Below are 57,671 nucleotides of genomic sequence, written 5' to 3' on the forward strand. Positions count from 1 at the left end.
CTTTTTCTTCCGGCGCGTTATCGATCTGGTCGAAAGCACGAGCGGCACCGCCGTAGGTTTTAGCCAGTACGGTAGTGATGGCAGCAGTCAGGGTAGTTTTACCATGGTCAACGTGGCCGATAGTACCAACGTTGACGTGCGGTTTTGTACGTTCAAATTTTTCTTTAGACACGGCTATATTCCTTACTATAGTGCTCTCACCTTCGGAGAGAGCACGGGACTTGGGTTTTAATCCTGTGGATTATTTACCACGGGCTTCAATAACGGCCTGAGCAACGTTGTTCGGCGCATCATCATACTTCAGGAATTCCATGGTGTATGATGCACGACCTTTGGTCAGAGAACGCAGCTGAGTTGCATATCCGAACATTTCAGACAGCGGAACTTCAGCGTGGATCTTAACGCCAGTAACTTCAGATTCCTGACCGCGCAGCATACCGCGGCGACGGCTCAAGTCACCAATAACGTCACCAGTGTTCTCTTCCGGCGTTTCTACTTCAACCTTCATGATCGGCTCAAGCAGAACGGGTTTTGCTTTCTTAAAGCCTTCTTTAAAGGCAATAGACGCAGCCAGTTTAAACGCCAGTTCAGAGGAGTCAACGTCGTGGTAAGAACCGAAGTGCAGACGCACGCCCAGATCAACTACCGGGTAACCCGCCAGCGGACCCGCTTTCAGCTGTTCCTGGATGCCTTTATCAACGGCCGGGATGTATTCGCCAGGGATTACACCGCCTTTAATGTCGTTGATGAACTCATAACCTTTCGGGTTAGAACCCGGCTCCAGCGGGTACATGTCGATAACAACATGACCGTACTGACCGCGACCACCAGACTGCTTAGCGTGTTTACCTTCGATATCAGTAACTTTCGCGCGAATCGCTTCACGGTAAGCAACCTGAGGTTTACCGACGTTCGCTTCAACGTTGAATTCACGCTTCATACGGTCAACGATGATGTCGAGGTGCAGCTCACCCATACCGGCGATAATAGTCTGGTTAGACTCTTCGTCAGTCCATACGCGGAATGACGGGTCTTCTTTAGCCAGACGGCCCAGAGCCAGACCCATTTTTTCCTGGTCAGCTTTGGTTTTCGGCTCAACGGCGATGGAGATTACCGGCTCCGGGAATTCCATACGTTCCAGAATGATCGGCGCATCCGGGTCACACAGGGTGTCACCGGTGGTAACGTCTTTCAGACCGATTGCAGCAGCGATGTCGCCCGCACGAACTTCTTTGATCTCTTCACGTTTGTTAGCGTGCATCTGAACGATACGACCGAAACGCTCACGCGCCGTTTTCACGGAGTTCAGTACAGTATCGCCAGAGTTAACCACACCAGAATACACGCGGAAGAAGGTCAGGTTGCCCACGAACGGGTCGGTAGCGATTTTGAACGCCAGTGCAGAGAAAGGCTCATCATCGCTCGCGTGACGCTCAGCCGGCGTGTCTTTACCGTCGTCCAGGATACCGTTGATCGCAGGTACATCAACCGGGGATGGCAGGTAATCAATTACCGCATCCAGCATCGCCTGAACACCTTTGTTCTTAAATGCAGAACCACAGGTTACCAGGATGATTTCGTTGTTCAGAACACGCTGACGCAGAGCATTTTTGATCTCGGCTTCAGTCAGTTCTTCACCACCCAGGTATTTTTCCATCAGCTCTTCAGAAGCTTCAGCTGCAGATTCGATCAGGTTCTGGTGCCATTCGTCAGCCAGATCCTGCATGTCAGCCGGGATATCTTCGTATTCGAAGGTAACGCCCTGATCTGCATCATTCCAGTTGATAGCTTTCATTTTCACCAGGTCAACAACGCCGGTGAAACCTTCTTCAGCACCAATCGCCAGCTGCAGCGGAACCGGGTTCGCGCCGAGACGGGTTTTGATCTGACTAACAACTTTCAGGAAGTTCGCGCCCATGCGGTCCATTTTGTTAACGAACGCAATGCGCGGAACTTTATATTTGTTTGCCTGACGCCATACGGTTTCAGACTGCGGCTGAACACCACCAACTGCGCAGTAAACCATTACTGCACCATCAAGCACACGCATGGAACGTTCTACTTCGATTGTGAAGTCAACGTGCCCCGGGGTGTCAATGATGTTAACGCGATGTGGTTCATACTGCTTAGCCATACCAGACCAGAATGCAGTAGTCGCGGCGGAGGTGATAGTGATACCACGCTCCTGTTCCTGCTCCATCCAGTCCATGGTGGCAGCGCCGTCATGAACTTCACCGATTTTGTGGTTTACACCGGTGTAGAACAGAATACGTTCGGTAGTAGTAGTTTTACCGGCGTCGATGTGCGCACTGATACCGATGTTACGGTAGCGTGCGATGGGTGTTGTACGAGCCATTTGATTCCTCGTTTATTTCTTTAGGCGCTCAATTAAGTTATCCAGAACGGGCGACTTATCTGAAGCGCCCGCCTGGTGACTATGACTCCGAAGGGATTACCAACGGTAGTGTGCGAACGCCTTATTGGCTTCGGCCATACGGTGAACGTCTTCACGTTTCTTAACTGCAGTACCTTTGTTGTCTGCAGCATCAGTGAGTTCGTTCGCCAGACGCAGAGCCATGGATTTATCACCACGTTTACGAGCAGCTTCAACGATCCAACGCATTGCCAGGGCATTACGACGAACCGGACGGACTTCAACTGGAACCTGATAAGTCGAACCACCAACGCGGCGAGACTTAACTTCGACAGTCGGGCGCACGTTATCGAGCGCAACTTCGAAAGCTTCCAGTTCAGATTTACCAGAGCGCTGAGCCAGGGTCTCCAGCGCGCTGTATACGATTGCTTCTGCAGTAGATTTTTTACCATCTACCATCAGGATATTGACAAATTTAGCCAGCAGTTCTGATCCGAACTTCGGATCCGGCAGAATTTTACGCTGACCAATGACGCGACGACGTGGCATGGAAATACTCCGTTGTTAATTCAGGATTGTCCAAAACTCTACGAGTTTAGTTTGACATTAATATAAAACGTTTGGCCTTACTTAACGGAGAACCATTAAGCCTTAGGACGCTTCACGCCGTACTTGGAGCGAGCTTGCTTACGGTCTTTAACGCCGGAGCAGTCAAGCGCACCACGAACGGTGTGGTAACGAACACCCGGGAGGTCTTTAACACGACCGCCACGGATCAGGATCACGGAGTGCTCCTGCAGGTTGTGACCTTCACCACCGATGTAGGAGGTGACTTCGAAACCGTTAGTCAGACGCACACGGCAAACTTTACGCAGTGCGGAGTTCGGTTTCTTAGGAGTGGTAGTATATACACGAGTACATACGCCACGTTTCTGCGGGCAGGCTTCCAGCGCCGGCACGTTGCTCTTTGCAACTTTGCGCGCGCGTGGTTTGCGTACCAGCTGGTTAATTGTTGCCATTAAATAGCTCCTGGTTTTAGCTTTTGCTTCGTAAACACGTAATAAATCGCCTCATATAATATGAGGACGCAGAATTTTAGGGCGGTGCCGAAAAGGTGTCAAGAAATATACAACGATCCCACCGTTACCAGGCTAACTGCCCTGGATGTTTGGCGATGAGCCTGACGAAATCAGTATAGCTAACTCTGACGACACTGTCCGCAATTTGCCCCGTCAGCCCGCGGGCCTCAATATCGTCTTGCAGAGCGTAGAGAGTTATGGGGGCAGATTGCAGTATTTCAACAAAACGGCCTCCAGCGATGGCCGCAACAACCCCGTCTGAGAGCAACAACAGATCGTCCCCCTCTTTAATCAAGCGGAGCATTGTCGAAATATCGGTATGCCAGGGTGATGCGCTTAGTGTGTGGAGCATACGAGCCTCAAAAACGCAGTATCACGCTGAAATCATCAAGCCGGGCGCGTAACGCCTCTGGCTCCAGCCATTCGCCATCCACAACCAATGGCGTTGTCGGATTCAGGCCGCGTTCACGCCCTGAAGCGGCACAGAACCAGCACTGATTGATGTCGTACAGCGATAGCAGTTTAAAGGTGGAGATATAATCACGCGCCAGAACTGCGGCAGGCCGCTGCCCAGGCAGTAGCTGAAATAAACCATCGCCGACGAAGAAAACGCCGATCTCTTCCGTCAGGGCTGAAGTGGCCAGCAGGGCGTCCAGCCCCTCTCTTCCCGAGGCAGAGCCGTGTGGTGCGGAGGAAAAAATAAAGGCGACGCGCTTCATCAAAACTGCACCATGCGATCACAGGTTAACGCGGCTTCCGCCAGCGCGCCCAGCCCGCTCAAGGTAAATCCTGGCTGCAAATTATGCGCAGGCAGCTCAAGCTGCCGGGCCTCCTGTTCATCGGTCACTCCGCGACGTAAAGCGGCGGCGACACAAATATGCAAGGAGACAGCATGTTCGTCATGCAGAACCTGCCACGCCCGAACCAGATCAAACTCATCGCTGGCAGGCGCCGTCAGTTGATTCGCGTTGTAGACACCTTCACGATAGAAAAAGATGCTGATCAGTTCGTGACCTTCCTGCAAAACGGCGCGGGCGAACTGCAGCGCGCTACTGGCCTGTTGCGTACCATAAGCAGGCCCAGTCACCGTGATAGCAAAGCGCATTACTTATCCAGCCCCTGGAAATCCCCGCTTTTGAACTGGCGAATGTAGAGATATACCGTGTGCTTCGAGATATTCAACCGATCGGCAACCTGGTTAATGGCATCCTTGATATCAAAGATCCCTTTCTCGTAGAGATTCAATACGATCTGACGGTTTTTGGCATTGTTAGAAACGTTACGGTCGGCATTCACCTCTTCGATGGTGAACTCAAGCGTCTGGGCAACCAGGTCGTCTACTGATGAGGCAAAATTAACCTGAGAGTTCACTTCCGTCGTTTCCGGCGGAATAAAGGTGCTCATGATCTGCGAGAAAGGCACATCAAGGTTCATGTTAATACATAACAGACCAATAACCCGGTGCTCGCGGTTGCGAATAGCAATCGTGACCGATTTCATCAGCACACCGCTTTTGGCGCGAGTAAAATAGCATTTGGAAACGCTGCTATCGGCTCCTGTCATATCATGCAACATGCGCAACGCAAGGTCAGTAATGGGCGAGCCAATTTGACGGCCGGTGTGCTCACCGTTAGCGATACGAATGGCGGAACATTTTAAGTCCTGCAATGAATGCAGTACGATTTCACAGTGGGAACCGATGAGCATCGCTAACCCGTCCACTACCGCTTCATAGGATTTGAGGATATCGAAGTCAGTCTGGTCAAAAGGACGTTGATCCAGTAAATCAAGCTCACTGGTCTCATTGGTTAAAAGCGACCTGGACATGAAAAAAAGCACTCCTTTTCAGGAGCCTGTCGTTATTGTCAGGGCAGGCTCATCATCATTATTAATCTGTCTAAAGTAATACAGCGCCTGAGGTTCTTTCCAGTCTTAATTATATCTGTCTGCAATAAAAAAGCCGCCGCCCCTGAAGGCGGCGGCTTAAATCAGATTACTTCTTAGCGTCAGCGGCTGGTGCTTCAGCAGCGGCTTCCGGTTTAGCATCGTCTTTCGGTGCCGGTTTGATATCCAGCAGTTCTACGTCAAACACCAGCGTAGAGTTAGCCGGGATACCCGGAACGCCTGTTTTGCCGTAAGCCAGATCTGGTGGAATGACCAGCTTGATTTTGCCGCCTTTCTTGATGTTTTTCAGGCCTTCGGTCCAGCCAGGGATCACGCCGTCCAGACGGAAAGAGAGCGGCTCGCCACGGGTGTAGGAGTTATCAAACTCTTTACCATCGATCAGCGTACCTTTGTAGTTGACCACAACAGTATCGCTATCTTTCGGCGCATCACCGGTACCGGCTTTCTCAATTTTGTACAGCAGACCAGATTTAGACGTTTTCACCCCTTTCTCTTTTGCAAAGGCATCGCGGTAAGCTTTACCTTTAGCCGCATTTTCAGATGCGTCTTTTTCCATTTTCTGCTGAGCGGCGGTTTTTACACGGGTTTCAAACGTCTGCAGAGTCTGTTCGATCTCCTGGTCGGACAGTTTGCTCTTATTGGCAAACGCGTCCTGCACACCGGCGATCAGCTGGTCTTTATCCAGTTTGATGCCCAGTTTCTCTTGTTCTTTCAGGGAGTTTTCCATGTAACGTCCCAGGGATGCACCCAGCGCATAAGCAGATTTCTGATCGTCATTTTTGAATGCCGATTTGCTGTCCGTTGCAGGGGTCGCTTTCGCTGCGGTATCAGCCGCAAATGTCAGCGGTGCATTCAGGGCGACGGCCATTGTGGTCGCCAGCAGCGTTACTTTAAACAGTGATTTCATCCATTTCTCCAGGGCCGGGGCATCTCACCCCAGGGTTATCGTAAAAAACAAAAAACGTACTATAGAACGTTGCCGAACAAATCTATATACAGACGTGCCTGAATATCGACTCATTTAGGACTATTTTTGTATGAATTAGTTTCCTGTCGCGCCCAACGATGCTGCGCGAATGCTGAAACTTCAGTAGAATCCGCCCGCAGGATCAGACAGAAGAGGTTACTCATGCACGATCGCACTTTAGAGACTCGCCTTGCCGAGCTGGAAAGCAGGCTGGCGTTTCAGGAAATCACTATTGAAGACCTCAACAAGACCGTTACCGCCCATGAGATAGAAATGGCCAGAATGCGCGAACATATGCGCCTGATGGTGGAAAAGCTGAAGGCCACTCAACCGTCACACATGGCTTCACAGGCAGAAGAAACGCCGCCGCCCCACTATTGAGACACAAAAAAAGCGGGTCTCCCCGCTTTTTTATTGCAGAGCGCTAGCGCGACGGAATTAGTGGCAACCGCAGCCGCCGTGACCGCCGCAACCACCTTTGCCATGATCGTGATCGTGGCCGTGGCCACCGCAGCACCCGTCATGGTCGTGGTCATGATCGTGGTCGTGACCATGAGCGCCGTGTACATGACCATGCTCCAGCTCTTCAGCCGTTGCTTCGCGAATCGCGACCACTTCAACGTTGAACTTCAGATTCTGGCCGGCCAGCATGTGGTTACCGTCGACAACAACGTGTTCGTCACCCACTTCGGTAATTTCAACCGGCACTGGCCCCTGATCGGTTTCAGCCAGGAAGCGCATGCCAACCTGCAGTTCATCAACGCCCATGAAAACGTCTTTAGGCACGCGCTGAACCAGGTTTTCGTCGTACTGGCCGTACGCGTCGTTAGCGCCGACTTCTACGTCGAATTTGTCGCCCACTTCGTGACCGCCCAGCGCATTTTCCAGGCCGGAAATCAGGGAACCGTGACCATGCAGGTAGTCCAGCGGCGCGCTTACCGGAGACTCATCAACCAACACACCGTCTTCTGTACGTACCTGATAGGCCAGGCTGACCACCAGGTCTTTTGCTACTTTCATGATATCTCCTGAGCATGGGAAGAATAGTGGCGCAGATTGTAGCGGAATTCTGCAGCCGTGTACCCTCTAGCTTAAAAAAAGCCGCCCGATAACGCTAGTCCGGATGAAAAATGCCTATCACTTGCTCTTCTTTGCGTACATGCTCACGGACCGCTTTATCCGCCTCACGCATCTGGTGACCGCACTTAACACACTCAACAATATCGACATTATTCTCACGCCACATCGCCAGCGAATCCAGAGCCTGGCACGCCGGACATTTCGCGCCGGCAATAAAACGTTTACGCACCGCCATACCCTTTACCTTTTATTCAAACTCGTCCCAGCCATCTAACTGCCGGCTCTCTTTTTGCATCTCTCGCTGAAAGATCTCCTCCAGCTCGCGCCGGGCTTCCCGCACGCGGGACACCTGAAGCGTATCACTCTGCACCGGCACTAACTCGCGCAGCATTCGCATATCAAGACGCCGAAAGTGCAACTGCGCGCGCTGCGCCTGATGAGGATGCATACCTATCGAGATAAGCGCTTTGCGTCCTAACTCCAGCGCGCTGGAAAACGTTTCGCGCGAGAATTGCGTCACTCCGGCCTGCAGCAGTTCATGTGCTTCAACGCGTCCCCGCGCGCGCGCCAGAATATGCAGATGTGGAAAGTGTTGTTGACATATTTCCACCAGCTTCATGGTATCTTCCGGCTCGTTACAAGTAATCACAATCGACTGCGCATCTTCCGCCCCTGCCGAGCGCAGGAGTTCCAGTTGCGTGGCGTCGCCAAAATAAACTTTATAGCCATATTTGCGCATCAGATTCACCGCGCTGATATCGCGCTCCAGCACCGTAATGCGCATTTTGTTGGCCATCAGCAGACGGCCAATCACCTGGCCGAAACGCCCAAAACCAACGATAATAACCTGCGGTTTATCGTCTTCAACCCACGGAACCTCATCCTCTTCCTCCGGCGTGTTGAATCGCCGCGACAGCACCTTATCAATCAGCCTCATCAGCAACGGCGTGGTCATCATCGACAGCGTCACCGTTACTAACAGTAGCGCCATCTGGTCGTTCTGAAACAGGTGAAGCGAAGCCGGAATCGAAAACAGCACAAAAGCAAACTCCCCGCCCTGACTCAGCACGCCAGCAAACTGTACTCGCTCCGGACGGCGTAAACCGTACACGTGCGCCAGAAGATACAGGACGCCGCCTTTCACCGTCACCAGAATCGCAACGCTGGTAATGACCCACAATAAATGGGTGTACAGCACGCCAATATTTAGCGCCATACCAACGGAAATAAAGAACAGCCCCAACAAGAGCCCTTTAAATGGCTCAATGGCGGTTTCCAGTTCATGACGGTACTCGCTTTCTGCCAGCAGGACTCCCGCGATAAAGGTCCCCAGAGCCATCGACAAACCAAGCGCCTCCATAAACAGCGCCGATCCGAGAACCAATAGCAAAGATGCCGCGGTAAAGACCTCCCGTACGCCAGAGCCGGCAATAAAACGGAATACCGGTCGCAGCAGAAAACGGCCGCCGATCAGCATCCCGGAGAAGGCCAGAACTTTCATTCCTGTTTTGATCCAATCAACATGGTCGTCGCCTGAACCGACAAGCACAGGCACCAATGCCAGGGCCGGGATAACCGCCAGATCCTGAAACAGCAATACGGAGAAGCCCAGTTGCCCTGACTCGCTGCGGCTCATCCCTTTCTCGCGCATCAGTTGCAGCGCCATCGCAGTGGAGGACATCGCCAGACCAATTCCCCCCACCACCGCGGCCCGCCACGAGAAGTCGCTAAGCATTAACAAACCACCAAGAATGAGTGCACTTAAAGCAACCTGTGCCGCCCCTACGCCAAAGATAGAGCTTCTCAGTCGCCAGAGCTTGGACGGATTCAGTTCCAGCCCAATGATAAACATCAGGAAGACGACGCCTAATTCCGAGAAGTGAAGAATTTCATCGACATCGCTAATAAATCGCAATCCCCAGGGGCCGATGGCGATCCCTGCCAGCAGATAGCCCAGTACAGCGCCAATTCCTAATCTCGCCGCCAGCGGTACCGCCACCACGGCGGCAAAGAGAAATAATACGCCTGCCAGTAATAGATCAGCTCCCGCCATTTGAACCTCCCCCCGTAACAGGGCTCGCCAGCCAGTCGCCATAAGCGCGGGCGCGGCTTTTCAGTTCGTCGGGAGCCTGACGCCGCGCCCAGTAGACGATGATTGGGTTCATCCAGTGCATACGGCACATACCGGCTGTCAGTTCGAAAGGGTGGAGAATGTCATTCATCGGGTAACGGTAGGCATCACGTCGGTAGGCGCTCTCCGGTTCTCCGGTCGTTATCACACTGCGCCAGTACTTTCCCGCCAGTTGATTCCCTCCCGCTCCGCTGGCAAAACCGCGGCTTAACACTCTATCCAGCCACTCTTTCATTAGCGCCGGACAGCTCCAGGTATATAACGGGTGCTGGAAAACGATCACTTCATGCTGGCGCAGAAGGTCCTGCTCACAGGCGATATCGATAAAAAAATCCGGATAATGTGCATAGAGATCGTGCACGGTAACATTCGGCAGTTGTAACGCCGGTTCAAGTAAAACCCGGTTGGCCACGGAATCCTGAGATTCTGGGTGGGCATACAACAGCAAGACTTTCGCTGCCTGAGACATCTTTCCCTCCCGAACGTCTTCTGGCGGCCTGTGCAGCGGCTGCGTTCCGACGCAACCAGAATGACTTTGTGTATCATCTTCATTTTGGGCTACCATTGCGGCCCGGTTGAGCGAGCGCTTCGCTCCACACTACATTATCATAATGACAAATTAACATAGTCAGAACATACGGCGCCTTATGATTGTTTTCTCCTCGTTACAGATTCGTCGCGGCGTACGCGTCCTGCTGGACAACGCGACTGCCACTATCAACCCCGGGCAAAAAGTTGGCCTTGTGGGTAAAAACGGCTGCGGTAAATCCACGCTGCTTTCGCTGTTGAAAAACGAGATCAGCGCCGATGGCGGCTCTGCGACCTTCCCTGGCAGCTGGCAGCTGGCATGGGTTAATCAGGAAACCCCGGCGCTGCCACAGCCCGCCATTGACTATGTTATTGATGGCGATCGCGAATTCCGCAATCTGGAGGCCGCTTTGCGCGAGGCCAACGAACGCAACGACGGTCATGCTATTGCGACGATACACGGCAAACTGGACGCCATCGACGCCTGGACCGTTCGCTCACGCGCCGCCAGCCTGTTGCACGGTCTGGGTTTCAGCAATGACCAGTTGGAAAGGCCGGTAAGCGACTTTTCCGGCGGCTGGCGTATGCGCCTTAACCTGGCGCAGGCGCTGATTTGCCGCTCCGACCTGTTGCTGCTTGATGAACCCACTAACCACCTCGATCTCGATGCGGTCATCTGGCTGGAAAAGTGGCTTCGGGGTTATACCGGTACGCTGATCCTGATCTCGCACGATCGTGATTTCCTTGACCCGATCGTCGATAAGATTATCCATATCGAACAACAGACGATGTTTGAGTACACCGGTAATTACAGTTCGTTTGAAATTCAGCGCGCAACGCGCCTTTCGCAACAGCAGGCGATGTATGAGAGCCAGCAGCAGCGTGTCGCACATCTGCAAAGCTATATCGACCGTTTTCGCGCGAAAGCCACCAAGGCCAAACAGGCGCAAAGCCGCATCAAAATGCTTGAACGCATGGAGCTCATTGCTCCGGCCCACGTTGATAACCCGTTCCACTTTAGCTTCCGCGCGCCGGAAAGCCTGCCCAACCCGCTGTTGAAGATGGAAAAGATCAGCGCGGGTTATGGTGAGCGAGTGATTCTCGACTCAATCAAGCTGAATCTGGTCCCGGGTTCACGTATCGGTCTTCTGGGGCGTAACGGCGCCGGTAAATCAACGCTGATAAAACTGCTGGCCGGTGAATTACAGCCGCTGCACGGTGAAATTGCTCTGGCGAAGGGCATCAAGCTCGGCTATTTCGCTCAGCATCAACTTGAATTTCTGCGTGCGGACGAATCGCCGTTGCAACATCTGGCGCGTCTGGCGCCGCAGGAGACGGAGCAGAAACTGCGCGACTATCTTGGCGGTTTTGGCTTCCAGAGCGACAAGGTCAATGAAGAGACAAAACGCTTCTCCGGCGGCGAGAAAGCGCGCCTGGTTCTGGCGTTAATCGTCTGGCAGCGGCCAAATCTGTTACTGCTGGATGAGCCCACCAACCATCTCGATCTTGATATGCGTCAGGCCCTGACCGAAGCGCTGATAGATTTTGAAGGCGCGCTGGTGGTGGTCTCGCATGACCGTCATCTGATTCGCTCCACCACCGACGATCTTTATCTGGTGCACGATAGCAAAGTCGAACCTTTCGACGGCGATCTCGAAGACTACCAGCAGTGGTTGAGCGATACGCAAAAACAGGAAAATCAATCCCCAGCGGGATCGAAAGAGAACAGCAATAGCGCGCAGGCACGTAAAGACCAAAAGCGTCGGGAAGCCGAATTGCGTGCTCAAACCCAGCCGCTGCGTAAAGAGATTGCCCGTCTGGAAAAAGAGATGGAAAAGTTGAACGCTAAACTGGCGCTGATCGAGGAGAAGCTCAGCGACAGCGGTTTATACGAGCAAAGCCGCAAAGCAGAGCTCACAGAGTGTTTACAGCAACAGGCCAGCGCCAAATCCTCGCTTGAAGAGTGTGAAATGGCCTGGCTGGAAGCCCAGGAACAACTGGAGCAAATGTTGCAGGAGAGTTAAAGGTGGCCCACTATTCCGGTCAGACATGCTAAACGCGCAAGAGCAATGTCAAACTTCAGAGCAACGCGGGTTTCGCCTGGCCACAAGACCACATATTGGCTAACCTGCGTATTTTATGCGCGGTATAGTATGTATAAAGATTCCGAACAGCTCTGGTGCTATGGTTGATATTACCCCCACTGAAATGACGCCTCCTGAAGACGACTCGCAGCAGTTTCATCCGATGCGCGGCGTAAGCAATCGTCATTTGCAAACCATGTTGCCGCGGCTAATCCGTCGCAAGCTCCGTTTCACACCACACTGGCAGCGCCTTGAATTACCGGACGGCGACTTTGTTGATCTGGCATGGAGCGAAGATCCTTCCCAGGCGCGCCATAAACCGCGCCTGGTGGTGTTTCATGGCCTTGAGGGCAGCCTGCATAGCCCCTATGCCCACGGCTTAATCCATGCGGCGATGCAGCGTGGCTGGCTGGGCGTGGTGATGCATTTTCGCGGCTGTAGCGGCGAGCCGAACCGCAATAACCGCATCTACCATTCAGGCGAAACGGAAGATGCCACCTGGTTCCTGCGCTGGCTCCAGCGCGAATATGGCTGCGTGCCGACGGCCGCGGTAGGCTATTCCCTCGGAGGCAATATGTTAGGCTGCCTGCTGGCGAAAGAAGGCGACGATATTCCCGTCAATGCCGCAGTGATCGTCTCAGCGCCATTTATGCTGGAAGCCTGTAGCTATCATATGGACAAAGGGTTTTCCCGTGTTTATCAACGCTACCTGCTCAACCTGTTGAAAGCTAACGCCGCGCGCAAACTCAAAGCCTATCCAGGCTCGCTGCCCGTCGATTTACGTCAGCTAAAAAGCATGCGCCGCATCCGGGAGTTTGACGACAGCATTACCGCCCGGATCCACGGTTTTGCCGATGCGCTGGACTACTATCGCCAGTGCAGCGCCATGCCGCGCTTAAGCGATATCACGAAACCAACGTTGATTATTCATGCGAAAGACGATCCTTTTATGGATCACCATTCGATTCCCCCGCAGGAACAGCTTCCGGCAAATGTCGAATATCAGCTAACGGAGCACGGCGGGCATGTTGGTTTCGTCGGCGGTACGCTGCGTAAGCCAGAGATGTGGCTGGAAAAACGGATTCCGGCCTGGCTAACCCGCTGGTTAGGAGGGAAAATATGATTATTCCCTGGCAGGATCTCGATCCCGAAACGCTGGATAATCTGATTGAAAGCTTTGTATTACGCGAAGGCACCGATTATGGTGAGCATGAACGTTCGCTGACAGATAAAGTCTCTGATGTTAAACAACAGCTAAAAAGCGGAGAAGCCGTGCTGGTGTGGTCAGAACTGCACGAGACGGTCAACATCATGCCCCGCAAGCAGTTTCACGGCTAAAGCGGCGCACACTATCGTTTACCCTGGGAGTTGTTATGTCTGCCAAACATCCGGTGATTGCCGTCACGGGCTCCAGCGGCGCGGGAACCACAACCACCAGCCTCGCCTTTCGCAAAATCTTCGCGCAGTTAAACCTGCACGCCGCTGAAGTGGAAGGCGACAGCTTTCACCGCTATACCCGCCCGGAAATGGACATGGCGATCCGCAAGGCGCGGGATCAGGGCAAGCATATCAGTTACTTTGGCCCTGAAGCGAACGACTTCGGCCTGCTGAAACAGACTTTCGTTGAATACGGGCAGAGCGGCAAAGGTCAGTCGCGCAAGTATTTACATACCTATGATGAAGCCGTACCGTGGAACCAGGTGCCGGGGACCTTCACCCCCTGGCAACCACTCCCCGAACCCACTGACGTACTGTTTTATGAAGGGCTGCATGGCGGCGTCGTTACGCCGCAGCATGATGTCGCGAGCCATGTCGACCTGCTGGTCGGCGTCGTGCCCATCGTCAATCTGGAGTGGATCCAGAAGCTTATCCGCGACACCAGCGAACGCGGGCACTCCCGTGAGGCGGTAATGGATTCCGTCGTTCGCTCAATGGAGGATTACATCAATTTCATCACCCCGCAGTTTTCGCGTACCCATCTCAACTTCCAGCGCGTTCCCACGGTGGATACCTCCAATCCCTTTGCGGCCAAAGCCATTCCTTCACTGGATGAGAGCTTTGTCGTTATCCATTTCCGTAATCTGAGAAACATCGATTTCCCCTGGCTTCTGGCCATGCTTCAGGGCTCGTTTATCTCACATATGAACACTCTGGTTGTACCGGGAGGCAAAATGGGACTGGCGATGGAGCTGATCATGACGCCGCTGGTCGAGCGGCTGATGGAAGGCAGGAAAATCAGTTAACGAATGACTCCCCCCGGTAGCGCGAACGTCTGCCGGGGTCTTGTTGGCTTACTCTTCGATCACTTCATAAGAGTGGGTAATATTTACCGCTTTCTCCAGCATCAGCGCCACCGAGCAATATTTTTCCGCTGACAGGTCAACAGCACGAGAAACGGCAGCCTCTTTCAGCGCCTTACCGGTCACGATAAAATGCAGATTAATATGGGTAAACAGACGCGGCGCCTCTTCCCGACGTTCCGAGGTCAGCTTGACTTCACAGTTGGTGACGTTATGGCGCCCCTTCTGTAAAATGGAGACGACGTCAATCGCGCTGCATCCGCCCGCCGCCATCAGCACCATTTCCATCGGGCTGGGGGCTTTATCACCGGAATTCCCGTCCATCAGAATCTGGTGACCAGAAGCCGACTCTCCAATGAAGGTTAACCCTTCAACCCACTTCACTCGCGCTTGCATAAATTGAACTCCAGAGCTGTAATTTTCCTGACAGATTACGCGCACATAACAATTCTGGCAACGGAAGGCGACCTGGGTCATGCTGAAGCGAGACACCAGGAGACATGCAGCGAAAGCTATGCTAAAACAGTCTGGATGCTACAGTAATACATTGATGTACTGCATGTATGCAGAGGAGTTCACATTACAGGCTGCGGAAAAATTCCAGCCAGATTCCCAGGTACAGGGATTTAATACGATTGCATGCCCGGATGCCGTGTAGTGTCGGCACCCGGAGATAGCTGATAACAGAGGATAACCGCGCATGGTGCTTGGCAAACCGCAAACAGACCCTACCCTCGAATGGTTCTTGTCTCATTGCCACATTCATAAGTACCCCTCAAAGAGCACGCTGATCCACCAGGGTGAGAAAGCAGAAACGCTGTACTACATCGTTAAAGGCTCAGTGGCTGTACTCATCAAGGATGAAGAAGGCAAAGAGATGATCCTCTCTTACCTCAACCAGGGCGATTTCATCGGTGAATTAGGCTTGTTTGAAGAAGGTCAGGAACGTAGCGCCTGGGTACGTGCTAAAACCGCATGTGAAGTGGCTGAAATCTCCTACAAAAAATTCCGTCAGTTGATCCAGGTAAACCCGGATATCCTGATGCGTCTCTCTTCGCAAATGGCGCGTCGCCTGCAGGTTACGTCTGAGAAAGTGGGTAACCTTGCCTTCCTCGACGTTACCGGTCGCATCGCTCAGACGCTGCTGAATCTGGCAAAACAGCCGGATGCAATGACCCACCCCGACGGTATGCAAATTAAAATTACCCGTCAGGAAATTGGTCAGATCGTCGGCTGCTCCCGCGAAACCGTTGGCCGGATACTGAAAATGCTGGAAGATCAAAACCTGATCTCCGCGCACGGTAAAACTATCGTCGTCTACGGTACCCGTTAAGTCGGTAAAACGGCGTATTGTCTGACAATACGCCGTTTTTGTTTCCTCCCCATGTGGCGCAGGCTGATTTATCACCCGGAAGTCAACTATGCACTGCGGCAAACGCTGGTGTTATGTCTGCCAGTTGCAACGGGACTTCTTCTTGGTCATTTACAGCAGGGACTCCTGTTTTCCCTCGTTCCTGCCTGCTGCAATATTGCCGGTCTGGATACACCGCATAAACGCTTCTTTAAGCGCCTGATCATTGGCGGCTGCTTGTTCGCTGGCAGTAGCCTGATTGTCCAGCTCCTTCTGCAGCGGGAAATTCCTTTACCACTAATCCTGACCGGGCTGACCCTGATTCTCGGCGTTACTGCCGAAATCAGTTCGCTTCATGCGAGATTGTTACCCGCCTCGCTTATCGCCGCCAGTTTTACTCTGAGCCTTGCAGGCAATATGCCGATCCAGGAACCGTTGCTAATCTATGCACTCGGCACCCTATGGTATGGAATTTTTAACTGGTTCTGGTTTTGGCTGTGGCGCGAACAGCCGCTGCGCGAATCTCTGAGCCTGCTCTATCGGGAGCTGGCCAGTTATTGTGAAGCCAAATACAGCCTGCTGACCCAGCATACCGATCCGGCCACCTCGTTGCCGCCCCTGCTCAACCGCCAACAAAAAGTGGTCGATCTGATTACCCAGTGCTACCAGCAGATGCATATGCTGGCGGCCAACCAGCACAGCGATCATAAACGCCTGCTGCGCGCTTTCCAGGTTGGTCTGGATCTCCAGGAGCACATCTCCGTCAGCCTGCACCAACCGGAAGAGGTGCAGAAACTGGTGGAGCGCAGCCACGCAGAAGCGGTAATTCGCTGGAACGCGCAAACCATCGCCGCTCGACTGCGCGAACTGGCGGATGATCTGCTTTACCATCGCTATCCTCAGCGCTTTCAGATGGATAAACAGATCGGCGCTCTGGAAAAGATCGCCTGGCAGCATCCGGATAACCCGGTCGGCCAGTTTTGCGCCTGGCATTTCAGTCGCATTGCCCGGGTTTTACGCACCCAGCGCCCTCTGTACTCCCGAAATCTGATGGCGGATAAAACCCGCCGCCTGCCGCTGCTACCGGCGTTGAAAAGCTATCTGTCGCTTAAATCACCGGCGTTACGTAACGCGGCGCGCATCAGCGTAATGCTGAGTGTCGCCAGCCTGATGGGCAGCGCGTTGCATTTACCAAAACCCTACTGGATTTTGATGACCGTGCTCTTCGTGACGCAAAACGGCTACAGCGCAACACGGGTGCGGATCGTCCACCGGGCTGCCGGGACATTTGCCGGATTAGTCATCGCCGGACTGACGCTGCATTTTCACGTCCCGGAAGGTTATACGCTAACCGCCATGCTCTTCATCACGCTATTAAGCTACCTGATTATTCGTAAGAATTACGGCTGGGCGATGGTCGGGTTTACCGTTACGGCGGTATATACCCTGCAACTGCTCACCCTGAACGGCGAACAGATTATTGTTGCCAGGCTGGTTGATACGCTGATTGGCTGCCTGATTGCCTTCGGCGGAATGCTCTGGTTATGGCCGCAGTGGCAGAGCGGCCTGCTACGCAAAAACGCCCACGATGCGCTGGAAGCCGATCAGGGAGCCATCCGGCTTATTCTTAGCGACGATCATCAGGCCCCTGCGCTGGCCTATCAGCGAATGCGCGTCAATCAGGCCCATAATGCGCTGTTTAACTCACTGAATCAGGCGATGCTGGAACCTGGTTTTAACACACACTATCTGGAAGATATGAAGCTGTGGGTCACCCATAGCCAGTTCATCGTCGAACATATTAATGCCATGACAACGCTGGCGCGCGAGCACAATATGCTGACGCCGGATTTAGCGCAACGTTATCTGGAGTCGTGCGAAATTGCGCTCCAGCGCTGTCAGCAACGTCTGGATTCCGATGGGCCAGGCAGCGCAGGAGATGTGAACATTATGGAAGCGCAGGATGCCGAGGTTCCCCGCGGCCCGCTCAGCGCCATGGAGCAGCATTTGCAGCGGATCCTTGGGCATCTGAACACCATGCACACGATTTCGTCGGTGGCATGGCGTCAGCGCCCACATCATGGCATCTGGCTACGGGCCGCTAAGCGCTAAGCACGCGCTCAACCGCATGGGCAAAGCGCGTCATCCCTTCGGCAATATCGCTGTCGTCAATCACCAGCGACGGCACAAAACGCATCACGTCCGGGCCGGCATTAAGTACCATCACCCCGGCATCTGCCGCGGCATACAGAAAATCACGCGCCCGGCCTTTATACTGTGGTTTCAGCTCAGCGCCGATCAACAGCCCCATCCCGCGGATATCGCTGAACAGCTCGAACCTGGCGTCAATTTGCTGGAGCTGTTTAACGAACAACGCCCGTTTAGCCGTGACCCCCTCAAGCACTTCCGGCGTATTAATCAGATCGAACGCCGCCCCGCCGACCGCGCAGGCCAGCGGGTTGCCGCCGTAGGTTGAACCATGAGAACCCGCATGGAAAGCGCTGGCGATTTCATGGGTAGTCAACATTGCGCTAATAGGGAAACCGCCGCCAAGCGCCTTAGCGCTGGTCAGAATATCCGGCGTCACGCCATAGTGCATATACGCGAACAGCGAGCCTGTGCGCCCCATGCCGCACTGTACTTCATCAAACACCAATAGTGCCTGGTGCTGGTCGCACAGTTCACGCAGCCCTTGCAGGAATTCAGGCGTTGCCGCCATAACGCCGCCTTCCCCCTGAATTGGCTCAACCACCACCGCACAGGTATGATCGTCCATCACGGCCTTCACCGCATGCAGGTCATTGAACGGCACGTGAATGATATCGGCGGGTTTCGGGCCAAAACCATCGGAGTATTTTGGCTGGCCGCCGACGGACACGGTAAACAGCGACCGACCGTGGAAAGCGTTATGGAAAGCGATAATTTTAGTTTTGTACGGGTTATGACGCGTCACGGTGTAATGGCGTGCCAGTTTGAAAGCCGTTTCATTGGCTTCCGTCCCGGAGTTCATAAATACCACGCGGTCAGCAAACGTCGCATCGACCAGCTTCCGGCCCAGGCGCAAAGCCGGTTCATTGGTGAAAACGTTACTGGTGTGCCACAGCTTTTCACCCTGTTCATGGAGTGCCGCCACCAGCGCCGGATGGCAATGACCGAGCGCGGTTACAGCAATACCGCCAGCGAAATCAACGTACTCTTTGCCCTGCTGATCCCATACGCGGCTACCTTTACCCTTCACCGGAATAAATTCTGCCGGTGCATAAATCGGCAAAATGACCTCATCGAATGTCGCGCGGGTGATTGCCGGTTGTTCTGTTGCCATGTCATGCCCATCCTTCTTCGTTATGCAGCGATGATTATGATAATCTAATCACAAAATATGCATAAAAAATCACTCAATGGCAACCACAAATCACCGATTGAGAAAGTTTGCCAGCAGTTGATGCCCCTGCTCGCTGAGAATACTCTCCGGATGAAACTGCACGCCCTCCAGATCAAATTCACGGTGGCGAATCCCCATAATTTCGCCCTCTTCGCTTCGGGCGGTCACCTCAAAGCATTCGGGTAACGTCAAAGGAGCAATCAACAAAGAGTGGTAGCGGGTGACGGTAAGTGGATTATTCAGCCCCTGGAACACGCCTTGACCATTGTGGCTGACAGGCGACGTTTTACCGTGCATCACTCTGACGGCCCGCACGATAGTGGCGCCGAAAACCTGCGCGATTGCCTGATGGCCCAGGCAAACGCCTAAAAGTGGGATCTTGCCGGAAAAGTGGCGAATCACCGCCAGCGAAATCCCTGATTCATCTGGCGTGCAGGGGCCCGGAGAGATAACAATTTTCGTCGGCGCAAGCGCGATAATCCCCTCCAGCGTCAGCTCATCGTTACGCCTGACCAGCACTTCCGCCCCCAGTTCACAAAAATACTGATACAAATTCCAGGTGAAAGAATCGTAGTTGTCGATAAGCAGGATCATAGCGGCTCCGGAAGTCACAAACCGGGCTATTTTACTCAGATTCGCGGTTTTCGCTTATCACTTTGCAAAAGACAGGTTGATTTATCTGGCGGGCGATACGGAGAGGACATTGCGCGAGCATCGCACCCGCGCAGGAGGAATGCTTTATGGCAGCACTTTTGCCGACAGAATAACGATAGGTTTAGACGGGACATTCTGATATGGCCCAACATTATGAGTCGGTACCTGAGAAATCTTATCCGCCACGTCCATGCCTTTTACCACTTTACCAAAGACCGCATAGCCAAAATCACGCTGACCGTGATCGAGGAAAGCGTTATCCGCAATATTAATAAAGAACTGACTGGTGGCGCTGTCGCGATCGGCGGTACGCGCCATCGCGATGGTCCCGCGGGTATTGCGCAGACCGTTATCGGCTTCATTTTTAATCGGTGGATTCGGCTGCTTTTGCTGCATTTGTTCGTTAAAACCGCCGCCCTGTATCATAAAACCCGGAATGACACGGTGAAAGGTGGTGTGGTTATAGAAACCACTGTTAACGTACTTCAGGAAATTCTCAACCGAGATCGGCGCTTTCTGGCTATTTAGCTCCAGCTCAATATTGCCCGCAGAGGTAGTCAGCAACACATGGGGATCCCCCTTTGCCGCCATGGCAGGGGAAAATGCTGAAATGGCAAAAACGGCAGCCACCGCCGCGAGAGTTGATTTGAGCATGGACATTCCTTAACGGAGCAGGATAAAAAAGCAAGTGGCTTGATTCTAAAGAGCCTTTGTCCCGTGGGCCAGCCTTTTACCTAATTTTACTTAGCTGAAATACTTGTAACGTTCCTCCCTCATTGAACGGCCAATAATAAATGTGATTTATGTCACATATAAATATGCAAAAATATTTATATTTCATAATAAACATTGCTTACATCACCCAAACGAATAAAATCTGTCCGCCCGGCGCAAAGTCAACGCGCTTTACATTTCTATTCACAGGCCAGTCATGACTAACAGCAACCGTATCAAGCTCACATGGATCAGCTTCTTCTCCTACGCCCTGACCGGCGCGTTGGTGATCGTCACCGGGATGGTGATGGGAAACATCGCAGATTATTTCCATCTGCCCGTTTCCAGTATGAGCAACACCTTTACCTTCCTTAACGCCGGTATCCTGATTTCTATCTTTCTGAATGCCTGGCTGATGGAAATCGTTCCGCTGAAAACCCAGCTTCGCTTCGGCTTTATTCTGATGGTGCTGGCCGTCGCGGGGCTGATGTTCAGCCACAGCCTGGCGCTGTTCTCCGCGTCAATGTTTGTCCTGGGCCTGGTCAGCGGGATCACCATGTCGATCGGTACCTTCCTGATCACCCATCTGTATGAAGGGCGTCAGCGCGGCGCGCGTCTGCTGTTTACCGACTCTTTCTTCAGCATGGCGGGCATGATCTTCCCGATGCTGGCGGCTTATCTGCTGGCGCGCAGCATCGAATGGTACTGGGTTTATGCCTGCATCGGCCTGGTCTACGTCGCTATTTTCGTGCTGACTTTTGGCTGTGAATTCCCGGTATTGGGTAAAAAAGCCCAGCAGGACAGCCAGCCGGTGGTAAAAGAGAAATGGGGTATCGGCGTGCTGTTTCTCTCCATTGCCGCCTTGTGCTATATCCTCGGCCAGTTAGGTTTTATCTCCTGGGTGCCGGAATACGCCAAAGGCCTGGGTATGAGTCTTGGCGATGCGGGTAAACTGGTGAGCGATTTCTGGATGTCGTACATGATCGGTATGTGGTCATTCAGCGTTATCCTGCGCTTCTTTGACCTGCAGCGTATTCTGACCGTGCTGGCTGGCCTGGCGACGGTACTGATGTATCTGTTTATTAACGGTTCGCCGGAACATATGCCATGGTTTATCCTGAGCCTCGGCTTCTTCTCCAGCGCGATCTACACTTCAATCATTACCCTGGGCTCGCTGCAGACTAAAGTATCCTCGCCGAAGCTGGTCAACTTTATTCTGACCTGCGGCACCGTCGGCACCATGCTGACCTTCGTCGTGACCGGCCCTATCGTCGCCGCCAGCGGCCCGCTGGCCGCGCTGCATACCGCTAACGGCCTCTATGCTGTGGTATTTGTGATGTGTCTGATACTCGGCTTTGTCTCCCGCCACCGCCAGAATAACGCGACAGCGGCATCTCACTAAGCCTCAGGCCCCTTTGTTCCGGCAAAGGGGCCATTTCTGCTAAAAAACAGCTCCTCTCCGCCGCTATCCGTCTGCACCCAGGTCTGCGCCAGCTGCGTTGTGGCGATCACCCTCCCCTGACGGATTGACCAGCGTACCGGAACCTGACAACGCACCGCTTCAAAACCATTTTCGGCGGGCAGAATCACCAGATTCGCCATATTCCCGGACGCGATACCGTAATCGCTCAGGCCCAACGTGCGGGCGCTGTTTTCCGTCACCAGTTTCAGCCCATCGTTAATCTGCTGATAGCCCATCATCTGACAAACGTGCAGCCCCATATGCAGCACCTGCAGCATATTGCCGGTCCCCAGCGGATACCACGGGTCAAAGACATCATCATGACCAAAACAGACGTTTATTCCCGCCGCCAGCAGCTCCTTAACCCGGGTAATTCCGCGACGTTTCGGATAGTCATCAAACCGTCCCTGCAGATGGATATTAACCAGCGGATTCGCAACGAAATTAATACCGGAAAGCTTCAGTAAGCGGAAAAGACGCGAGGTATAAGCGCCATTATAGGAGTGCATTGCGGTAGTATGGCTGGCGGTCACTCGCGGCCCGATCCCCTCTTTTAGCGCCAGGGCCGCCACGGTTTCAACGAATCGCGACTGCTCATCATCAATTTCATCGCAATGAATATCCAGCGGCCGCTGATACTTCTGCGCCAGGCGAAAAGCGATATGCAGGGATTCCACGCCATATTCCCGCGTGAACTCAAAATGGGGGATCGCGCCCACCACATCGGCTCCCAGGCGTAGCGCCTCTTCCAGCAAAGCTTCACCGTTGGGGTAAGATAAAATGCCTTCTTGCGGGAAGGCGACAATCTGTAATTCTACCCACGGCGCCACCTCCTGTTTTACCTCCAGCATCGCTTTGAGCGCGGTCAGCGTAGGATCAGAAACATCCACATGGGTACGGACAAACTGAATGCCGTTGGCAATCTGCCATTTCAGCGTTTTCCACGCCCGGGTTTTCACGTCCTCATGGCTCAATAACGCCTTACGCTCCGCCCAGCGTTCAATTCCTTCAAACAACGTCCCGGACTGATTCCAGTTCGGCTCACCGGCAGTTTGGGTCGTATCGAGGTGAATATGCGGTTCAATAAAAGGCGGAATTGCCAGTCCACCGCGGGCATTCAATACTTCATAACTTTCGCTACGCGCCTCTCTCATTGGGGTGATATCCCCGAAGCGCCCCTTGTCTATCGCTATCTGCCATAACCCTTCGCGATCGGGCAGACGAACATTCTCAATTAACCAAAGCGGCGCTGCTGTCATATCGATGGCTCCCGTAAATATTGCTGAAGGTAGGCGTAACCCGGTGTGGTTGCTTGTAGCTAGCGTTGTACATAAAAAAAGCAAAAAGGAAAAGCCAGCGTTTTCCATAACTTATAAAAACACTGATAAATCATTAACATACCCATTAAGTGGTAGGCAAAGGTGCAATTGATTTGCATCAATAAGCGTCACGACTGAATCGTTAAGGTAGGCGGTAATAGAAAAGAAATCGAGGCAAAAATGAGCAAAGTCAGACTCGCTATTATCGGTAATGGTATGGTCGGCCATCGCTTTATTGAGGACCTTCTTGATAAATCCGACGCTGCCAATTTTGACATTACCGTGTTCTGTGAAGAACCCCGCAAAGCATACGACCGTGTCCACCTCTCTTCCTACTTCTCCCACCACACCGCTGAAGAGCTGTCTCTGGTGCGTGAAGGCTTTTATGAGAAGCACGGCGTTAACGTTCTGGTCGGCGAACGCGCCATTACGATCAACCGTCAGGAGAAGGTCATCCACTCCAGCGCGGGTCGTACGGTCTATTACGATAAACTGATCATGGCGACCGGCTCCTGGCCGTGGATCCCGCCAATTAAAGGTTCCGAAACCCAGGACTGCTTTGTTTACCGTACCATTGAAGATCTCAACGCCATTGAAGCCTGCGCCCGTCGCAGCAAACGCGGCGCGGTGGTCGGCGGCGGCCTGCTGGGTCTGGAAGCCGCTGGAGCGCTGAAAAACTTAGGCGTCGAAACCCACGTTATCGAATTTGCCCCCATGCTGATGGCAGAACAGCTGGATCAGATGGGCGGCGAGCAGCTACGCCGTAAAATCGAAAGCATGGGCGTGCGCGTACATACCAGCAAAAACACCAAAGAGATCGTTCAGGAAGGCACCGAAGCGCGTAAAACCATGCGTTTTGCCGACGGTAGCGAGCTGGAAGTCGATTTCATCGTTTTCTCTACCGGTATCCGCCCGCGTGACAAACTGGCCACCCAGTGCGGCCTGGAGGTCGCTCAGCGCGGCGGTATCGTGATTAACGACGCCTGCCAGACGTCTGACCCGGATATCTACGCGATTGGCGAATGCGCCAGCTGGCACAACCGCGTGTACGGTCTGGTCGCGCCTGGCTACAAAATGGCGCAGGTTGCCGTTGACCACATCCTCGAAACCGAAAACGCATTTGAAGGCGCAGACCTCAGCGCCAGGCTGAAGCTGCTGGGCGTAGACGTCGGCGGCATTGGCGATGCGCATGGCCGCACGCCGGGCGCGCGTAGCTACGTTTACCTCGACGAAAGCAAAGAGGTCTACAAACGCCTCATCGTCAGCGAAGACAACAAAACCCTGCTCGGCGCGGTGCTGGTGGGCGATACCAGCGATTACGGCAACCTGCTGCAACTGGTGCTGAACGCGATTGAACTGCCGGAAAACCCGGACTCGCTGATCCTGCCGGCACATTCTGGCAGCGGTAAGCCTTCCATTGGCGTTGATAAACTGCCGGACAGCGCGCAAATCTGTTCCTGCTTTGACGTCACCAAAGGGATGCTGGTCGCCGCCATCAACAAAGGCTGCCACACCGTTGCGGCGCTGAAAGCGGAAACCAAAGCCGGTACTGGCTGCGGCGGCTGTATTCCGCTGGTTACTCAGGTTCTGAACGCCGAACTGGCGAAACAGGGTATTGAAGTGAACAACAACCTGTGTGAGCACTTTGCGTACTCACGTCAGGAACTGTTCCACCTCATCCGCGTGGAAGGCATTAAAACCTTTGAAGAACTGCTGGCGAAACACGGTAAAGGCTACGGCTGCGAAGTGTGTAAACCGACCGTCGGTTCTCTGCTGGCCTCCTGCTGGAACGAATACATTCTGAAGCCACAGCACACCCCGCTACAGGATACCAACGACAACTTCCTGGCGAACATCCAGAAAGATGGCACTTACTCCGTGATCCCGCGTTCTGCGGGCGGCGAAATCACGCCGGAAGGTCTGGTGGCCGTAGGTCGCATCGCGCGTGAGTTTAACCTGTACACCAAAATTACCGGTTCTCAGCGTATTGGTTTGTTCGGCGCGCAGAAAGACGATCTGCCGGAAATCTGGCGTCAGTTGATTGAAGCGGGCTTCGAAACCGGTCACGCGTATGCCAAAGCGCTGCGTATGGCGAAAACCTGCGTGGGCAGCACCTGGTGCCGCTACGGCGTGGGCGACAGCGTCGGCTTCGGCGTCGAGCTGGAAAACCGCTACAAAGGCATCCGTACCCCGCACAAAATGAAATTTGGCGTCTCCGGCTGTACCCGTGAATGTGCGGAAGCCCAGGGTAAAGACGTGGGGATTATCGCCACGGAAAAAGGCTGGAACCTGTACGTCTGCGGTAACGGCGGGATGAAACCGCGTCATGCAGACCTGCTGGCGGCGGATATCGACCGCGAAACGCTGGTTAAATACCTCGACCGCTTCATGATGTTCTACATCCGTACCGCCGACAAACTGACCCGTACCGCACCGTGGTTAGATAACCTGGAAGGCGGCATCGACTACCTGAAGTCGGTCATCATCGACGACAAACTGGGCCTGAACGCGCATCTGGAAGAAGAGATGACCCGCCTGCGTGAAGCGGTGGTATGCGAGTGGACGGAGACCGTAAATACGCCGTCTGCGCAGGTTCGTTTCAGACACTTTATCAACAGCGATAAGCGCGACCCGAATGTTCAGGTGGTTCCTGAGCGTGAACAGCATCGTCCGGCGACGCCGTACGAACGCATTCCGGTAACTCTGGTGGAGGAAAACGCATGAGCCAGTGGAAAAACATCTGCAAAATCGATGACATTCTGCCGGAAACCGGCGTCTGCGCGCTGTCAGGCGAAAAGCAGGTCGCCATTTTCCGTCCATATCACAGCGACCAGGTGTTCGCGATCAGCAACATCGACCCGTTTTTTGAGTCCAGCGTGCTGTCGCGCGGGTTGATTGCCGAGCATCAGGGCGAACTGTGGGTTGCCAGTCCGCTGAAAAAACAGCGTTTCCGTCTGAGTGACGGTCTGTGCATGGAAGATGAAAGCCATTCCGTCGCGCACTACGAAGCTCGCGTGAAAGACGGCGTGGTGCAACTGCGCATTTGATGAATCTGGAGGCGCAACGCCTGGTACTGAACGCGTCAGTCAGGCAGCCTGACGACAATGGAGGCTCACCGGCCATGAATTACTCTCGGGAATACTTTGTCCGGTATCGTATTCATGGGATCAGGTTATTGGTATGCTACGACAAAAGCGGAGCCCCGGCTCCGGAAAAATAAACAGGAGTCTGTTTTAGCAGGTTTGAATACGCGCTGTGCGCCCCCCCTTCTCACGTACACTCGGCACGTGAGAAGGGTTTGCCACGCTCGCCCTGCGAGGCGTTCGAACGAGCAAACAAGATAACCTGACAAGCCAGAAAGGCTGCAGCCAATAATTTAAGAGGTAATGTCGTGGACCATTTGCCTATATTTTGTCAATTACGCGATCGCGACTGCCTGTTAGTCGGCGGCGGCGATGTCGCCGAGCGTAAAGCCCGTCTGTTGCTGGACGCGGGCGCCAGATTAACGGTCAATGCGCTGGATTTCATCCCCCAGTTCCAGGTGTGGGCCGATTCACACAGACTGACCCTGGTGAAAGGCGAGTTTAACCCCGCCCTGCTCAATAACTGCTGGCTGGCTATTGCCGCTACCGACGACGAAGCGGTCAATCAGCAGGTTAGCGATGCGGCGGAAGCCCGGCGAATATTTTGCAACGTGGTGGACGCGCCTCAGCAAGCCAGCTTTATCATGCCGTCGATTATCGATCGCTCGCCGCTGATGGTTGCCGTCTCATCTGGCGGTACCTCACCGGTACTGGCTCGTCTGCTGCGCGAAAAGCTGGAGTCGGTTTTGCCGTTACATTTGGGTCAACTGGCCCACTACGCGGGCCAGTTGCGTTCCCGGGTGAAGAAACAGTTTGCCACCGTCGGGGAACGGCGGCGCTTCTGGGAAAAACTGTTTGTTAACGACAGGCTGGCGCAATCTTTGGCCAATGAAGATCGTCAGGCCGTGGTGGATACTACGGAACAGTTGCTGACTGAACCGCTGGATCATCGCGGCGAAGTCGTTCTGGTTGGCGCAGGGCCCGGTGACGCAGGGCTACTCACGCTAAAAGGGCTACAGCAAATCCAGCAGGCGGATGTGGTGGTTTATGACCGCCTGGTTTCCGACGATATTATGAACCTGGTGCGCCGCGATGCCGACCGGGTGTTTGTCGGCAAACGCGCAGGCTATCACTGCGTTCCGCAGGAAGAGATTAACCAGATTTTGCTGCGTGAAGCCAGGAGCGGGAAACGCGTAGTTCGGCTGAAAGGCGGCGACCCGTTTATCTTTGGTCGCGGCGGTGAAGAGCTGGAAACCCTGTGTCAGGCAGGGATTCCTTTCTCCGTCGTGCCGGGCATTACCGCCGCCTCCGGCTGCTCGGCTTATTCCGGTATCCCTCTCACCCATCGTGATTATTCTCAGGGGGTGCGTCTGGTCACTGGTCATCTCAAGACCGGTGGCGAACTGGACTGGGAAAACCTGGCGGCCGAAAAGCAAACGCTGGTGTTCTATATGGGCCTGAATCAGGCGCCCGCTATCAGGGAAAAACTGATAGCCCACGGTATGGCGGCCGACACGCCTGCAGCAATTGTTGAGAACGGTACGGCGGTAACTCAGAAGGTGGTCACCGGTACCTTAGAACAGTTGGATCTGCTGGCTCAGCAGATGGCCAGTCCGGCGCTGATTATCGTGGGCCGCGTGGTCGGTTTGCGCGATAAGCTGAACTGGTTCTCAAACCACTAATCTTTCCGCTCATCCATAGTAAAAAGCCGGATGCATCGCACCCGGCTTTTTTATTTCGTTGCGACCATCAAGATGGCTCAGGGTTTAGCAACAAACCCAATCGCTTCGTAGACTGCTTTCAACGTCACGGAAGCGCGAGCGCTGGCTTTCTCCGCGCCCTCTTTCATCACCTGGTTCAGGAAGGCTTCGTCACTACGGAACCGGTGATAGCGCGCCTGCAGCTCGGTCAGCATACCAGAAACCGCTTCTGCCACTTCCCCCTTCAGATGACCATACATCTTGCCTGCAAAATGCTGTTCCAGCTCAGGGATGCTCTGACCGGTGACCGCCGAGAGGATATCCAACAGGTTGGAAACGCCCGCTTTATTTTCAATATCGTAACGAACAACCGGCGGCTCGTCAGAGTCAGTAACCGCACGTTTGATTTTTTTCACTACCGATTTCGGATCTTCCAGCAGGCCGATAACGTTATTACGGTTATCGTCTGACTTGGACATCTTTTTGCTCGGCTCCAGCAGAGACATCACGCGTGCGCCGGATTTCGGGATAAACGGTTCCGGTACTTTAAACACGTCGCCGTAAATAGCGTTGAAGCGCTGGGCGATATCTCGGCTCAGTTCCAGATGCTGTTTCTGATCTTCGCCGACCGGTACCTGGTTGGTTTGATACAGGAGAATATCGGCAGCCATCAGCACCGGATAGTCAAACAGACCGGCGTTAATATTTTCCGCGTAACGGGATGATTTATCTTTAAACTGGGTCATCCGGCTCAGCTCGCCGAAATAGGTGTAGCAGTTCAGCGCCCAGCCCAACTGGGCATGCTCCGGCACGTGAGACTGCACGAAGATGGTGCTTTTTTCCGGGTCAATGCCGCACGCCAGGTACAGCGCAAGCGTATCCAGCGTAGCTTTACGTAGTTGCTGCGGATCCTGGCGGACGGTAATCGCATGCTGATCAACGATGCAGTAAATGCAGTGGTAATCGTCCTGCATGTTTACCCACTGACGCAGCGCCCCCATATAGTTGCCAATGGTCAATTCACCGGAGGGCTGTGCGCCACTAAAAACGATGGGCTTAGTCATTTTTTATTCCTGAGTCTCACTGAACGGTAGCCCGAAAGCAGGCAAAAGTTCATTAAATTGGTCAAAGATATAATCCGGCTCGCTCAGTGAAATTGGCTCGCCGTAGTTGTAGCCGTAAGTCAGGCCGATTGAACAGCAACCTGCCGCTTTCGCCGCCTGAATATCATTACGTGAATCGCCGACAAACAGCAGCTCAGCCGGTGTCAGCCCCAGTTTTTTGGCCACCAGAAGCAACGGATCGGGATGTGGCTTCTTGTTCTTCACATCATCACCGCCAATCACCACGCTAAAATAGCTGGCGATATCCAGCGCCCCCAGAATCGGCGCGACAAACGGCGTTGGCTTATTGGTCACCAGCGCCAGCGGCAAGCCTTTAGCGTGCAGCCTGGCAAGCGTATCCGCTACATTCGGGAACAGAAAGCTTCCCTCTTCCGCGGTTTCTGCATAGTAGCGGTCGAACAACTTACGCAAAATAGCCTGCTGTTCGCTCTGCGGAATATCATCATGCTCGACGGAAGGTTTGCCCTGCGCGGCACGCAGCGTCGTACGCTCCTGACGTGCCCAGGCCAAAGCCCGTTGCATCAAGACATCCGCGCCGTTGCCAATCCAGGTCACAACGCGCGCCTCGCCCGCCATCGGGAGTTCCAGCGCATACAACGCGTTATCAACGGCAGCGGTCAATCCCGGCGCGCTGTCCACCAGCGTCCCATCAAGATCAAACGCCACGCCGCGAATGGTTTGTAACTTATCCATGGCTAACCTTTGCTAATTCGCTACGCATTTGATCAATCACTTTTTTGTAGTCAGGCTGATCGAAAATAGCCGATCCGGCCACAAACATATCTGCACCGGCTTCGGCAATCTCTGCAATATTATTGACTTTTACGCCGCCATCAACTTCCAGACGAATATCGTAGCCCGACGCATCGATACGGCGACGAACTTCACGCAGTTTATCAAGGGTATGAGGAATAAAAGACTGACCGCCAAAGCCCGGATTCACGGACATCAGCAGAATGACATCCAGCTTATCCATCACGTAATCAAGATAGCTTAGCGACGTCGCCGGATTAAACACCAGCCCCGCTTTACAACCGTGCTCTTTGATGAGCTGTAGCGTGCGGTCAACGTGCTCAGAGGCTTCAGGGTGAAAGGTAATAATGCTGGCGCCCGCGGCGGCGAAATCAGGGACGATACGGTCAACCGGCTTAACCATCAAATGCACATCAATAGGGGCGGTGATACCGTAATGACGCAGCGCTTTCAGCACCATAGGACCAATAGTCAGATTTGGCACATAGTGGTTGTCCATCACGTCAAAGTGCACAACATCCGCACCCGCGGCCAGCGCACTGGCGGTATCCTCGCCCAAACGAGCAAAATCTGCCGACAGAATCGAAGGGGCAATCAAATACTGCTTCATCCGCATCTCCTTGAAATTTATTAGGTCTTGGGCGGACAGTACAGAGCCAGAAGCTCGTCCACCTTCTTACGTGTCCCACCGTTACTGCTGATGCTGCGGCGAACCTTCACGATATGCGTCTCAGCGGCATTTTTATACCACTCCTGAGTCAGCGGCGTACGATGGTTTGAGATAAGCACAGGAATACGCTTTTTCATCAGCGATTCCGCCTTTTTCGCCAGTAATTCCTGCTGTTGCTCACTAAAGCTATTTGTATGATAGGCCGTAAAATTCGCCGTTGACGACAGGGGGGCATACGGTGGATCGCAATAAACAACCGAGCGATGATCCGCACGTTTCATACAATCTTCATAAGACTCACAATGAAACTCTGCATGCTGTGCTTTCTCCGCGAAATGGTACAGTTCAGCCTCTGGAAAGTAAGGCTTTTTATAGCGGCCAAACGGCACATTAAATTCACCGCTCAGGTTGTAACGGCACAGGCCATTGTACCCATGGCGATTCAGATACAGGAACAGCACCGCCCGACGCAACGGCTCCTCGATTTGATTGAATTCATCACGAAACTGGTAGTACCGTTCTGCGACGTTGTTCTCAGGAGTAAACATTTCGCGCGCCGCCGCAACGTACTCATCGGTTTGCAGTTTGACCAGCTTATACAGACTGATCAAATCACTATTGATATCAGCGAGGATATAACGCGAAAAATCGGTATTCAGAAATACCGATCCGGCCCCCACAAAAGGCTCAATCAAGCATTCGCCCTGCGGCAAGTGCTTCTTAATATCATCAAGCAGGGGGTATTTCCCCCCCGCCCATTTCAGAAAAGCGCGATTCTTTTTCATGCTGCCTAACTAATTACACATTCTCCGGCTGTGGAGAAAGCTCCGACAGCATCCTGCGCTTCAGACTACACTGCGGCATTATTTCAGGTCAGACTGAACCTGGTGCAGCGGTTTCGCCCACGGGTTCTTTGCCTGTACATCTGCCGGCAGAGTGGCAACGGCTCGCTTCGCTTCATCTTTCGAAGCATAAATTCCGCTCACCAGAACATACCACGGCTGACCGTTACGCGTAGTCTCATAGACAACATATTTGTTCAGCTTCTCTTTCTTCGCCCAATTGTTGAGATTGTTGTAGTTAGAGGAGCTACTGAGCTGCAGAGTATAGTGACTGGATGGCGCAGACTTCATCGCGCCAATGTCACCCGTACTTTTCCGGGCTGCGGTAGTCGCTGCAACCGCTGCTGGCTGAGCCGGTTTCGTCTGCGCGGAGGCCGCAGGCTTAGTCGGCTGGGCCGCTGGCGCTTTTACAGGCGCTGCGGCGGCAACGCTTTCTACACGCTTCGGCTGAATCACCACCGGTTTCGGCTCAGCCGGCGCTTTCACCTTAGCCTGCGTTTTAGGCTCTATCACCGTATGCTTACGCTCAGCCCGACGCGGCTCCGCTGCCGTCTGACGTTCCACTGTTGCCTGCCGAGGTGCGTTACCATTACGGATCGGAGCGACCGTAGCGGGTTCAGTTGGCAACGTAGAATCCGCTACCACGCTATCAATCTGGCCCTGCTGTTGGGTCAGCGCGCTGTTCAGGTCACCCTGAACCTCAACACGTTGCTGCCCTTGCGGTTCTGTGGTTGTCGGGGCCTGCGGGTTAGAAGCGACTGGCGGCAGAGAGACGTCCTGCGGTTGCGAATTGTTCGCCACTGTCGCATCCTGCGCGGCAGGTTGGGCATGATTATCCTCAGCACCGGACAAATTGATGCTCTTCTCGCCAGAAGCCGTTTGCTCACCAGATGAAGAGGAAGGTGATTTCAACGCCGACCCAACGCCAACAATCAGCAGCAGAAGGACGAGTATCCCCACGCCCATCATAATGTACTGACGGGAAGCAGGTTTAGCCGGCGCCTTCTTACGCCTGCGCGGACGACGTTCAACCTGAGGCGTTTCGCCACCGTCATCATCCGGCTCCAGATCCTCGTCATACTCTTCATATTGTTCTTCATCGTGCGCGCGGCGTGTTCTACTGCCGCGGGTCGGACGATTATCGTCAGCATCATCAATATCAAGATCATCAAAATTGATTTGCGGATCGGCATCACGCTCTGCTGACTGACGAGAACGACCAGTACGACGATCGTTGCGATCGGCTTTCATATCGTCTTCTGGCTTTAATTCATCCATTTAACACCCCACTAAAAGGCTTATGCTCACGACTATTGCATATCACCCGAAATGATAACGCCGCGCGAGCGCGGCCAGACCTTCTTATTTTTGCGCAAGCTGGGTATCAGCAATCGCGCCCATAACCACATCATGCGACACGCCACCGCGTATCTCGCTCTTCCCTATCGCAAGAGGGAGCACCAGTCGCATTGCACCTGCCAGCACCTTTTTATCACGCATCATGTGAGGCAAATACGCTTCTGCAGGCATCGCCTCCGGCCCACATATCGGTAAATCCGCACGCTGCAATAACTGAATAATTCTCCGCGTATCTTGCGCGCTAAACTGCCCTAAACGCTCGGATACGCGCGCCGCCATAACCATACCGGCAGCCACCGCTTCACCATGTAACCAGTTACCGTAGCCCATTTCAGCTTCGATAGCATGACCAAAAGTATGTCCAAGATTGAGTAAAGCACGCAGCCCGGTTTCTCGCTCGTCGGCCGCGACAACATCAGCTTTCAGTTCACAACAGCGACGAATGCAGTAAGCCATTGCTTTTTCGTCCAGCGCCATCAAAGCATCAATATTATTTTCCATCCAGTCGAAGAATTCGCCGTCGAGGATAATACCGTACTTGATGACTTCAGCCAGACCGGAAGAAAGCTCACGCTTAGGCAGTGTTTTGAGGCAGTTGAGATCGACAACAACAGAAACTGGCTGCCAGAAAGCGCCAATCATATTCTTACCAAGAGGATGGTTGACCGCCGTTTTACCGCCAACCGAAGAATCCACCTGCGACAAGAGCGTGGTGGGAACCTGGATAAAACGTACCCCGCGTTGATAGCTGGCTGCGGCAAATCCGGTTAAATCGCCAATCACCCCACCGCCGAGCGCCACTAAGGTGGTGTCACGGCCGTGTGGTTTTTGCAACAGAGCGGTAAAAACGCTATCCATCACAGCCAGGCTTTTATACTGCTCGCCATCAGGAAGAATCACGCTGTCGACTTTCACGCCCGCGTTCTCAAGCACAGAACGCACAGTATCCAGATAGAGCGGAGCCAGCGTTTCATTGGTGACCAGCATAACCTGGTCGCCTGATTTCAGTGGCAGGAAGGAAGCTGGATCGTTAAACAAACCAGCCGCGATGGTAATCGGGTAACTACGTTCCCCGAGGGTTACAGTAAGCCTCTCCATAACGCGACATCCACCTCAGTTGCTTTTACTCTGACGAACCTTATTAAGCCAGAATCAGTTGCTTTCCAGCATATGAATAATCTGGTTTGCTACCACTTTCGCGCTTTGATCGTCGGTGCGGATAGTGACATCGGCAATCTCCTCATACAGCGGATTCCGTTCATCCGCCAACGCTTCCAGAACTTCGCGAGGCGGCGAATCAACCTGTAATAAAGGACGCTTTTTATCACGCTGCGTACGGGCAAGCTGCTTTTCGATAGTTGTTTCCAGGTAGACCACCACGCCGCGGGCGGAGAGACGGTTACGCGTTTCACGGGATTTTACAGAGCCGCCGCCAGTCGCCAGCACAATTCCCTGTTTTTCCGTCAACTCATTGATGATTTTTTCTTCACGGTCGCGGAAGCCGTCTTCGCCTTCGACATCAAAGACCCAACCCACATCTGCGCCAGTGCGTTTCTCAATTTCTTGATCGGAATCGTAAAATTCCATGTTGAGCTGTTGGGCTAACTGGCGCCCAATAGTGCTTTTGCCGGCACCCATAGGCCCAACCAGAAAGATATTGCGTTTCTCTGCCATTTTTTCGGTACTACTAAGACTATTCGTTAATGATAAACCCGCTGCGCAGACATCCGGCGCAGCAGGGCATGAACTGAAACCTCATATGCGATAGAGCGAGAGTCAGACTAAAAATTATCTCAATACTCCGGCTGGTTTGGCAACAGAATAAATCACCGGGCAAGAAAGGGAGGATTGATGTCGTACACGACTCTCAAATCGGTACTCCTTGTATGCTAAATCCGTCCTCACGTCAAACACCTGAAACGTGTTTAGCATGAAAAACCCGATTAATGAGCCGCCAGAATCCGTGGAGTAATGAAGACAACCAGTTCACGTTTTTCGTTATCTTTACCGTCACGACGGAACAACGACCCAAGCCAGGGGATATCGCTAAGCAGAGGGATACCATCGCGCGAAGATTTATTTCTTTGCGAAAAGATACCCCCTAAGGCCAGAGTCTCACCGCTTTTCACTTCGATCTGTGTTTCAATTTCTTGTTTATCAATAGCCAGCGCCTCGCCGTGTTCCTGTTTCAGCACTTGTCCCGGTGTGTTTTCGCTGATTCTGAGCTTTAAACGCACACGATCCTGCTGTAAGACGGTGGGCGTCACCTCCATCCCTAGCACCGCCTCCTTAAACTCAACCGAGGTTGCACCGTTGTCTCCTCTGGAGACCTGATAAGGGATTTCGCTGCCCTGCTTAATGCTGGCGGGCTGCATATGCGAAGCCAGCAGCCGCGGGCTGGCGATAATGTCTACCTGCTGTTTTTTCTCAAGCGCGGAGAGTTCCAGCGCCAGCAGCCGCCCGCTTATACGACCAATATTAAAACCCGCTCGCGTGGCGGCATCGCTTGACGCCAGGTTGCTGTTTAAAACCGTTAGCTTCCCCGACCCCGGCGGACTGCTGGCTTCCTCCAGACTCCATTTAACGCCCAGCTCACGCAGGCTGGTTTCGCTCATTGAAACAATATGTGCCGCTAGTTCGACCTGGCCAACGGGTATATCCATTTCCCTTGCCCATGCCTTTAACGCCGGGAGGTGTCGCTCATCATCCCTGATAAGTAAACGGTTTGTGCGTTTATCGACGGTCAAGTGCCCGCGAGCGCTCAGTAATTTTTCTCCGGCTTTAGCGAGATCTTCAGCATGGGCATAATGTAAAGTCACGCTATGCCCATGCAAAGGGAGATTCTGTAAACGCTTTGCTCTCTCCGCCTCAAGCTGCCCCCGTTGCGCCTTCTGCCAGGCCTGGGTATGAACATGCAATACCGAGCCTTGCTGCGTCAGCGCCAGACCCGCGCTGTCGATCACCGAGCGCAGTGCCTGCGACCAGGACACATTCTTAAGATGCAGAGATACGGTACCGCTGACATCCGGGGCCACCACAAGATTTTTTTGTTTTATCTCCGCGAGCGTTTGCAGCACCTGAGCCACCGGCGCATCATCGACGATCAGCGACACGGGAAGATCTTTTTTGGCCGCGGTGACAATTACCGGCAACAGCAGAAACAGCAGATTTATCCATCTCATCATTTTTTCTTCCCTTGCGCTGCCAGACCCATTGCGCAGGCTCACACCCCGGGCCGGTCACGATGACGATTTTCTCTGTCGTCAGAAGCGTAATACGCCAGTTCGTTGACAACGTTTCATCCACCTTCACACGGCGCCACTTTCCGTCGCTATCCTGCAAAATTCCAGTAAGAACCAGTGAATCGCCGATTGCCCCGCCATAGCGCCACTGGTTAAGTTGCGTCGTACGACAAAGATCAATCGCTGGCTGAAACGGATCGCGTTCTTCTGCGAACAGCAGAAACGGAAATAGCAATAAAGACGACCATTTATTGCGCATCTTCGGCCTCCAGTTGCACAGTCAGCAGTAAAGCCTGTTTTTCCGGCCGTATTGAAAATGCCGTTACCCCCATTCCGCAGCGGGCGAACCAGGAAAACAGCACAGGCACCGCTTGCCAGTCAACTGACAGTTGCATCTCTCCCCCTCGCCTCATCGGTCGCCAGGCAACAAGCGCCGCCCTCCTAACGGGAATATCAACAGGAGAAAAGACCTGAGTGGGGACGTCATCTCTTCTGGCGTTCTGTAACGTGGCTCGCAGTGGCAACAGTTTCTTCCACTGCGCCTGCATACGCTGCAGATCCCTTTCTTGTGTGTCTGGCGCAGAAGACGAGAGCCACAGCCAGCCCCCGACAATGAGAAGCAAAATAACAGGCAACACGAACAGGCTTTTACACTCAGACAGCCAACGCTCAATGCACGCCCGCATCTTCACTCTCTCCGGCCATGGAAAAGCTGAATAACCAGCGCCCTTCGCTATCGCGGTGTGTTTCACCGGCCTGAGCCGGACGGAAACCAGTTATGTTCTCCAGCGCCTTCTCCAGCGCGGCTAACCCTTTAATATTTAACGTTAGCCCACGCAGTAACAGCGCATTTTGTCGGTATTCCAGATGCGTTAACCAGGCTTGTGCCGGTAACCGGGCGGCGATCATTCGCAATCCTGGTTGCCATGCAGCGGTTTTCTCTCGCCGCCGCCGACTCTGGCGCAGCCGCTCGTACTGCTGTAGCTGTTGCTGCATTACTCGTTCACGCTGTTGAAACGCGGTGTAAAGGCGGTTTTCAGCGTTTATTCTCACCGTTTCAAACGCGTGGTTAACTTGCCTGTTGAGCCGTGAGGTAACCAACAGCGCGAGCAGGATAAGCAGGAACCCTGCGACCAGTAGTCCGCCCATCTGCAGACGCTGCCGTCGGCGCGTTTCACGCCAGGGCAGAAAGTTGACTATCTGGACCATGGTTGACGACCTCCCAGCGCCAGGCCCAGCGCAACGGTAAAGCTGTCGCTACAGGCCGGGAGAGGAGGCTGCAACCGATGAATGACGCTCCAGACGTCAAAGCTTTGCTCGTCGCACGGCGTGGAAGCGCAGAGCCAAAATTCCCCTGCGCCCACCTGTGACACCAGACGGGAAAAAGATGGGATTTCGCTGTATACGCAACATCCCCAGCTATCGACTGTCGCCCAAAGCCAGCTATCTTCGCCTCGCCACGCCAGACCATGGGTCCGGGAGGGCAACCAGGGGAAAAAAGCTCTGAGCGCGCAGGCATCCGGAACAATCCCCACGACACTCAGCTTGAGACGTTTCGCCAGGCGGCACAGCACATTAATATCTAACCGCTGTGCCGCGGTGACTCGCCAGCCGTCATCCATGCCGCTCGCAGAATAATCGACACATAATGAAGAAGCAGAACATTCCAGTTGCTGCGCCATTGCGCTGGCTATCCAGGCCGCCTGCTCGCTTTCATTTAATGAAGTTTGCGGACGCGGCAGTTGTTTTTGCAATGTTCGCGCCGCTGGAAAAGCGATACAAACCTGATGCTGCAAAGGTAGCTCACGCCGCCAGTTCTGCAGTTGCCGGGCCAATGCGTCGACATCGACAATCAACCCCTGACGCACGGTACCGGGCGTTAATGGGATTTCCCACCAGCGACGTAACGCCCAGCGTGAGCGCTCATACGCCAGCGCGACAATCGCGATATGATCCTGCTGGATATGCATTCCTATGCGCCAGTTTCTAAAGGCCATTCTGACGATCTCCTTATCAGCCAACATGTTTCGCTATATCAATGCACCAGGCTTGCCTTTATACTACTGCGCGTTTGTTTATAAACTGCCCAATTCAAACTAAATGAGAAATCTCCGGTGAAGTTCGTAAAGTATCTTTTTATCCTTGCCATCTGTTGCGTATTGCTGGGAGCAGGCTCAATTTTTGGTCTCTATAAATACATAGAGCCTCAGCTCCCTGACGTCGCGACGCTGAAGGATGTACACCTGCAAATCCCGATGCAGGTCTATAGCGCGGATGGCGAGCTGATCGCGCAATACGGCGAAAAACGCCGTATTCCCGTCACGCTAAAACAAATACCGCCTGCGCTGATAAACGCGTTTATCGCCACCGAAGACAGCCGTTTTTATGAGCACCATGGCGTCGACCCGATCGGGATTTTCCGCGCCGCCAGCGTGGCGATGTTCTCCGGTCACGCTTCTCAGGGCGCCAGTACTATCACTCAACAGCTCGCGCGTAACTTCTTTCTGAGCCCCGAGAAGACGCTGATGCGTAAGGTGAAAGAGGCCTTCCTGGCGATCCGCATTGAACAATTGCTCACGAAAGATGAAATTCTTGAACTGTACCTGAACAAAATCTATCTCGGTTATCGCGCCTACGGCGTCGGTGCCGCCGCTCAGGTATATTTCGGTAAAACCGTCGACCAGCTCACGCTGAGTGAGATAGCCGTGATCGCCGGCTTGCCTAAAGCACCGTCAACATTTAATCCACTCTATTCTCTGGACCGCGCCACTGCACGCCGCAACGTGGTGCTCTCGCGTATGCTGAGCGAAGGCTACATCACCCAGTCGCAATACGATCAGGCGCGTAGTCAGGCCATTGACGCCAGTTACCATGCGCCGAAAATCGCCTTCTCATCCCCCTATCTCAGCGAAATGGTGCGTCAGGAGATGGTCAGCCGTTACGGCGAGCGGGCTTACGAAGACGGCTATCGCGTCTATACCACCATTACGCGAAAAAGCCAGTTGGCTGCTCAGCAGGCAGTACGCGATAACGTGATAAATTATGATATGCGTCACGGTTATCGCGGCCCTGCAGGCGTGCTGTGGAAAGTCGGCGAAACGCCATGGGATAGCCACAAAATCATCGACGCGTTGAAAAAAATTCCCGGCTTTGGCCCCCTCACGCCGGCGGTTATCACGTCGGTGAGTCCGCAGGAAGCCATCGCGCTGCTGAGTAACGGAACATCGGTGTCGCTGAATATGGAAGGCGTGCGTTGGGCGCGTCGGTTCATTTCCGACACTCAGCAAGGCGCCACGCCGCGTAAAGTGAATGATGTTCTGCAGGCCGGACAGCAGGTCTGGGTACGCCAGGTGAGTAATAACTGGTGGCTGGCGCAGGTGCCGGATGTCAACTCCGCGCTGGTATCAATTAATCCGCAAAACGGCGCAATTATCGCGCTGGTCGGCGGTTTTGATTTTAACCAAAGTAAATTCAACCGTGCGACTCAGGCGCTGCGCCAGGTCGGCTCGAACATTAAGCCATTCCTTTATACTGCGGCAATGGATAAAGGTTTAACGCTGGCGAGCATGCTCAACGATGTTCCGATTTCCCGCTGGGATGCGGGTTCCGGCTCAGACTGGCGGCCCAAGAATTCGCCGCCGCAATACGCGGGTCCCATCCGCTTGCGCCAGGGATTAGGGCAATCGAAGAACGTCGTGATGGTCCGCGCGATGCGCGCCATGGGGGTGGACTATGCTGCCGACTATCTCCAGCGTTTCGGCTTCCCGGCACAAAACATTGTGCGGACCGAGTCACTGGCGCTGGGTTCAGCATCCTTCACGCCGCTCCAGGTTGCACGCGGCTATTCCGTCATGGCTAACGGCGGTTTCCTGATCACCCCGTATTTCATCAGCAAAATAGAGAACGATCAGGGCGGCGTCATTTTCGAGGAACGGCCGAAAACGGCCTGTCCACAGTGCAACATTCCGGTGATTTATGGCGATACACCGAAATCAAATGTGCTGGAGAATAAGGATGTTGAGGACGTTGCCACTTCTCAGGAACCGCAAAACGCCAGTGTTCCTCCGCAGCCTCAGCTTGAGCAGGTGAACCCATCGCTGGTTGCGCAGAGCGGTGTGCCGGAATATGCGCCACACGTCATCAACACACCGCTGGCCTTCCTGATTAAAAGCGCCCTGAACACCAATATCTTCGGCGAACCCGGCTGGATGGGGACAGGCTGGCGCGCAGGTCGCGACCTGCAACGTCACGATATTGGCGGCAAAACCGGGACCACCAATAATTCAAAGGATGCGTGGTTCTCCGGCTACGGTCCCGGCGTGGTGACATCGGTCTGGATTGGCTTTGATGATCACCGTCGTGATCTGGGGCGTACCACTGCCTCCGGCGTCATCAAAGATCAAATATCGGGTTACGAAGGTGGCGCTAAAAGCGCGCAACCGGCCTGGGATGAGTTTATGAAAATCGAGCTGGCGGGCGTACCAGAGCAGCCGCTAACGCCACCGCCTGGCATCATTACGGTGAATATCGATCCCAGTACGGGCCAACTGGCCAGCGGCGGTAATGGCCGTCCCGAATACTTTATCGATGGTACTCAACCGACGCAACAAGCGGTTCATGAAGTCGGCACCACCCTCACCGATGGCGGGGGCGAGACCCACGAACTGTTCTGACAAAACACGCATCTGGGGCTAACATGGATCGTTAAGCCCCATTTGTCAGGTTCACCCAGTTTCTACGCGTTTGCACTCTCGTCAGGTTTCCTGATGTTCCCTGCGGCTACCCGGCAGTTGAAAGCCATAAAAAACAGACGATAGCCGAAATTATTCAGGTTGAATCAGGAGAGAAAACGAGCAGACCGTATGTGGCTTTCGCCAGAGGGATCCCAAAAAGGCAGCATAAACTTCAATAAATTGCTTAACTAACTGGCATTAATCCGCGGGTGTTTAAGTCTGTATCTGGCAACGTACGCCTAAAGCCGCCCCTGAGCCTGCAGCCATTCACGCAGCAGGAACAACGCACTAACGTTACGCGCCTCATTGAAGTCCTCTTCATCCAGCAGCGTCATCAGTTGCGACAGCGGCCAACGGACCTGCGGCAACGGCTCTGGCTCATCGCCCGGCAGCGATTCCGGGTAGAGATCTTCCGCTACCAGGATATTCATCCTGCTGGAGAAATAGGAAGGCGCCATGCTCAGTTTTTTTAAAAAGGTCAGCTTTCGCGCCCCAAACCCAACTTCTTCCTTCAGCTCGCGATTAGCGGCTTCCGGCACGCTTTCCCCCGGATCAATCAGACCTTTAGAAAAACCCAGTTCATAAGACTCCGTACCGACAGCGTATTCACGGATCAATATAATATGGTCATCGACAATCGGCACAATCATCACAGCTTCACGGGTAGAAGGCCGCATCCGCTCATACACGCGGCGCACGCCGTTGCTGAACTCCAGATCCACGCTTTCAACATTAAAAAGGCGCGAGCGCGCGACAGTTTCAACATTGAGAATGGCAGGTTTTTGTAATGATTTGCTCATTGTCATCGGTCTATGCTGTGATTACAGAGGTTATTGTGCGATACGCAGCACGGTTTCGGCAATTCAATTCGCCATTAATTTACATAGTTGCAACTTAACCATCTTAAATGCCGTTGATATAAAGACAAAAAAGTCAATAGGTTGAATAGCTTTTGAGAATTTACTGATTCCTGGATTTTAACGTTTTTGATAAGGTTGTATTCTGCTGCGTGGCGCTATCAATTTTCCCGTTTTGACACGACATATGCCGAATACGTACGACTTTTTACCTCCGGTGTGAACGGCTACCGACGATACCAGTAAGAAAAGAATAATTATGATGGGATGGGCATGGGCACCTTTCTGATTTTTTTGCTAGCTCTGCTAATCTGTGCATTGCTTATAGGGTGGTGGTATCGAACGCACGCCAGACGTCGCCGCCTGCCGCTGTTGCATGCATTTAGCGATGCCGCGACGCGCAAGCTCGCTGATGACGAGCGCAGTGCTGCGGAAAAATATCTCGGCGATCTCAGTCGCAACCAGCAACTGCCGGCTTCGGGCGCCAGCGCCGCGCCGGTCAACCTGCGGCTGAATGAACAGAGTGACACCGTTTTTACTGTTACCCGGGCGATTACCCGCTACGGCATCACCACTGACGATCTGAATAAGTGGCGCTACTTCCTTGATTCAGTAGAAGTTCATCTTCCTCCATTCTGGGAACAACATATCAACGATGAAAACAGCGTCGAGTTAATTCCAACCGATAGCCTGCCGCTGGTCATTGCCCTCAACGGGCAAACGCTGAAGGACTACCCTCAGGAGGCAAGGGGCTTCGCCCTTGAGCCAACGACGGCGACACAGGCCTCTATCCGTGGAGAAGAGAGCGAGCAAGTTGAACTGTTGAGTATCCGCCCGGAAACAACGGAAGAGCACGCGCTCAGCCGCCCTGATAGCCTGCGTGAAGCGGTCCTGGTCGTTGTCGCGTTCCTGCTGTTTTATTGTAGTCTGCTCAGCCCTGAGGTCTTTGCCCCCTGGCTACTGATCGGTGGCGTTTTGCTGCTACTGGCCGGTGTATGGGGCATTTATGCGCCGCCGCGTAAAACAACACTTCGGGAAATTCATTGCCTGCGCGGCATGCCTAAACGCTGGGGACTGTTTGGCGAAAATAACCAGGAACATATCAACAATATTTCTCTCGGCATTATCGACCTCATCTACCCACGCCACTGGCAACCGTGGATTACCCAGGATCTCGGCCAGCAAACGGATATTGATATCTACCTCAGTCGCCATGTTGTCCGCCAGGGGCGTTTTCTGTCGCTGCATGATGAGGTCAAAAACTTCCCGCTTCAATACTGGCTACGCAGCGCGATTATCGCCTCGGGCGCGCTGTTGGTTGTTGTTATGTTATGGGCCAGCGTACCGCTGGATATGCCTTTTAAATTCACCCTTTCATGGCTGAAAGGCGCACAGACTATTGAAGCCACAACGGTCGCCCAGCTAGAGAAGTCACATATCCGGATCGGCGACACGCTGCGCCTGAAGGGAAGCGGCATGTGTAATATCCACACGCCGGGCGCCTGGACAGCAAAAGAGAACCTGCCGTTCAGGCCATTCGACTGTTCGCAAATCGTCTGGAATGATGCCCCTCCCCTGCCACTGCCGGAGTCAGATATTGTCACCAGGGCGACAGCGTTAATGCAAACCGTTCAGCGCCAGCTCCATCCCGAATCAACCGATCAGTCACACGTCAGTCCAGCGCTGCGTTCCGCCATCCAGAAATCAGGGATGGTGCTGCTTGATGACTTTGGCGATATCGTGACAAAAACCAACGATCTCTGTTCGGCAAAAGATGACTGTATTCGGCTGAAGAATGCGCTGGTCAATCTTGGCAACACGCATAACTGGGAAACCCTGATCAAACGCGCGAACACGGGTAAACTGGATGGCGTCAATGTACTTCTGCGGCCGGTCAGCGCTGAGTCGCTGGAAAACCTGGTCACTACATCCACCGCGCCATTTGTCAGCCGCGAAACCTCACGCGCAGCCCAGGCGCTAAATAGCCCGGCGCCGGGCGGTTTCTTGATTATCAGCGATGAAGGAAGCAGCCTGGTGAATCAACCATGGCCAACTGCCGGACTATATGACTTTCCCGCACATCAGCAGTGGAGCGAACTGCAGCGACTGGCGGGTATGTTGATGCACACGCCGTTTCAGGCGGAAGGGATCGTCACGAACCTCTATACCGATGCCAACGGTACCCAGCATGTTAATCTGCACCGAATCCCCGATCGTACCGGTCTGTGGCGTTACCTCGGGACAACGCTACTGCTGCTGGCAATGCTGGGCTGCATGGTCTATCACAGTATCCAGGCTATACGTCGCTATCAGCGGCACCGTCAACGCCAGGAAGAGATCCAGAAATACTACGAAAACTGTCTGAATCCGGTTCTGCTCTCCTCGCCAGACACGCAAGAATAATTCTCTGCGCGACGGGGTATGATACCCTGTCGCGCCATTCCCTTCTCTGGAGACTTACCATGCATGTTGATATCGCCTGGCAGGAAGTTGATACCGTTCTGCTGGATATGGACGGTACGCTTCTCGACCTCGCCTTTGACAACTATTTCTGGCAAAAACTGGTCCCGGAAACCTGGGGAGCCGCGCGGGGGCTCAATCTGCAGGAAGCCAGGGAAGCGATACGTCAGGAGTATCACGCGGTGCAACATACGCTAAACTGGTACTGTCTGGACTACTGGAGCGAACGCCTGGATTTGGATATTTATGCCATGACCAGCGAGCAGGGGCCGCGGGCCGCGCTGCGTGACGATACCGTGCCGTTTCTTGATGCCCTGCAAACCCACGGTAAGCGCAGGATTTTACTGACTAACGCCCATCCGCATAATCTGGCGGTAAAGCTAAAACATACCGGGCTGGACGCGCACCTTGATTTATTGCTTTCCACCCACACATTTGGTTATCCGAAAGAGGATCAGCGACTGTGGCGCGCGGTGGCCGAAGAAATCGGCATTGATGCGCGCAAAACGCTCTTTGTTGACGATAACGAAGCGATTCTGGATGCGGCGGCAACATTTGGCATCCGCTATTGCCTGGGTGTCACCAACCCCGATTCCGGGCTTGAGGAAAAAAGCTATGCGCATCATCCGGGACTGAATGACTACCGGCAACTGATCCCCTCACTGACCCAACAGGAGAGGCCATGAAAGAAAAATCCGTCGAAGCCATCCGGCTGGACAAATGGCTTTGGGCAGCACGCATTTATAAAACCCGCGCGCTGGCGCGCGAGATGATTGAAGGCGGTAAGGTGCATTACAATGGGCAGCGTAGCAAACCAGGGAAAGTGGTCGAGCTGAATGCCACCCTGATGCTCCGCCAGGGCAATGATGAGCGCACTATTGTGGTAAAAGGCATTAGCGGACAACGTCGGCCAGCCAGCGAAGCTGTCGCGCTTTACGAAGAGACGGCGGAAAGCATTGAGAAACGCGAGAAAATGGCGCTGGCGCGCAAAATGAACGCGCTAACCATGCCGCATCCCGACAGACGTCCGGATAAGAAAGAGCGCCGCGACCTGATGAGATTTAAACACGGCAATAGTGAATAACTGTGGCCAGCAAGAGAGATTATTATGACTCAACACGATCAATTACACCGCTATCTGTTTGAAAATTATGCCGTACGCGGTGAGCTGGTAACCGTTTCAGAAACCTTAGAACAGATTCTGACGAACCACAGCTATCCGCAGCCGGTTAAAACCGTGCTGGCGGAGCTACTGGTCGCCACCAGCCTGCTGACCGCAACGCTGAAGTTTGCTGGCGATATTACCGTTCAGTTGCAGGGTGATGGCCCGCTATCGCTGGCGGTAATTAACGGCAACAATCAGCAGCAGATGCGCGGCGTCGCCCGCACCCAGGGCGAGATCCCGGAAGGCGCGGATCTGAAAACCCTGGTCGGTAATGGATATCTGGTCATTACGATCTCGCCGGAAGAAGGCGAGCGCTATCAGGGCGTGGTCGGTCTGGAGGGCGATACGCTGGCGGCTTGTCTGGAAGATTATTTCCAGCGCTCAGAACAGCTGCCCACTCGTCTGATCATTCGTAGCGGTGAGCATGACGGCAAACCGATGGCAGGTGGCATGCTGTTGCAGGTTCTGCCTGCGCAAGATGCGCAGGCGGCTGATTTCGAACATCTCAGCACCCTGACCGATACCATCAAAGCTGAAGAGCTATTCACCCTGCCAGCAAACGACGTGCTCTGGCGTCTGTACCACGAAGAAGAAGTGACCGTCTACGAGCCGCAGAACGTAGAGTTTAAATGTACCTGCTCTCGTGAACGCTGTGCCGGCGCGCTGAAAACGTTGCCGGATGAGGAGATTGACAGCATCCTGGCAGATGAAGGGGAGATTGATATGCACTGCGACTACTGCGGCAATCATTACCTCTTTAATGCAATGGACATCGCCGAGATCCGCAACAACGCTTCTCCGGCTGACCCGCAGATTCACTAATTACCCTTCCGCCAGGCGTCCGAACGCGCTTTTGTTCCCGGTGCCTGGCGTCAAGTTTTTATTTACGGGATGAATCGATTCTCAATGAAAGAGTTACGTAATTTTCTTTCAGGTAAGCGATTACATTCACATTTCAGCAGTTTTTTTAATTACTTTTTAACCATTAAGAAACATTGACCCTCACTGACAGCCTGTTTTCTGCAATAATTCCTCACGCTTCGTGACAGGAGTCACAACGTTTTTCGTCAGCCTGGCGTTTGTCGAGATACGTAAATCTATGAGCCTGGTCGCGGTCTATACCCCGTAATAACCCCTACAATTTCCAGTAATATAAATTGGCTAAGGAGCAGTGACATGCGCGTTAATAATGGTTTAACCCCGCAGGATCTCAAGGCTTATGGTATTTCTGACGTCCATGATATCGTTTACAACCCCAGCTACGATACTTTATATCAGGAAGAACTTGCCCCTAACCTGGAAGGTTATGAACGGGGCGTATTAACCAATCTCGGCGCGATCGCCGTCGATACCGGTATTTTTACCGGCCGTTCTCCAAAAGATAAATATATCGTTCGTGACGATACCACTCGCGATACCGTGTGGTGGTCTGATAAAGGCAAAGGAAAGAACGACAACAAGCCGCTGTCTGAAGAAACGTGGCAACACCTGAAAGGTCTGGTTACTCGCCAGCTCTCTGGCAAGCGACTGTTTATTGTTGATGCCTTCTGCGGCGCAAACGCCGACACTCGCCTGAGCGTCCGCTTTATTACCGAAGTCGCCTGGCAGGCGCATTTTGTGAAAAACATGTTTATTCGCCCAGACGATGAAGAGCTGGCAACCTTCGCACCGGATTTTATCGTGATGAACGGCGCGAAATGCACGAATCCACAATGGAAAGAGCAGGGCCTGAATTCCGAAAACTTCGTTGCTTTCAACCTGACCGAACGCATTCAGCTGATTGGCGGGACCTGGTATGGCGGTGAAATGAAAAAAGGCATGTTCTCCATCATGAACTACCTGCTGCCGCTGAAAGGTATCGCTTCCATGCACTGCTCCGCCAACGTCGGGGAAAAAGAAGATGTCGCCATCTTCTTCGGCCTTTCCGGCACCGGTAAAACCACCCTTTCCACTGACCCGAAACGTCGTCTGATTGGCGATGACGAACACGGCTGGGATGATGATGGCGTATTTAACTTCGAAGGCGGCTGCTACGCGAAGACGATTAAGCTTTCCGAAGCCGCTGAGCCGGATATCTACCATGCGATTCGCCGCGATGCGCTGCTGGAGAATGTCGTGGTATTGGCCGATGGCTCCATTGATTTTAATGATGCCTCGAAGACCGAGAACACGCGTGTTTCTTACCCGATCAACCATATCGAAAATATCGTTAAGCCGATCTCGAAAGCTGGCCATGCCACTAAGGTTATCTTCCTGACCGCCGATGCGTTTGGCGTGTTACCGCCGGTTTCTCGCCTGACCGCCGATCAGACCCAGTACCACTTCCTGTCAGGTTTCACCGCCAAACTGGCCGGTACCGAACGCGGAGTAACCGAGCCAACACCCACCTTCTCCGCCTGCTTCGGCGCCGCGTTCCTGTCGCTGCACCCGACGCAATACGCGGAAGTGCTGGTCAAGCGGATGCAGGCTTCCGGCGCACAGGCTTACCTGGTCAACACCGGCTGGAACGGCACCGGCAAACGTATCTCGCTCAAGGATACCCGCGCCATTATCGATGCCATCCTCAACGGCTCGCTGGACAATGCCGAAACCTTCACCCTGCCGATATTTGAACTGCAGATCCCGACAGCGCTGCCGGGTGTGGATAGCCATATCCTCGATCCGCGTAATACCTACGGCTCGCCAGAGCAGTGGCAGGAGAAAGCCGGGCAACTGGCGCAACTGTTCGTCGAGAACTTTGAAAAGTATACCGATACCCCAGCAGGCGCCGCGCTGGTGACCGCCGGGCCGAAACGCTAAGCGGTTCGTCAAAACCAGGCGATCACCACCTCCATAAGAGGTGGTTTAAGATTGACCATAAAAAGCCGGGAATATCCCGGCTTTTTATGGTAATTAAGCGACTTATCGGTCCAGCTTCTTCTTTCCCGCTGCCTTACGACGTTTATCCAGATCCTTAATCAGTCTGTTTACCTGCTCATCAGCAAACATCGCCTCCAGCGTGGTGGCAAGTTTACGCCGCCAGTTGGGATATTCCGTGCTGGTTCCCGGAATATTGACAGGCTCAGCCATCTCCAGCCAATCCTCCGGCTGCAGCCCCAGCAGCGCGCTGTTGCTGTCGGCAATATAGCGCTGCATTCCGCGATTCAGGGTTGACGTCATCCCCATCAGCGAGGCTTTATGTCCGCATCGCTTCGGCAAACAGCCGTAGCGATGCAGCGCATCCAGCAATCCTTGTTTCGCCCGCTCGCGCTCCTGATATAACCCGCGTAGCACCACCTCATCCGGATACAGTCCCAGCGATTTCCCCAGCGTCAGGTCGCCACTTTCCCAGTAGCCGCGCAGCGTTGGCAGATCATGCGTCGTTGCCACAGCCATTGATTGCTGCGGATACGCCTTCGGCGCGCGGAAAGTCTTTTCGTGGTCATTTTCAAAATAGAGCACTTTATAAGAGTAAACGCCGCTTTTACGCAGCTTACCGACAATCTCAACCGGCACCGTACCCAGATCTTCACCAATCACCATACAGCGATGACGCTGGCTCTCCAGTGCCAGAATCGACAGCAGATCATCCACCGGATACTGCACATAAGCCCCGTGATCGGCCGTCTCACCGTATGGGATCCACCATAAACGCAGCACTGACATTACATGATCGATCCGCAGCGCGCCGCAGTTTTGCATGTTCGCGCGCAGCAGCTCGATAAACGGCTCATAGCCACGCGCCAGGATGATATGCGGATCCATTGGCGGCAGGCCCCAGTTCTGCCCCAGCGGCCCCAGAATATCCGGCGGCGCGCCAACGGAGGCTTTCAGGCAGTACAGCTCGCGGTCACGCCAGGTTTCCGCGCCGCCTTCCGCAACACCGACCGCCAAATCGCGATACAGGCCAATTGGCATGTCGTCGTTTTGGCTGGTGTGCCAGCACCTGGCAAACTGCGTGTAAGCCAGCCACTGCAGCCACAGGTAAAAATTCACCTCATCGGCACGCTCAGTGCAGAAGGCTTTCACTTCCGGGCTATTCGTATCCTGGTAAGCTTTCGGCCAGACCGGCCATCCCCAGTACATTGAATTCTGCTGCATCAGCCAGGCATGCAGCGCGTCAAACGCCGCCTGCCAGTACAGGCTTTCACCCTCCCGGGCGACAAACTGACGAAACGCTGCCATCGTCTCATCATTGCGGGCGGAAAACCCTTTCCATGCCATGCGCAGCGCGGTGAGTTTCAGCGCAGTAATGGCCGTATAGTCCACATCATCGCACTGCCGTGCGGCCTGCAATGCCTGCTGTGTAGCCGGGGATTGCCACCATTTCTGCGCCTCTTTGCTGTGACGGAAATCGTCTACCGCATTGACATCAATATAGATAATGTTGAGCCAGCGGCGCGAAGAGGGGCTATACGGACTGGCGCTCTCCGGGTTCGCCGGATAGAGCGCATGGATTGGGTTAAGGCCAATAAACGAACCGCCGCGACGGGCGATTTCCGGCAACATGGCGCGTAAATCGCCAAAGTCGCCAATCCCCCAGTTCTTCTCCGAGCGCAGGGTATAAAGCTGCACGCAGGTTCCCCACAGTTTCCGGCCATCCTTCAGCGCCTGCGGTTCATAACAACGCACAGGCGCCACGATGATCCGGCTGTGCCAACGCTCGCCATCCTGGGTCAGCGTCAGGGTGTGATAGCCTTCCGGTAGTCTGGCAGGCAACGGCAGCGCCTCACCGCCGCGCGTCTGGCCTTGATACTGTTTCCCTTCTTCAGTGGTAAGGATCCAGTTGAATTCCCCCTGGCCCGTCACCGGCAGCGACATCCTTTTGCCGTAGGTAAATACCTGCACAACCGGTAGCGGATTAACGGCCACTTTCGTGGCAGTCATCGTACGATGCATCGCATCCAGTAGCCGCTGCTTGGTCGCCGCAGCAATTAACTGCGGCTTACCGTGCGCGTTGATGTAATTTGGGCTTATTCCCGCCGCCAGGGCAGCGTTATCAAGGCGTTTACTCTCCATAGGCCCGTCCTTAGCGTTTTGCCTGCCAGATACGTTGCTGATAATCGCGAATCGATCGGTCAGAACTGAACATGCCGCAGCGCGCGGTGTTCAGAATCGCCGCGCGAGTCCAGGCCTGCTGGTCGCGATATAACTCATCAACCTGCTTCTGCGCCGCGACATAAGCCGCAAAATCAGCCAGCACCAGATACGGATCGCCGCCTTTCAACAAGCTATGCAGCAGTTGTTCAAAGGCATGTTTATCGCCATCGCTGTATTTACCGCTCTCCAGCTCTTTCAGCACCGCATCCAGCAGTTTATCTTTCTTACGCCATTTCAGCGGATCGTAGCCCTTCGCCTTCAGCGCTTTCACCTCTTCCACCGTATGGCCGAAGATAAAGATGTTTTCTTCTCCCACCTGCTCAGCGATTTCTACGTTCGCGCCATCCAGGGTTCCAACGGTCAGCGCGCCGTTCAGCGCCAGTTTCATATTACCGGTACCGGAAGCTTCTTTACCCGCGGTGGAGATCTGCTCGGAGATATCCGCCGCCGGGATCAGCATTTCCGCCGCCGACACGCAGTAGTCCGGCAGGAAGACGACTTTCAGTTTATCGCCCACCTGCGGATCGCTATTGATCGCCGCCGCGACCTTGTTGATCGCCCAAATAATATTCTTCGCCAGATAGTAGCCCGGCGCGGCTTTCGCGCCGAACAGAAACACGCGTGGTACGCGGTCTGTCTGCGGATTTTCGCGGATCTCTTTGTACAGCGCGAGAATATGAAGCAGGTTAAGGTGCTGACGTTTATACTCATGCAGACGTTTAATCTGGATATCGAAAATCGCCTGCGGGTTAATCTCAATGCCGGTACGCCGCTTCACAAACTCCGCCAGGCGAACCTTGTTGGCCTGTTTAATGTCGCGATAAGTCTGGCAAAACTTCGCATCATCGGCATATTTTTCCAGGCTGATCAGCTGATCGAGGTCGTTAACCCACTCTTTCTTCAGCGTCTTGTCCAGCAGCGAAGCCAGAGCCGGGTTGCACAGTTTGATCCAGCGGCGCGGGGTAATACCGTTGGTGACGTTATGAAATTTATTCGGCCACAACTGGTGATATTCCGGGAACAGATCCTTCACCACCAGGTCGGAGTGCAGCGCGGCAACGCCGTTTACCGCAAATCCGCCCACCACGCACAGATTCGCCATACGAACCTGTTTATCGTGAACCACCGCCAGTTTTGCCCATACCAGCTCATCGCCCGGCCAGGTTTTATCCACCAGCGTTTTAAATCTGTCGTTAATCTCTTTGATAATCTGCATATGACGCGGCAACAGCGTTTTCACCAGTTTCTCATCCCAGCACTCCAGCGCTTCCGGCATCAGGGTGTGGTTGGTATAAGCGAAGGTTTTGCTGGTTATCGCCCAGGCGTCGTCCCAGTTCAACTGATGCTCGTCGATCAGCACCCGCAGCAGTTCCGGAATCGCAATTGTCGGATGCGTATCGTTAAGCTGGATCACTTCGTAATCCGCCAGTTCCGTCAGCTTGCGGCCAGCGAGATGATGGCGACGCAGAATATCGGCAACCGAACAGGCGCACTGGAAGTACTGCTGCATCAAACGCAGTTTTTTACCCGCCTGATGGTTATCGTTCGGATACAGAACCTTAGTCAGCTTTTCAGCGTCAATGCCCTGCTGTTCAGCGCGCAGGAAATCACCATCATTGAATTTAGTCAGATTAAAGGGATGCGCGTGTTGAGCCTGCCACAGACGTAGCGGCTGAGCGACATTATTGCGATAGCCAAGTACCGGCAGATCCCAGGCTTCGCCGGTAATCACAAATGCCGGTATCCACTCGCCGCCTTTAGTGACTTTACCACCGAGGCCAACCTGGACATCCAGCGCTTCGTTATGACGGAACCACGGGTAACGGTTACGCCCCCAGTCATCCGGCGCTTCCATCTGCTGGCCGTCAACGAAAGACTGACGGAACAGGCCGTATTGGTAGTTCAGGCCGTAACCGATCGCCGACTGGCCAACGGTCGCCATTGAATCCAGAAAACAGGCCGCCAGACGACCAAGGCCGCCGTTCCCTAAACCCGGATCGATCTCCTCTTCCAGCAGATCGCTCAGATTAATATCATGCGTCTGAAGTTCATCGCTTACCGCCTGATACCAGCCAAGATTAAGCAAGTTGTTGCCGGTCAGGCGACCGATCAAAAATTCCATTGAGATATAGTTTACATGACGCTGACCTTCGGCCGCTTTCGCCACCGGCTGCGCTGACAACATCTCGGACAGCGCACCACTCACGGCACACCACCATTGACGCCGGGTCATCCCGGCAGCGGACTGTAAACCAAAATGCTGCCACTGACGCGTCAGTGCAGCCTGAAACTGAGCTTTGTTAAAAGAAGTCTGTGACATAAGAAATCCGGGTCCTTTACGAAAACGTTAGCGTTAGTGTGCCGACCTCCCGGAGTCACGTCCTCATCCCGCCAGGGATTAGCCGGGGAGGAGTCGCAGGGATGAGCGAAAAGTGTGATAGTGGCCACCGTTATGTTAGCTTACTGGCGAATTATGCGGCAAAAATCGCCATACCGGAACAGCAAATCTCTCCCCCATGATGATGCTGAAATGCGTTACGTGACAGAACAATATAGGTAAGTAAAAGTTTGTTTTGTAAATATGGATAAATAAAAATAAATATTAGAGGAATAAACAGACTTCTATGGAGAAATAGTTCAAAAGAGGGATTCTAAGAAATTACTGATAATAATTTAATAAAAACAAACAACTACTCACATTGTAAAAAAAACGTGCCCTTCAGCCCTCGAAATCCCTCTGAACCCAGCAACCGCGCATACTGGCATCTTTTTATGCACATTTCACTCAGCATATAAATTTGTGACATAGAGCAAATTAAAGAGTATAAATCCCGGACATAACTTGCAATAAAATTCATTCTGGTCAACCTTGTTAGATATTAATTACGAAGCGCAAAAAAAAACGTAACTCCGCCCTTGCACAGCGAAATAATGAAGAACTATGTTGATTCCGTCTAAATTAAGTCGTCCGGTCCGCCTTGAACACACCGTCGTTCGTGAGCGATTACTGGCGAAACTTTCCGGCGCGAACAATTATCGTCTCGCGCTGGTGACCAGTCCGGCAGGATACGGTAAGACCACGCTCGTTGCTCAATGGGCAGCAGGGAAAAATCACCTTGGCTGGTTCTCACTGGATGAAGGTGATAACCAACAGGAGCGTTTTGCCAGTTACCTCATCGCTGCCATTCAACAGGCCACCGGTGGTCACTGTACGGCCAGTGAAACAATGGTGCAAAAGCGCCAGTATGCCAGCCTGCCTTCCCTCTTCGCACAATTATTCATTGAGCTTGCCGACTGGCAGAATCCGCTTTTCCTGGTCATTGATGATTACCACCTGATTAGCAACCCGGTCATTCATGATGCAATGCGCTTCTTTCTCCGCCATCAGCCGGAAAATATGACCCTGGTGGTTCTGTCGCGTAACCTGCCGCAACTGGGGATTGCCAACCTGCGCGTGCGCGATCAGCTCCTTGAAATCGGCAGTCAACAACTCGCTTTTACCCATCAGGAAACCAAGCAGTTTTTTGACTGCCGTCTCAGCTCGCCAATTGAAGCCGACGAGAGCAAACGGCTGTGTGACGATGTTGCCGGGTGGGCCACCGCCCTGCAGTTGATTGCGCTTTCGGCACGAAATAACAATACTTCCGCGCATCACTCAGCCCGACGTCTTGCCGGCATTAACGCCAGTCACCTTTCTGACTACCTGGTCGATGAGGTGCTGGATAACGTTGATCCTCAGACGCGTAACTTTTTGCTGAAAAGCGCGTTACTGCGTTCAATGAACGATGCGCTCATCGTCCGCGTCACCGGGGAAGAGAATGGCCAGATGAAGCTGGAAGAGATTGAGCGCCAGGGATTATTCCTGCAACGAATGGACGATTCCGGCGAGTGGTTCCGCTACCATCCGCTATTCGGCAATTTCCTGCGCCAGCGCTGCCAGTGGGAGCTGGCGGTCGAACTGCCGGATATACACCGCGCGGCAGCCGAGAGCTGGATGGCGCAAGGCTTTCCGAGCGAGGCTATTCACCACGCTCTGGCCGCTGGTGATGCCACCATGCTGCGCGATATTCTGCTCAATCACGCATGGGGCATGTTTAACCACAGCGAGCTGAGTTTGCTGGAGCAGTCCCTCGCCGCGCTGCCATGGTCAAACCTGCTGGAAAACCCGCGTTTAATTTTGTTGCAGGCCTGGCTTATGCAAAGCCAGCACCGCTATAGCGAAGTGAATACCCTGCTGGCGCGCGCCGAGCAGGAGATGGACCGGGAAATGGATATTGCCATGCATGGGGATTTCAATGCCCTGCGAGCCCAGGTGGCGATTAATGCCGGCGATCAGGACGAAGCCGAACGCCTGGCGATGGTGGCCCTTGATGAACTGCCGCTGGCCAGCTACTACAGTCGTATCGTTGCAACATCAGTACACGGCGAAGTGCTGCACTGCAAAGGCCAGTTGAGCCAGTCGCTGGCGGTCATGCAGCAAACGGAACAGATGTCCCGCCATCATGATGTCTGGCACTATGCGCTGTGGAGTATGATCCAGCAGAGCGAAATTCTGTTTGCTCAGGGCTTCCTGCAGGCCGCCTGGGAGATTCAGGAAAAAGCCTTTCAGTTAATTCGCGAGCAGCATCTTGAGCAACTGCCCATGCATGAATTCCTGTTGCGCATTCGTTCCCAACTCCTGTGGGCCTGGGCGCGCCTGGATGAAGCGGAGACGTCCGCGCGCAATGGCATGAACGTACTTTCCTCCTATCAACCGCAGCAACAGTTACAGTGCCTGACCCTGATGATCCAGTGTTCGCTGGCGCGCGGCGATCTGGATAATGCCCGCAGTCATTTGAATCGTCTTGAAAATCTGCTCGGAAACGGCAATTACCATAGCGACTGGGTATCCAATGCCGATAAAGTCCGGGTGATTTACTGGCAAATGACCGGCGATAAAGCCGCAGCGGCGAACTGGCTGCGTCAGACGCCAAAACCGGAATTTGCCAATAACCACTTCCTGCAGAGTCAGTGGCGCAATATCGCCCGCGCGCAGATCCTGCTCGGTGATTTTGATTCCGCCGAAATGGTGCTGGATGAGTTAAACGACAATGCCCGCTCGCTGCGTCTGATGAGCGATCTGAACCGCAACCTGCTGTTACTCAACCAGCTTTACTGGCAGGCAGGGCGTAAAAGCGAAGCTCAGAAAGCGCTACTGGAAGCGCTCGCACTCGCCAACCGTACCGGATTCATTAACCATTTTGTCATTGAAGGCGAGACGATGGCGCAGCAGCTACGCCAGTTGATTCAGCTCAATACGCTACCGGAACTGGAACAGCATCGCGCTCAGCGCATTCTGCGCGATATCAACCAGCATCACCGTCACAAATTCGCCCACTTTGATGAAAGCTTTGTCGAACGCCTGCTGAATCATCCGGATGTCCCGGAACTGATTCGTACCAGCCCGCTGACCCAGCGCGAATGGCAGGTACTCGGGCTTATCTATTCCGGCTATAGCAACGAGCAAATTGCCGGTGAACTGGATGTTGCGGCCACCACCATCAAGACCCATATTCGCAATTTGTACCAGAAGCTTGGCGTAGCGCACCGCCAGGATGCCGTACAGCATGCCCAGCAGTTGTTGAAAATGATGGGATATGGCGTTTAGCGATAACCGAATTTAATCCCAGGCGGAAAGGCCGCCATCCGCCTGGCGTCTTCCCTTCGCCATCGCCGGCGATAACCCGCGTGTTTGTTAAGCAACCTGCCCTCAGGAGCCTCCCCGGCCAGCACAATACGCGCCAGCGGAGAAGTAACGACCTTATCCGCATCAGAGCAACACGAGTGGGCCGGGAACCCAACATACTCAGCACAGTTCCAGTTGGAGGTTGTTGTCGGTAATCACCTTCAGCACGCCAGCGGGCGGCATCATATCGGTGTAGATCGCATCAACCATGCTAATACTGCCCATGTTGACCATCGCGTTACGGCCAAATTTCGAGTGATCAACCACCAGCATCACGTGACGCGAGTTTTCAATAATCGCCCGCTTGGTGCGCACTTCGTGGTAGTCAAACTCCAGCAACGAGCCATCGCTGTCGATGCCGCTGATGCCGAGAATGCCGAAATCAAGACGAAACTGGGAGATAAAATCCAGTGTGGCCTCGCCGATAATGCCACCATCCCGGCTACGCAACTCGCCGCCTGCCAGAATAATGCGGAAGTCCTCTTTCGCCATGAGCGTATTGGCGACGTTCAGGTTATTGGTGACGATACGCAGATCGCTATGATTGAGTAAGGCATGCGCCACCGCTTCCGGCGTCGTACCGATATCGATAAACAGGGTCGCGCCATCGGGGATCTCGCTCGCCACCTTGCGGGCAATGCGCTCTTTTTCCTGCGTCTGTGTCGATTTCCTGTCGTGCCAGGGAGTATTCACCGAACTGGAAGGCAGGGCCGCGCCGCCATGGTGACGCAGAATCATTTTCTGATCGGCTAAATCGTTCAGGTCACGACGAATAGTCTGTGGACTAACGGCAAACTGCTCGACCAGCTCTTCGGTACTGACATATCCCTGTTTTTTTACCAACTCAATAATCGCGTCATGACGTTGTGTTTGTTTCATGAAATATCCTGAGAGCCTCTACGTTCGTTTTCGCCCATTCTGCGTATCAACAAACGCCATCGCCAGCCCGGTCACCAGGCCAGCCACATGCGCGCCGTTCGCAATCGACATGCCGAAAACATCAAACCATCCAGCAATTAACCATACTAAAGAGAAGAGTATTAAGCCTCGCTGTAAATAAATGCCGCTCTGCGGTTCACGCTCCCCCCGCAGCCAGACATAGCCCATCAGCGCATAGACGACGCCCGACAAGCCGCCAAACCAGGGGCCGCTAAACTGATGCTGAACAAAGCCGCTTAACAAGGCGCTAATAACGGTAATCACTACCAGCTTTCCACTGCCAATACGTTTTTCTACCGCCCCGCCGAGATACCACCACCATAACAGGTTGAACAGAATATGCAGCAAGGAGAAATGCATGAGAACATGGCTAAAGTAGCGCCACACTTCAAATTTCAGCGAGGGATCATAGGGCCAGGCCAGCAACAGCATCATCGCCTGATCGCCGAAAACCGTTTGCAGAATAAACACCAGAATACAGGCGAATAAGACGACCCAGGTAAATGGCCCGGCGTTATGGCGAAGCGTTGCTAAAAAGGGGAAACGTTGGTAATGCAATCCGCTATTAGTCTGCCCCGACTGCCAACTGGCGGCCAGGTAACGTGGATCG

General features: G+C 53.7%; 53 protein-coding genes and 1 pseudogene (1 of these 54 running past the window's edge). 19 read left to right on the top strand and 35 right to left on the bottom strand.

Annotated elements, in window-relative coordinates; genetic code table 11:
* The 9 genes from ABK821_RS21655 to fkpA form a co-directional block, all read right to left on the bottom strand.
* On the bottom strand, positions 1 to 172 hold a 172-nt coding region (locus ABK821_RS21655; RefSeq protein ID WP_072107095.1), incomplete at its 3' end, for a GTP-binding protein.
* Positions 173 to 241: 69 nt separating this feature from the next.
* Positions 242 to 2,356 carry an elongation factor G gene (gene fusA, locus ABK821_RS21660; RefSeq protein ID WP_138359186.1) on the bottom strand — a complete coding sequence of 705 codons (2,115 nt, stop codon included), beginning with the start codon at positions 2,354 to 2,356 and terminating at the stop codon, positions 242 to 244.
* A 96-nt stretch (positions 2,357 to 2,452) separates the two neighbouring features.
* Positions 2,453 to 2,923, bottom strand: coding sequence for a 30S ribosomal protein S7 (gene rpsG / locus ABK821_RS21665; RefSeq protein ID WP_002436307.1), 471 nt, complete (start codon positions 2,921 to 2,923; stop codon positions 2,453 to 2,455).
* A gap of 95 nt (positions 2,924 to 3,018) precedes the next feature.
* A complete protein-coding gene (rpsL, locus tag ABK821_RS21670; RefSeq protein ID WP_002920115.1) occupies positions 3,019 to 3,393 on the bottom strand; it encodes a 30S ribosomal protein S12 in 375 nt (124 codons plus the stop codon).
* A gap of 124 nt (positions 3,394 to 3,517) precedes the next feature.
* Positions 3,518 to 3,805 carry a sulfurtransferase complex subunit TusB gene (tusB, locus tag ABK821_RS21675; protein WP_138359188.1) on the bottom strand — a complete coding sequence of 96 codons (288 nt, stop codon included), beginning with the start codon at positions 3,803 to 3,805 and terminating at the stop codon, positions 3,518 to 3,520.
* Positions 3,806 to 3,812: 7 nt separating this feature from the next.
* Positions 3,813 to 4,172: a sulfurtransferase complex subunit TusC gene (tusC, locus tag ABK821_RS21680; RefSeq protein ID WP_138359190.1), complete on the bottom strand. Its 360-nt coding sequence runs from the start codon at positions 4,170 to 4,172 to the stop codon at positions 3,813 to 3,815.
* A complete protein-coding gene (gene tusD, locus ABK821_RS21685; RefSeq protein WP_138359192.1) occupies positions 4,172 to 4,558 on the bottom strand; it encodes a sulfurtransferase complex subunit TusD in 387 nt (128 codons plus the stop codon). Before tusD ends, tusC begins: the two co-directional genes overlap by 1 nt.
* Positions 4,558 to 5,280, bottom strand: coding sequence for a transcriptional regulator (locus ABK821_RS21690; protein ID WP_110275001.1), 723 nt, complete (start codon positions 5,278 to 5,280; stop codon positions 4,558 to 4,560). The genes tusD and ABK821_RS21690 overlap by 1 nt, the downstream gene beginning before the upstream one ends.
* Before the next feature lie 166 nt (positions 5,281 to 5,446).
* On the bottom strand, positions 5,447 to 6,265 hold the full coding sequence (gene fkpA / locus ABK821_RS21695; protein ID WP_138359194.1) for an FKBP-type peptidyl-prolyl cis-trans isomerase: 819 nt from the start codon (positions 6,263 to 6,265) through the stop codon (positions 5,447 to 5,449).
* A gap of 222 nt (positions 6,266 to 6,487) precedes the next feature.
* Here fkpA and ABK821_RS21700 point away from each other — a divergent pair, with 222 nt between their 5' ends.
* A complete protein-coding gene (locus ABK821_RS21700; protein ID WP_138359196.1) occupies positions 6,488 to 6,706 on the top strand; it encodes a protein SlyX in 219 nt (72 codons plus the stop codon).
* Positions 6,707 to 6,763: 57 nt separating this feature from the next.
* Here the strand turns inward: ABK821_RS21700 and slyD are convergent, their stop codons facing one another.
* From slyD to kefG, 4 genes are all read right to left on the bottom strand, one after another.
* Complete coding sequence (slyD, locus tag ABK821_RS21705; protein WP_138359198.1) at positions 6,764 to 7,345, bottom strand: peptidylprolyl isomerase; 582 nt, start codon at positions 7,343 to 7,345, stop codon at positions 6,764 to 6,766.
* Between the two features lie 94 nt (positions 7,346 to 7,439).
* Positions 7,440 to 7,640, bottom strand: coding sequence for a YheV family putative zinc ribbon protein (locus tag ABK821_RS21710; RefSeq protein WP_138359200.1), 201 nt, complete (start codon positions 7,638 to 7,640; stop codon positions 7,440 to 7,442).
* Between the two features lie 12 nt (positions 7,641 to 7,652).
* Positions 7,653 to 9,458 (bottom strand): glutathione-regulated potassium-efflux system protein KefB, encoded by a 1,806-nt coding sequence (gene kefB, locus ABK821_RS21715; RefSeq protein ID WP_138359202.1) that lies wholly within the window; start codon positions 9,456 to 9,458, stop codon positions 7,653 to 7,655.
* On the bottom strand, positions 9,445 to 10,005 hold the full coding sequence (kefG, locus tag ABK821_RS21720; RefSeq protein WP_138359204.1) for a glutathione-regulated potassium-efflux system ancillary protein KefG: 561 nt from the start codon (positions 10,003 to 10,005) through the stop codon (positions 9,445 to 9,447). The genes kefB and kefG overlap by 14 nt, the downstream gene beginning before the upstream one ends.
* Positions 10,006 to 10,183: 178 nt before the next feature.
* Here kefG and ABK821_RS21725 point away from each other — a divergent pair, with 178 nt between their 5' ends.
* The 4 genes from ABK821_RS21725 to ABK821_RS21740 all read left to right on the top strand — a co-directional run bounded on the left by ABK821_RS21725 (position 10,184) and on the right by ABK821_RS21740 (position 14,391).
* Positions 10,184 to 12,088, top strand: coding sequence for an ABC transporter ATP-binding protein (locus ABK821_RS21725; protein WP_308561573.1), 1,905 nt, complete (start codon positions 10,184 to 10,186; stop codon positions 12,086 to 12,088).
* 184 nt (positions 12,089 to 12,272) lie between these two features.
* Positions 12,273 to 13,271, top strand: a complete 999-nt coding sequence (locus ABK821_RS21730; RefSeq protein WP_171034816.1) for a hydrolase — start codon at positions 12,273 to 12,275, stop codon at positions 13,269 to 13,271.
* Positions 13,268 to 13,486 carry a YheU family protein gene (locus ABK821_RS21735; RefSeq protein WP_138359210.1) on the top strand — a complete coding sequence of 73 codons (219 nt, stop codon included), beginning with the start codon at positions 13,268 to 13,270 and terminating at the stop codon, positions 13,484 to 13,486. The genes ABK821_RS21730 and ABK821_RS21735 overlap by 4 nt, the downstream gene beginning before the upstream one ends.
* 35 nt (positions 13,487 to 13,521) lie before the next feature.
* Positions 13,522 to 14,391 carry a phosphoribulokinase gene (locus ABK821_RS21740; RefSeq protein WP_142503084.1) on the top strand — a complete coding sequence of 290 codons (870 nt, stop codon included), beginning with the start codon at positions 13,522 to 13,524 and terminating at the stop codon, positions 14,389 to 14,391.
* Positions 14,392 to 14,439: 48 nt separating this feature from the next.
* On the opposite strand, the gene ABK821_RS21745 is transcribed toward ABK821_RS21740, so the two are convergent.
* A complete protein-coding gene (locus tag ABK821_RS21745) occupies positions 14,440 to 14,844 on the bottom strand; it encodes an OsmC family protein (RefSeq protein ID WP_138359214.1) in 405 nt (134 codons plus the stop codon).
* 304 nt (positions 14,845 to 15,148) lie between these two features.
* On the opposite strand from ABK821_RS21745, the gene crp reads away from it, so the two are divergent.
* Positions 15,149 to 15,781, top strand: coding sequence for a cAMP-activated global transcriptional regulator CRP (gene crp, locus ABK821_RS21750; protein ID WP_000242758.1), 633 nt, complete (start codon positions 15,149 to 15,151; stop codon positions 15,779 to 15,781).
* Between the two features lie 51 nt (positions 15,782 to 15,832).
* The gene (locus ABK821_RS21755) at positions 15,833 to 17,911 is read left to right on the top strand and encodes a YccS/YhfK family putative transporter (protein ID WP_343178049.1); all 2,079 of its coding nucleotides are present in this window, start codon (positions 15,833 to 15,835) and stop codon (positions 17,909 to 17,911) included.
* On the opposite strand, the gene ABK821_RS21760 is transcribed toward ABK821_RS21755, so the two are convergent.
* The 3 genes from ABK821_RS21760 to ppiA all read right to left on the bottom strand — a co-directional run bounded on the left by ABK821_RS21760 (position 17,901) and on the right by ppiA (position 20,489).
* Positions 17,901 to 19,121 carry an aspartate aminotransferase family protein gene (locus ABK821_RS21760; protein WP_138359218.1) on the bottom strand — a complete coding sequence of 407 codons (1,221 nt, stop codon included), beginning with the start codon at positions 19,119 to 19,121 and terminating at the stop codon, positions 17,901 to 17,903. The two genes, ABK821_RS21755 and ABK821_RS21760, sit on opposite strands and share 11 nt — an antisense overlap.
* Before the next feature lie 90 nt (positions 19,122 to 19,211).
* Positions 19,212 to 19,775, bottom strand: a complete 564-nt coding sequence (gene pabA, locus ABK821_RS21765; protein ID WP_138359220.1) for an aminodeoxychorismate synthase component 2 — start codon at positions 19,773 to 19,775, stop codon at positions 19,212 to 19,214.
* A 144-nt stretch (positions 19,776 to 19,919) separates the two neighbouring features.
* Positions 19,920 to 20,489 carry a peptidylprolyl isomerase A gene (gene ppiA, locus ABK821_RS21770; protein ID WP_138359222.1) on the bottom strand — a complete coding sequence of 190 codons (570 nt, stop codon included), beginning with the start codon at positions 20,487 to 20,489 and terminating at the stop codon, positions 19,920 to 19,922.
* 277 nt (positions 20,490 to 20,766) lie between these two features.
* On the opposite strand from ppiA, the gene tsgA reads away from it, so the two are divergent.
* Entirely contained in the window at positions 20,767 to 21,951 is a 1,185-nt protein-coding gene (tsgA, locus tag ABK821_RS21775; protein WP_343178050.1) for an MFS transporter TsgA, read from the top strand.
* Here the strand turns inward: tsgA and ABK821_RS21780 are convergent.
* Positions 21,948 to 23,270, bottom strand: a complete 1,323-nt coding sequence (locus tag ABK821_RS21780; RefSeq protein WP_395034127.1) for a cytosine deaminase — start codon at positions 23,268 to 23,270, stop codon at positions 21,948 to 21,950. The two genes, tsgA and ABK821_RS21780, sit on opposite strands and share 4 nt — an antisense overlap.
* Positions 23,271 to 23,510: 240 nt before the next feature.
* Here ABK821_RS21780 and nirB point away from each other — a divergent pair, with 240 nt between their 5' ends.
* The 4 genes and pseudogenes from nirB (at position 23,511) to cysG (ending at position 28,095) form a co-directional block, all read left to right on the top strand.
* A complete protein-coding gene (gene nirB / locus ABK821_RS21785) occupies positions 23,511 to 26,054 on the top strand; it encodes an NADPH-nitrite reductase large subunit (protein ID WP_138359228.1) in 2,544 nt (847 codons plus the stop codon).
* Positions 26,051 to 26,377: a nitrite reductase small subunit NirD gene (nirD, locus tag ABK821_RS21790; RefSeq protein ID WP_138359230.1), complete on the top strand. Its 327-nt coding sequence runs from the start codon at positions 26,051 to 26,053 to the stop codon at positions 26,375 to 26,377. The genes nirB and nirD overlap by 4 nt, the downstream gene beginning before the upstream one ends.
* Positions 26,378 to 26,455: 78 nt before the next feature.
* Positions 26,456 to 26,530: pseudogene (locus tag ABK821_RS21795) on the top strand (hypothetical protein); the annotation flags it as partial.
* A gap of 191 nt (positions 26,531 to 26,721) precedes the next feature.
* A complete protein-coding gene (cysG, locus tag ABK821_RS21800; RefSeq protein ID WP_138359232.1) occupies positions 26,722 to 28,095 on the top strand; it encodes a siroheme synthase CysG in 1,374 nt (457 codons plus the stop codon).
* 77 nt (positions 28,096 to 28,172) lie between these two features.
* Here the strand turns inward: cysG and trpS are convergent, their stop codons facing one another.
* The 12 genes from trpS to ABK821_RS21860 form a co-directional block, all read right to left on the bottom strand.
* Positions 28,173 to 29,177, bottom strand: coding sequence for a tryptophan--tRNA ligase (gene trpS, locus ABK821_RS21805; RefSeq protein ID WP_138359234.1), 1,005 nt, complete (start codon positions 29,175 to 29,177; stop codon positions 28,173 to 28,175).
* Positions 29,178 to 29,180: 3 nt separating this feature from the next.
* The gene (gene gph, locus ABK821_RS21810) at positions 29,181 to 29,930 is read right to left on the bottom strand and encodes a phosphoglycolate phosphatase (protein WP_138359236.1); all 750 of its coding nucleotides are present in this window, start codon (positions 29,928 to 29,930) and stop codon (positions 29,181 to 29,183) included.
* Positions 29,923 to 30,600 carry a ribulose-phosphate 3-epimerase gene (rpe, locus tag ABK821_RS21815; RefSeq protein WP_138359238.1) on the bottom strand — a complete coding sequence of 226 codons (678 nt, stop codon included), beginning with the start codon at positions 30,598 to 30,600 and terminating at the stop codon, positions 29,923 to 29,925. Before rpe ends, gph begins: the two co-directional genes overlap by 8 nt.
* 20 nt (positions 30,601 to 30,620) lie before the next feature.
* Entirely contained in the window at positions 30,621 to 31,445 is an 825-nt protein-coding gene (gene dam, locus ABK821_RS21820) for an adenine-specific DNA-methyltransferase (protein ID WP_138359240.1), read from the bottom strand.
* Between the two features lie 78 nt (positions 31,446 to 31,523).
* On the bottom strand, positions 31,524 to 32,780 hold the full coding sequence (damX, locus tag ABK821_RS21825; RefSeq protein ID WP_343178052.1) for a cell division protein DamX: 1,257 nt from the start codon (positions 32,778 to 32,780) through the stop codon (positions 31,524 to 31,526).
* A gap of 84 nt (positions 32,781 to 32,864) precedes the next feature.
* Entirely contained in the window at positions 32,865 to 33,959 is a 1,095-nt protein-coding gene (gene aroB, locus ABK821_RS21830) for a 3-dehydroquinate synthase (protein ID WP_142503088.1), read from the bottom strand.
* A gap of 54 nt (positions 33,960 to 34,013) precedes the next feature.
* On the bottom strand, positions 34,014 to 34,535 hold the full coding sequence (aroK, locus tag ABK821_RS21835) for a shikimate kinase AroK (protein ID WP_138359246.1): 522 nt from the start codon (positions 34,533 to 34,535) through the stop codon (positions 34,014 to 34,016).
* A gap of 269 nt (positions 34,536 to 34,804) precedes the next feature.
* Complete coding sequence (hofQ, locus tag ABK821_RS21840) at positions 34,805 to 36,046, bottom strand: DNA uptake porin HofQ (RefSeq protein WP_343178053.1); 1,242 nt, start codon at positions 36,044 to 36,046, stop codon at positions 34,805 to 34,807.
* On the bottom strand, positions 35,955 to 36,362 hold the full coding sequence (locus ABK821_RS21845; RefSeq protein ID WP_343178054.1) for a HofP DNA utilization family protein: 408 nt from the start codon (positions 36,360 to 36,362) through the stop codon (positions 35,955 to 35,957). The genes hofQ and ABK821_RS21845 overlap by 92 nt, the downstream gene beginning before the upstream one ends.
* Complete coding sequence (locus ABK821_RS21850; RefSeq protein WP_260607928.1) at positions 36,352 to 36,498, bottom strand: hypothetical protein; 147 nt, start codon at positions 36,496 to 36,498, stop codon at positions 36,352 to 36,354. Before ABK821_RS21850 ends, ABK821_RS21845 begins: the two co-directional genes overlap by 11 nt.
* A 274-nt stretch (positions 36,499 to 36,772) precedes the next feature.
* Entirely contained in the window at positions 36,773 to 37,312 is a 540-nt protein-coding gene (locus tag ABK821_RS21855) for a PilN domain-containing protein (protein ID WP_138359254.1), read from the bottom strand.
* Positions 37,300 to 38,100: a pilus assembly protein gene (locus ABK821_RS21860; RefSeq protein ID WP_142503092.1), complete on the bottom strand. Its 801-nt coding sequence runs from the start codon at positions 38,098 to 38,100 to the stop codon at positions 37,300 to 37,302. The genes ABK821_RS21855 and ABK821_RS21860 overlap by 13 nt, the downstream gene beginning before the upstream one ends.
* 117 nt (positions 38,101 to 38,217) lie before the next feature.
* Between ABK821_RS21860 and mrcA the strand changes: the two genes are divergently transcribed.
* Positions 38,218 to 40,776, top strand: coding sequence for a peptidoglycan glycosyltransferase/peptidoglycan DD-transpeptidase MrcA (gene mrcA, locus ABK821_RS21865; protein ID WP_142503093.1), 2,559 nt, complete (start codon positions 38,218 to 38,220; stop codon positions 40,774 to 40,776).
* 299 nt (positions 40,777 to 41,075) lie between these two features.
* Here the strand turns inward: mrcA and nudE are convergent, their stop codons facing one another.
* The gene (nudE, locus tag ABK821_RS21870; RefSeq protein ID WP_343178055.1) at positions 41,076 to 41,636 is read right to left on the bottom strand and encodes an ADP compounds hydrolase NudE; all 561 of its coding nucleotides are present in this window, start codon (positions 41,634 to 41,636) and stop codon (positions 41,076 to 41,078) included.
* Between the two features lie 330 nt (positions 41,637 to 41,966).
* On the opposite strand from nudE, the gene ABK821_RS21875 reads away from it, so the two are divergent.
* The 5 genes from ABK821_RS21875 (at position 41,967) to pckA (ending at position 48,117) form a co-directional block, all read left to right on the top strand.
* Positions 41,967 to 44,096, top strand: a complete 2,130-nt coding sequence (locus tag ABK821_RS21875; RefSeq protein ID WP_138359262.1) for an intracellular growth attenuator family protein — start codon at positions 41,967 to 41,969, stop codon at positions 44,094 to 44,096.
* 59 nt (positions 44,097 to 44,155) lie between these two features.
* Entirely contained in the window at positions 44,156 to 44,839 is a 684-nt protein-coding gene (gene yrfG / locus ABK821_RS21880) for a GMP/IMP nucleotidase (protein ID WP_343178056.1), read from the top strand.
* Positions 44,836 to 45,237: a ribosome-associated heat shock protein Hsp15 gene (gene hslR / locus ABK821_RS21885; RefSeq protein WP_138359266.1), complete on the top strand. Its 402-nt coding sequence runs from the start codon at positions 44,836 to 44,838 to the stop codon at positions 45,235 to 45,237. Before yrfG ends, hslR begins: the two co-directional genes overlap by 4 nt.
* Before the next feature lie 18 nt (positions 45,238 to 45,255).
* A complete protein-coding gene (gene hslO / locus ABK821_RS21890) occupies positions 45,256 to 46,140 on the top strand; it encodes an Hsp33 family molecular chaperone HslO (protein WP_171034817.1) in 885 nt (294 codons plus the stop codon).
* A 354-nt stretch (positions 46,141 to 46,494) separates the two neighbouring features.
* Positions 46,495 to 48,117 (top strand): phosphoenolpyruvate carboxykinase (ATP), encoded by a 1,623-nt coding sequence (gene pckA / locus ABK821_RS21895; protein ID WP_138359270.1) that lies wholly within the window; start codon positions 46,495 to 46,497, stop codon positions 48,115 to 48,117.
* A gap of 102 nt (positions 48,118 to 48,219) precedes the next feature.
* On the opposite strand, the gene malQ is transcribed toward pckA, so the two are convergent.
* A complete protein-coding gene (gene malQ, locus ABK821_RS21900) occupies positions 48,220 to 50,316 on the bottom strand; it encodes a 4-alpha-glucanotransferase (protein WP_343178057.1) in 2,097 nt (698 codons plus the stop codon).
* 10 nt (positions 50,317 to 50,326) lie between these two features.
* Positions 50,327 to 52,717 (bottom strand): maltodextrin phosphorylase, encoded by a 2,391-nt coding sequence (gene malP, locus ABK821_RS21905; RefSeq protein ID WP_308561599.1) that lies wholly within the window; start codon positions 52,715 to 52,717, stop codon positions 50,327 to 50,329.
* A gap of 621 nt (positions 52,718 to 53,338) precedes the next feature.
* Here malP and malT point away from each other — a divergent pair.
* Complete coding sequence (malT, locus tag ABK821_RS21910) at positions 53,339 to 56,044, top strand: HTH-type transcriptional regulator MalT (RefSeq protein WP_138359276.1); 2,706 nt, start codon at positions 53,339 to 53,341, stop codon at positions 56,042 to 56,044.
* 198 nt (positions 56,045 to 56,242) lie between these two features.
* Here malT and ABK821_RS21915 read toward each other — a convergent pair whose 3' ends face one another.
* Positions 56,243 to 57,001 (bottom strand): DeoR/GlpR family transcriptional regulator, encoded by a 759-nt coding sequence (locus ABK821_RS21915; RefSeq protein WP_343178058.1) that lies wholly within the window; start codon positions 56,999 to 57,001, stop codon positions 56,243 to 56,245.
* Positions 57,002 to 57,019: 18 nt separating this feature from the next.
* Positions 57,020 to 57,671, bottom strand: partial view of a rhomboid family intramembrane serine protease GlpG gene (glpG, locus tag ABK821_RS21920; protein ID WP_138359280.1) — the 3' portion only. It continues 179 nt past the right edge of the window; only the last 652 of its 831 coding nucleotides appear in the window; its start codon lies off the right edge, out of view; its stop codon occupies positions 57,020 to 57,022.

Source organism: Klebsiella sp. KE9456 (assembly GCF_043832615.1).
Taxonomy (GTDB): Bacteria; Pseudomonadota; Gammaproteobacteria; order Enterobacterales; family Enterobacteriaceae; genus Klebsiella; species Klebsiella indica.

What these genes read in the sequence shown, in the direction of transcription:
- fusA (WP_138359186.1), bottom strand. Translation starts at nt 2,356, where the DNA reads ATGGCTCGTACAACACCCATCGCACGCTACCGTAACATCGGTATCAGT.
- rpsG (WP_002436307.1), bottom strand. Translation starts at nt 2,923, where the DNA reads ATGCCACGTCGTCGCGTCATTGGTCAGCGTAAAATTCTGCCGGATCCG.
- rpsL (WP_002920115.1), bottom strand. Translation starts at nt 3,393, where the DNA reads ATGGCAACAATTAACCAGCTGGTACGCAAACCACGCGCGCGCAAAGTT.
- tusB (WP_138359188.1), bottom strand. Translation starts at nt 3,805, where the DNA reads ATGCTCCACACACTAAGCGCATCACCCTGGCATACCGATATTTCGACA.
- tusC (WP_138359190.1), bottom strand. Translation starts at nt 4,172, where the DNA reads ATGAAGCGCGTCGCCTTTATTTTTTCCTCCGCACCACACGGCTCTGCC.
- tusD (WP_138359192.1), bottom strand. Translation starts at nt 4,558, where the DNA reads ATGCGCTTTGCTATCACGGTGACTGGGCCTGCTTATGGTACGCAACAG.
- ABK821_RS21690 (WP_110275001.1), bottom strand. Translation starts at nt 5,280, where the DNA reads ATGTCCAGGTCGCTTTTAACCAATGAGACCAGTGAGCTTGATTTACTG.
- fkpA (WP_138359194.1), bottom strand. Translation starts at nt 6,265, where the DNA reads ATGAAATCACTGTTTAAAGTAACGCTGCTGGCGACCACAATGGCCGTC.
- ABK821_RS21700 (WP_138359196.1), top strand. Translation starts at nt 6,488, where the DNA reads ATGCACGATCGCACTTTAGAGACTCGCCTTGCCGAGCTGGAAAGCAGG.
- slyD (WP_138359198.1), bottom strand. Translation starts at nt 7,345, where the DNA reads ATGAAAGTAGCAAAAGACCTGGTGGTCAGCCTGGCCTATCAGGTACGT.
- ABK821_RS21710 (WP_138359200.1), bottom strand. Translation starts at nt 7,640, where the DNA reads ATGGCGGTGCGTAAACGTTTTATTGCCGGCGCGAAATGTCCGGCGTGC.
- kefB (WP_138359202.1), bottom strand. Translation starts at nt 9,458, where the DNA reads ATGGCGGGAGCTGATCTATTACTGGCAGGCGTATTATTTCTCTTTGCC.
- kefG (WP_138359204.1), bottom strand. Translation starts at nt 10,005, where the DNA reads ATGTCTCAGGCAGCGAAAGTCTTGCTGTTGTATGCCCACCCAGAATCT.
- ABK821_RS21725 (WP_308561573.1), top strand. Translation starts at nt 10,184, where the DNA reads ATGATTGTTTTCTCCTCGTTACAGATTCGTCGCGGCGTACGCGTCCTG.
- ABK821_RS21730 (WP_171034816.1), top strand. Translation starts at nt 12,273, where the DNA reads ATGACGCCTCCTGAAGACGACTCGCAGCAGTTTCATCCGATGCGCGGC.
- ABK821_RS21735 (WP_138359210.1), top strand. Translation starts at nt 13,268, where the DNA reads ATGATTATTCCCTGGCAGGATCTCGATCCCGAAACGCTGGATAATCTG.
- ABK821_RS21740 (WP_142503084.1), top strand. Translation starts at nt 13,522, where the DNA reads ATGTCTGCCAAACATCCGGTGATTGCCGTCACGGGCTCCAGCGGCGCG.
- ABK821_RS21745 (WP_138359214.1), bottom strand. Translation starts at nt 14,844, where the DNA reads ATGCAAGCGCGAGTGAAGTGGGTTGAAGGGTTAACCTTCATTGGAGAG.
- crp (WP_000242758.1), top strand. Translation starts at nt 15,149, where the DNA reads ATGGTGCTTGGCAAACCGCAAACAGACCCTACCCTCGAATGGTTCTTG.
- ABK821_RS21755 (WP_343178049.1), top strand. Translation starts at nt 15,833, where the DNA reads ATGTGGCGCAGGCTGATTTATCACCCGGAAGTCAACTATGCACTGCGG.
- ABK821_RS21760 (WP_138359218.1), bottom strand. Translation starts at nt 19,121, where the DNA reads ATGGCAACAGAACAACCGGCAATCACCCGCGCGACATTCGATGAGGTC.
- pabA (WP_138359220.1), bottom strand. Translation starts at nt 19,775, where the DNA reads ATGATCCTGCTTATCGACAACTACGATTCTTTCACCTGGAATTTGTAT.
- ppiA (WP_138359222.1), bottom strand. Translation starts at nt 20,489, where the DNA reads ATGCTCAAATCAACTCTCGCGGCGGTGGCTGCCGTTTTTGCCATTTCA.
- tsgA (WP_343178050.1), top strand. Translation starts at nt 20,767, where the DNA reads ATGACTAACAGCAACCGTATCAAGCTCACATGGATCAGCTTCTTCTCC.
- ABK821_RS21780 (WP_395034127.1), bottom strand. Translation starts at nt 23,270, where the DNA reads ATGACAGCAGCGCCGCTTTGGTTAATTGAGAATGTTCGTCTGCCCGAT.
- nirB (WP_138359228.1), top strand. Translation starts at nt 23,511, where the DNA reads ATGAGCAAAGTCAGACTCGCTATTATCGGTAATGGTATGGTCGGCCAT.
- nirD (WP_138359230.1), top strand. Translation starts at nt 26,051, where the DNA reads ATGAGCCAGTGGAAAAACATCTGCAAAATCGATGACATTCTGCCGGAA.
- trpS (WP_138359234.1), bottom strand. Translation starts at nt 29,177, where the DNA reads ATGACTAAGCCCATCGTTTTTAGTGGCGCACAGCCCTCCGGTGAATTG.
- gph (WP_138359236.1), bottom strand. Translation starts at nt 29,930, where the DNA reads ATGGATAAGTTACAAACCATTCGCGGCGTGGCGTTTGATCTTGATGGG.
- rpe (WP_138359238.1), bottom strand. Translation starts at nt 30,600, where the DNA reads ATGAAGCAGTATTTGATTGCCCCTTCGATTCTGTCGGCAGATTTTGCT.
- dam (WP_138359240.1), bottom strand. Translation starts at nt 31,445, where the DNA reads ATGAAAAAGAATCGCGCTTTTCTGAAATGGGCGGGGGGGAAATACCCC.
- damX (WP_343178052.1), bottom strand. Translation starts at nt 32,780, where the DNA reads ATGGATGAATTAAAGCCAGAAGACGATATGAAAGCCGATCGCAACGAT.
- aroB (WP_142503088.1), bottom strand. Translation starts at nt 33,959, where the DNA reads ATGGAGAGGCTTACTGTAACCCTCGGGGAACGTAGTTACCCGATTACC.
- aroK (WP_138359246.1), bottom strand. Translation starts at nt 34,535, where the DNA reads ATGGCAGAGAAACGCAATATCTTTCTGGTTGGGCCTATGGGTGCCGGC.
- hofQ (WP_343178053.1), bottom strand. Translation starts at nt 36,046, where the DNA reads ATGATGAGATGGATAAATCTGCTGTTTCTGCTGTTGCCGGTAATTGTC.
- ABK821_RS21845 (WP_343178054.1), bottom strand. Translation starts at nt 36,362, where the DNA reads ATGCGCAATAAATGGTCGTCTTTATTGCTATTTCCGTTTCTGCTGTTC.
- ABK821_RS21850 (WP_260607928.1), bottom strand. Translation starts at nt 36,498, where the DNA reads ATGCAACTGTCAGTTGACTGGCAAGCGGTGCCTGTGCTGTTTTCCTGG.
- ABK821_RS21855 (WP_138359254.1), bottom strand. Translation starts at nt 37,312, where the DNA reads ATGGTCCAGATAGTCAACTTTCTGCCCTGGCGTGAAACGCGCCGACGG.
- ABK821_RS21860 (WP_142503092.1), bottom strand. Translation starts at nt 38,100, where the DNA reads ATGGCCTTTAGAAACTGGCGCATAGGAATGCATATCCAGCAGGATCAT.
- nudE (WP_343178055.1), bottom strand. Translation starts at nt 41,636, where the DNA reads ATGAGCAAATCATTACAAAAACCTGCCATTCTCAATGTTGAAACTGTC.
- ABK821_RS21875 (WP_138359262.1), top strand. Translation starts at nt 41,967, where the DNA reads ATGGGCACCTTTCTGATTTTTTTGCTAGCTCTGCTAATCTGTGCATTG.
- yrfG (WP_343178056.1), top strand. Translation starts at nt 44,156, where the DNA reads ATGCATGTTGATATCGCCTGGCAGGAAGTTGATACCGTTCTGCTGGAT.
- hslR (WP_138359266.1), top strand. Translation starts at nt 44,836, where the DNA reads ATGAAAGAAAAATCCGTCGAAGCCATCCGGCTGGACAAATGGCTTTGG.
- pckA (WP_138359270.1), top strand. Translation starts at nt 46,495, where the DNA reads ATGCGCGTTAATAATGGTTTAACCCCGCAGGATCTCAAGGCTTATGGT.
- malQ (WP_343178057.1), bottom strand. Translation starts at nt 50,316, where the DNA reads ATGGAGAGTAAACGCCTTGATAACGCTGCCCTGGCGGCGGGAATAAGC.
- malP (WP_308561599.1), bottom strand. Translation starts at nt 52,717, where the DNA reads ATGTCACAGACTTCTTTTAACAAAGCTCAGTTTCAGGCTGCACTGACG.
- malT (WP_138359276.1), top strand. Translation starts at nt 53,339, where the DNA reads ATGTTGATTCCGTCTAAATTAAGTCGTCCGGTCCGCCTTGAACACACC.
- ABK821_RS21915 (WP_343178058.1), bottom strand. Translation starts at nt 57,001, where the DNA reads ATGAAACAAACACAACGTCATGACGCGATTATTGAGTTGGTAAAAAAA.